This window comes from Lachnoanaerobaculum sp. (assembly GCF_057250505.1).
The window spans coordinates 57,672-113,323 of sequence record NZ_DBHIEQ010000006.1 but is presented as its reverse complement, the minus strand read 5'-3'; the positions used below and the strand labels follow the sequence as shown (position 1 = coordinate 113,323).

Here is a 55,652-nt window from a genome sequence, read left to right as displayed (position 1 = left end):
TTATTATACCATAGAATAATTATTTGTGATGATTATTTAATTAACTATATACTAGATGACAAAAAATTTGTAGATAAATTAATTTGCAATGGAAGAAAGCCAATAGAGAATATAGATGATATTGAAAGATACTGCCTTTTAGCAAAGGAGTACTGGGAGTTTAAATCATATTTGAAAAGAGTAATGTTGAAATTAAGCGGCGAGGCCCTTGCAAAGCCTGAAGGCGGCTACAATGAAGAAAAGGTAAGAGATATTGCAAAGCAGTTAAAGCCTTCACTGGCTGAGGGTTGTGATATAGGTATAGTAATCGGCGGAGGTAACTACTGGAGAGGCAGAACTTCAGAAGCTATAGACAGAACAAAGGCCGACCAGATCGGAATGCTTGCAACTATTATGAACTGTATCTATGTATCTGAAATATTCCGCTCTGAAGGGATAGATACCGCTATATACTCTGCATTTGCCTGTGGAGATATGGCTGAGCTTTTCTCAAAGGACAAGGTAAATGAGAGCTTTTCAAAAGGCAAGGTGGTATTTTTCGGAGGCGGTACAGGACATCCGTACTTCTCTACAGATACAGGCATTGTGCTTAGAGCTATTGAGATGGATGTGGATATGATACTTTTGGCAAAGTCTATTGACGGAGTTTATAGTGCAGATCCTAAGCTTGAACCTAACGCCAAAAAGTATGATAAGCTTACTATTCAAGAGGTTATTGACAAGAGACTTGCCGTAGTGGATTTGACGGCGTCTGTTATGTGCCTTGAACGTAAGATGTCGCTTGCAGTATTTGATTTAAACGAAAAGAATTCAATAAAGAATGCACTTGAAGGTAAAATAAACGGAACAGTTGTGACAGTGTAAGCTTTGCTTATGCATAGTAAACATAATATTAAGGAGAATTTATGCAAGAGAGTATCAAAAAGTTTGAATTGAGTGGATTTATACAATCTACTCTCGTCCAAACAAGATCTCGCCGATGATGGGTATTCTGAGGGACGCAGACTGTCTGACGATTTCATGAATTCAACTCGGATTGACAAGCATCGAATACAAATCCGGTATTAGACATATATTTAGCTTTAAAAAAAGAGGTGTATAGTAGTACAGGTATTAAAATTGGAAGTTATAAAACACCTGAATTTAAGGAGGTTAATTACATACTTTCATCAAAAAAGAGGATATAATAATTTTATATTCTGTAGCGTATCAGACTGCATTATATTAGGTTTTATTGATATCATAAGTATACCGGTGTAGATGTGATATACTAAAGCTATTTATAATATATTTAAAACTGCCGGATTTAGCTATTAAATAATAATGTACTTATAACTTATTCGGGAGGTACCATGAAAGTAATTATTATGCGTCATTCAAAAGTAAAATATATATGGAAAAAATGGTATACCTCAGACGAATTTGATAAAGCCTGCAAAGAATACGAGAGCTCTTTTGTCGAACACACTGAGCAAAACTTACCGGATTATAATTATAAAAATATTTATATAAGTACATTATCAAGAAGTAGAGAGACTGCTATAAGTATATTCGGACAAACCCACCTTAGACAAACTGAGCTGATAAACGAGGTGCCTTTAAGGTCCGCTTTTGATTCAAAGGTTAGATTTCCGTTATGGTTTTGGAACTTTGCAGGACGGATTCAGTGTTTTTTTAATATTGCAAGACAGATTGAAGGAAGATTGATTACAAAAAAACGTGCGAAAAGTTTTGTAAATATGCTTTGTAGGGATGGAGAGGAAGCTATAGTCATAACACATGGATTTTTTATGCATACTCTATTGAATGCTTTTAAGGATGAGGGTTTTAGGTATGATAAGTTAAATGTACATTATAAAACCGGAAGTTATGTTGTGGTGGAGAAATAATTATTACAAGTGAAATCTTATGTATTTTACAGTTCAATTGTTACATTTACTCTTTAATGATATAAAATAAAAGAGTAAATGTAACGAGAATGCTGAAATGAATACTTTAGAGAAGTACTTTTGGAAAATGATATTATTACCAATAAATAGGAGTAAGCAATAGGCATAAAAAGAGACTTCCTTGGCTTTACTGTATTTGGAATCATAATCAAAGTTGATTATTAAGAATATGATAAAAAAGGAGATTCTACCATGATAAATACATCCACACCGTTGTCTGTTTCTACAATGACCGGAGAGCAACTCGATACGGAACTGAAGAAAGGATATGCTTCTATAAAAGCAGGAAGAGTGTATTCTGCAGATGAAGTTGATGCATTACTTGCAAAAGAGTTTGACCTAAAATTTACACCAACAAAAAGGAGACCACATGCCCCCAATAACTGTTTTAATTAAGCCCGCATCAGGTCTTTGCAATATGTCCTGTGAATATTGTTTTTACTGTGATGAGGCAAGTAAGCGTTTGCAAAATTCCTATGGATTTATGTCTGAGAAGACTTTGAAAAACACAATCAGAAAAACCATGCTTAGGGCGGAGGGGAGCATACATTATGCTTTCCAGGGAGGTGAGCCGACCTTATGTGGTATTGATTTTTTCAAAAAGGCATTGGCTTATCAAAAACAGTATAATAAAAATAATATAGAAGTAAGTAACGCCGTTCAAACCAATGGTTTTATACTGACGGATGAATGGTGTTCTTTTTTTAAGGAAAACAATTTTTTAATAGGATTGTCGGTAGACGGTACAAAAGAAATACACGATTCTTATAGACATTCAAAAAACGGAGACAATACTTTTGACAGAATATTAAATTCGGCAAATTTGCTTGATAAGCATAAGGTGGATTATAATATTCTAACTGTTATTACATCTAAGGTAGCAAAGAATATTTCAGATATCTATCACTTTTATAAAAAGCAGGGCTGGAAGTATCAGCAGTATATAGCCTGCCTTGATCCCATTGATGAAGAGCGCGGAATTAAGCACTATTCCTTAACGGCTGAAGTTTATGGAAAGTTTTTAATTGAACTGTTTGACTTATGGTACAAGGATTATAAAAAAGGGAAAGATCCCTACAACAGGCAGTTCATAAATTATATAAACCTTGCCGGGGGTTATATGGCGGAATCCTGTGAGCAGAATGGAGTATGTGGGATTCAAACAGTAGTGGAAGCTGACGGAAGTGTTTACCCTTGTGATTTTTATGCTATGGATGAATATCGTCTTGGGAATTTTAATGAAAATAATTTAATTGAGATAGACAAAAAAAGGTCTGAAATCGGATTTATAGAAAGGTCTTTTAAGCTTGATAGAGTATGCATGGAATGTAAATATTACAGAGTATGTAGAGGAGGATGTCAGCGCAATAGAGATTTAAACCCCGATACCGGTTTATACAGCAATTATTTTTGTGAGGCATATAAAATATTCTTTGATGCCTGTTATGATAGAATCCTTGAGATAGCCAAAAGCTTACAATGAAAACAAAAAAGTCTCGGATGTATAAAAGCTTATTTTAGTCCAATTGATTTCATACAACTTAAATAAAAATATTGACGAGAAAGTATTTATGGTATATAATATCACTTAAGTAAACGGTTACGCAAACGATAATTAAACTTGATATTCAATTTTACTTTTGAAAGATTGGAGAGGGATTATTTATGAAGAAAGCTCCGGGCAAGGTAACCATAAAGGATATATCAAAAGAATTGGGTGTATCTGCTGTTTCTGTTCACAGAGCGCTTAGGGGCAAAGAAGGGATAAGCAATGAACTTCGTTCCAAGATTATAGAAACGGCAAAAGAAATGGGGTATGTGGAAAATTATGCTGCAGCCTCCATTAAGAGAAAAACCGAAAGAGTTGCGGTGGTGCTTCCTAAGGATAAATGGGAGAAAAAGATTTATTTTGACTATTTATGGCTTGGCATTAACAAAGGTGCCGATGAGCTTAAAGGACTGAATATAGAAATAAGTCCGTTCGTATGTGACAACGAAGAAGAACAGCTTGCACAGCTGAAAGAGATTGCAAAAAAGGGATCTGATGAGTATGGAGGTGTTATAACAATTTCTTTCACAAGAGCATCTGAAGTACTTATGCAGTTTCAGAGTATGTTGGCAAAGGATATGAAGGTTTTGGTCATAGATGATCATATCGAAATTCCGGAAGGTCTTATAAGTATTCCGCCAAGGGAAGTACAGGTGGGTAAAGTGGCGGCGGAGCTTGCCGGACTTATAACATCCGATAAGGGAAGATTACTTGTTTCCTGTGGTCGTACAGACTCAAAAATACATGAGGGGCGTTTGGAAAGTTTTTGTAATTATATAAAAGAAAATAAACCGGGGCTGATAATAGAGCTTATAACAGGATATACAAGAAATATGGATCATAGGGGAGAGCTCTATAAAAATGCCTGTGAGGCACTTGATAAGTATAGTGATATATGTCTTATGTATGCTCTTACTTCTCATGACAACAGGGCATTTGTGGAAGCACTTGAAAAACAGGGAAAAAACAAAAATGTGGCAATAATAGGTACAGACCTAAATGAAGAAACCCTGGAATTTCTAAAGCAGAAGAAAATGTCGGCGGTTATAGATCAAAATCCTTATGAAAAAGGATATATGGCTTTTAAGATTATGGTAGACTGCTTAATAAAAAACATGTCTGTACCTGATGTTATAACATGCAGAATTGATATCGCTCTTGAAAATAATGCGGATCTCTGTGCGGATTGAATTTTTTTAGAACTATATTTGCTGTTTTCCGAAGGGGAATACAGTTTAATAAAATATGTGAATATACATATTCAAGGAGGATTATATGAAGAGAAAGTTTTTACAAAAAGTTGGAGTTGCAGTGATTTCCGGCGCAATGATTATGTCGGTACTGGCAGGTTGTGGTAACAATTCAGCCAAGGAAAGCACTACAGCAGCTCAAGCATCAAGAGAGGGCACAAGCGGTGAGTCAAAGGATGGTGAAGCTAAAGGACCGGATTACAGCGGTGTTAAGCTGGTTTACTGGTCAAACTGGGAAGCTACAGAGCCACAAGGAATTGTTATTGCCGAGGCTGTTAAAGCTTATGAAAAAGAAACCGGTGTAGAGATAGAGGTAGAGTTTAAAGGTCGTAAAGGAATTAAAGAAGGTTTGATTCCGGCACTTGATGCAAAACAGCAGGTAGACTTCTTTGACGGACAGGGAAATAAGAGTAATTACGGAGATCGTATTATAAGCCTTGAGGATTTGGTTAAAGCAAGTGATTATGAGTCACGTTCAAATCCGACAATGATGAAGCTTTTTAGAAGCTATAATGAAGGTGTACTTAAAGAGATTCCTTATCAGTTTAAGGCAAATGCTTATTTGTATAATAAAAAACTTTTCAAGGAAGCAGGAGTTGACAAAGTGCCTGCTAATTGGGATGAATTCCTTGCAGCATGTCAAAAGCTTAAAGATGCGGGAATAACTCCGATTACTACTGATGATGCCTATGTACCACAGGCTTTCGGTATGCATCTTGGAAGACTTGTAGGAAGTGAAGGCTTGAAAGAAACAATTAACAATAATGAGTGGGACAGACCTGAGGTTTTACAAACAGCAAATGACCTCGCAGAGCTTGCATCAAAGGGATATTTCTCAGAGCTTGTGGCTTCAAATGTATTCCCTACAGGACAGAATACAGAATTCGCTACAGGTAAGGTTGCAATGTATGCTGTAGGAACATATGTGGTTAATGAAGTTAAAAATATTACAGGACCTGATTTTGAATGGGGATTTTTCGGATATCCTGAAGTAAATAACGGAATTAACGGCACAGAAGCCATGATGATTGGTGGACAGAGCTTTGCTATTACTTCAGTATGTAAGAATAAAGAAGCTGCATTCGGATTTATTGAGAAGATGACAAGAGGTGAATATGACGAGAAGCTTGCCAAGGAGAGTATAAGTCTTCCTGCGGATTCACAGAATCCTTCATGGCCTGAGCAGTTGGCTGATGTAAAGCCATACTTTGATAACTGCACAGAGATTATGGGTGGTGCGGAAAGCAATCCGGAAATTACACCGGCATTAAAGGAGAATTTAATTAAGCTTTACTCAGGTAAGATTACAGGTGCTGAATTTGTTGAAAATATGAAAAAGGCAGCAGGAAAATAAAGTCTAAATGAAAAAAGAGGGCAGGCGGGTAACGAGGTCGTTATTTGACCTGCCTTTTTTAACCGGTGAAATTATTGCATTTAAGATAATAAGATAAAAGTTTGGCTCTAGCCTGTTTCAGAAGGGAAAATATTTATGAAACGCAATAAAAGTATGATTTGGGCATTTACTATTCCCGGAACAATATTGTTTCTTGGAGTATTTATTTACCCGATAATAAGAACTGTAATTATGAGCTTTTTTAAGATAGTGGAAATTACGGATCCGATAAACAAATGGGAATTTAGAGGCTTGGGAAATTACGTAGATCTGTTCAATGCCCCATTGTTTATACAGTCGCTTATTAATATAGCAAAGATATGGACAATCGGAGGTATAGTTACACTTTCAATCTCTTTATTGATAGCTATCATTTTGACAAGCGGAATAAGAGGAAAGGGATTTTTTCAGGCGGCAATATATTTGCCGAATGTAATCAGTGCGGTAGCTATGGCTACAATGTGGATTCAATATGCTTTTAACTCATCCTATGGATTTTTTACAACATTTTTTAAAATGATAGGTTTGGAGAGTTTGGCAAAAATACAGTGGCTGGATGCGGAACATAAATTCTATGCACTTTTATTTTCTTACTGCTTCGGAATGATAGGACATCATATGCTTATATGGATCAGCGGAATCGAAAGAATAAGCAAGGAATATTATGAAGCATCAGGTATAGACGGTGCAAATAAGGTCCAACAGTTTTTTCATATAACACTGCCTCTTTTAAGAGGAATTTTAAGAACAAATATTATTATGTGGTCAATAAGTATTGCAGGATTCTTTATATGGTCACAGCTTTTCTCACCTTTAACTGCAGATACATCTACAGTAGTACCTATGGTATATATGTATACCAAAGTATTCGGAGCTGAAACCGCCGATATGATTTCTCGTGATGCAGGTGCGGGTGCGGCAATAGGTATAATTCTTTGCGCTTTGGTAATAATTATATTCAGAGTTGCCAATAGAGTTCTTAAAGATGATGATTTGGAATTTTAATTAACATTTTATGAAAGGTTAGATTATGAAAATACTGAAAAACAAAGAAAAATCCGCACCTTTTAACTTGTCAAAAGAGATTAAACTGTTACCCGGATATATAATACTGATACTTTGGGTTGCTTTTACTGCGGTGCTTTTAGGCTGGGTAGTGGCTGCAAGTTTGTCTACTACCGCAGATATATTTTCAGGGGATATTTTAGGATTTAAAACAGGACTTCATTTTGAGAATTATGTTAAAGCATGGGTATCATCAAATGTTTCCGTGTTTTTTGTAAACTCACTCATTTATGCGGTTTTATCCTGTGTATTTATTATTCTGGTATGTGCCCCATATGCTTATGTTTTACAAAGATTTGAATTCAAGGGAAGAAAATTTCTTACTTCCGCACTGGCAGGAACTATGGGTGTTCCTCTTATAATGGTAATAATACCTTTGTATACATTGGTGGCGGGAGCCGGATTACTTGGTAACGCTTTTTCAAACAGAATTGTACTTATAGTTTTGTTTGTTGCTATAAAAGTACCTTATACAACTACCTTCCTTATGGCATACTTTGCCAATATTTCAAGTGCCTATGAAGAGGCTGCGGCTATAGACGGATGTCATCCGATAAAGGCTTTTTGGATGATAGTATTTCCACTGGCTCAAGGCGGAGTTGTAACGGTAACAATTTTTAATTTCATAGCAATATGGAATGAATATTTCCTTTCACTTTTATTTGTAAATTCAGAGAAACTAAGACCTGTAGCGCTTGGATTATTCTCAATGATAAACGGAATGAAATACAGCGGTGACTGGTCAGGTTTATTTGCTTCAGTAATAATTGTGTTTATTCCGACATTTATACTTTATATCGGACTTTCAAAGAAGATTATCGGTGGAATAACCGGAGGTGTAAAGGGATAGGAAGGAAGCACAATATGAATTTATTGTTTGTTTTTGCAGATCAATGGAGAGCCGGGGCTATAGGATATGCAAAGGAAGATCCGGTTAAAACTCCTAATATGGATAAGTTTTGCAAAGAATCAACCTATTGCGACCATACTTTCAGCACCTTTCCGGTTTGCTCTCCTCATAGAGCCAGCCTTATGACCGGTAAATACCCACTCTCATCAGGATTTTTTACAAACTGTAAGAAGGGATTGTCTTTAAGATTAAAAGATGAAGAGATTTGTGTAGGTCAGGTGCTGAAAAAGTCCGGTTATGAAACCGCATATATAGGCAAGTGGCATTTAGATGAACCTGAGCAAAATCACAATGAGTTTCCAAAATCAGGTGCAAGAGATTGGGATGCATATACTCCGCCGGGAGTAAGAAGACATGGGTTTGACTATTGGTACTCATACGGTACTTATGATATGCATTTATCACCACATTATTGGCATGACAGTGATGAGATGATTAAGGTAAACAAATGGTCACCTGAGCATGAAACTGATAAGGCGATAGAATATCTGTCAAAAATAAGAGACAAATCAAAGCCTTTTGCCATGTATATATCTTGGAATCCTCCACATAGTGTATACAGTGAAGTTCCGGATGAATATTTAAAACTGTATGATGATGTGGAGTTAAAGGAGAATGTGAGTTTAGAGAATATTCATCATCACACCGGTGAAAATGCCGCAATGAGTGAGGAAGAGCTTAGACTTACCACAAAGCAGTATTATGCAGCCATAAGCGGTCTAGACAAGCAGTTTGGAAGGTTGATTGACTTCCTGAAAGAAAATAATTTATATGAAGATACTCTTGTGATTTTGTCAGCGGATCACGGAGATATGATGGGTTCACACGGACTGATGGGGAAGCATGTCTGGTATGAGGAGTCAATAAAAATTCCTTTTGTATTGCATGTCCCGGGAAATAATAATAAGAGATGCTCTACCTGTATAGGAAGTCAGGATATGATGCCTACTGTCTTGGGACTTTTGGGTTGTTCCATACCTGATACAGTTGAAGGAGAGGACTGTTCAAAATTTATTAAAGGAGCAGAGGATAGGAATAGAGTAAGCTTTATCATGGCATGTCCCGGCAGAGCGGATTTTGTAGAAAAATTTAAAAAAGCAGGTAAGGATCCTGCCGGATTTGGATGGAGAGGTGTTAGAACACAGGAGTATACCTATGTTATGGAACTGGGATATGATGTTATTTCTAATCCTAAAAGATATCTTTATGATATTAAAAATGATCCGCAGCAAAAAATAACTCTTGATTTAGAGAAGAAAGAAAATAAAAAGCTTGCAAAAAAGATTGAGGAAGAAGTCATTAAATGGATGGAGCATCAAAATGACGGTTTCCTTAAGAACTGGAACAGTGAACTATGAATAATATAGATTTGTTGTGGGATGATTTTAAAGAACATTTTGCATACAAGAAAGAAGAGTATATAAAAATTGCAGACTTTTGTAATAAAAACTGCAAGGAAATGAGGGATATTGTTCTTCAAACCGCAGATGAAGTTGTGGAAAATACATTTCTTTTCAGACTTCCATGGGATATGGAAGCCACAAATGAACCGGTAGTTTTTAAGGAGAAAATAAAGTGGAATTATTGCTTTAATGAAGATGAAGAGTTTATTTTTCAGTTAAACAGGCACAGATATTGGATATGTCTGGGGCAGGCATTTTGGATCAAACAAAATGATATATATGTAAAGACTTTTCTAAATCAGTTGCTTGACTGGATAAATGAAAATATAGATATTAAAAATTCCGACTCAAAAGTTTGGAGAACGCTTGAAACAGGGCTTCGTGCAGACTACTGGGTAAGGGCAATGTCATTTTTCACATCCCATCCTCTTATTACAGGTGAAATAAAGGAAAAGTTTTTCTATGCATTATCCATACATGCAAAGCATTTGGCAACAAATCATAAAAAGGGATTTTCCATAAAAAGCAACTGGGGAGTTATGGAGTATGCAGGTTTATATGTACTTTCTCATGTGCTAAAAAACGATGAATATAGAAAAAAAGCAATTTATTTTCTAAAAACGGCAATTCATACACAGATACATGATGACGGAATGCAATGGGAGGCATCCCCAATGTATCATAATGAAGTATTGGATGCATATTTTGAAGTTTTAAGAGTAGCTAAGCTTTATAATGATGAAGTTTTTTCAGAAGACGAAAAAGAGATTATAAAAAATATGGCTTATGCAACTTTATATCATACTTATCCAAATCACCATCAAATCTTGACCGGAGATTCGGATGACACGGATGTAAGAGATTTATTAAGTCGGGCGGCATTATTGTTTCAAGATGGAAAACTTAAATTCGCAGCTTATAAGGAACTTGATTTTGAAAGTTCATGGATTTTTGGAACTGACGGAATATTATTCTATGAAGAATTAAAAACCGAGAGAATGTTTGGAGGTCTTATTACATCCAAAGAAAGCGGCGAGGCAATATGGCGAAATTCCTATAATGATGATTCAAGCTTTATATATTTTAGAAACTCAAGTCTTGGGGGTGGTCACGGGCATCAGGACAAACTTCATATTGAAATCCGGTTTGAGGGTGAAGAAATACTTAGAGACAGCGGGCGTTTTACATATAAAGATATTGATGAAAGATATAGACTTAAAGGCAGTCAGATTCACAATGTTCCCATTATAAATAACAGTGAGTATGCACAGTGTAGGGATTCATGGATTTATAAAAGTTTACCGGCTTCCATGGGCAATACTTTTGTTATGAAAGAAAACATTCTGTTATTTGAAGGATTTCACTGTGGGTATATGAACATTGGAGTGTTGCTTAGAAGGCGTGTTGTAGCACCGACATCCGATATCATTATTATAAGTGATGAAATTATCGGGAATAAAGACAATGTTTTATCACAGCATTTTGCCTTTGGAAAAAATATAAGCTTAAAGACGGAAAGCAATGTGATAATCGGAAAAGGTGAAAGATGTGAGTTTAGTGTAAAGAGCTTTGATGAAAACGGTGAAATATTACCTGATATCATAAATTCTCCGCTTTCAAGACATTATAATCAGATAGAAGAAACGAGTGCTCTTAAAATAAATACAAGGAGTTCATATTTTTTAACTACTATAATTACCAAAAATATGGTAAATAAAAAAACAGAGATTATAAAAGAGGATGTATACAATTTTTCTTATGAAACTATACTTGCAAAGGATGCATCCCAAGGATATGTAATTACAAGAAATGAAGAGAAATACGGGGTTGTTCTCATTAGAAATGATGTGGGGAACCATAGTGACTTAAACGGTATAAGAGGAGTATACGGGCTTGGACAAACCATGGTCGCTGCATTTCATAAAAATCCCGAATATATGACTGTGCTTAAATGGTAGAATTTAAAAGGAGATTTATTAAGTGGATAAATGGATTGACATTAATTTATTGGAAAAATACCCGGAAGCCACGTACAGTATGATTAAAGAGGCTTTGGATATGGCTATGGAACAGGTGAAGAACAATCTACCTGAATTTGAGGAGCATTTTCCGGCGGCAAACAGTGAGGGGAATTTTTATACACCGGGTATCAATACCGATTGGACAAGCGGTTTTTGGACAGGAGAAGTATGGCTTTCCTATGAAAATGCAAAGAATGAGAAGGACAAAAAAATTTTTGAAACAGCCGGAAAAAAACAGGTGGACTCATTTTTGGAGCGTATAAATATAAGACATTATATAGACCATCATGATATGGGATTTCTTTATATACCGTCCTGTGTTGCCGCTTACAGCCTTATTTCCTATGAAAATGCAAAGGAGGCGGCAATAAAGGCTGCAGATCAGCTTTGCAGCAGGTATCGTCCTGAAGGAAAGTATATTCAAGCATGGGGCGAAATGTGGGCAAGAGATAATGCCAGACTTATCATAGATTGTATGTTAAATGTACCGCTACTCTACTGGGCAAGTGAAGTAACAAAGGATGAGCATTATGCGAAGATAGCTAAAAACCATATTCTTACTACAATGAAGCATATAATAAGAGATGATGATTCCACTTGGCATACAATATTTTTTGATCCTGATACCGGAGAATTTTCTCATGGTGCCACCTGCCAAGGGTATAAGGATGCCAGCGCATGGGCAAGAGGGCAGGCATGGGGTATTTATGGAACTGCCATTGCCTATAAAAACACGGGAGATAAGGAATATATAAAATACTTTGAAAGGGTATCAAAGTATTTCTTAAAACATCTGCCTACAGATCTTTGTCCGTATTGGGATCTAAGTTTTGGTGACGGTGATGAAGATGAACAGCCAAGAGACTCTTCATCAGCTGCAATCGCAGTATGCGGATTTTTGGAAATGAGTAAATATCTGGATGAAGAAAGCAAGGCATACTATATTTCAGTAGCAAAGAAAATTATGTATTCTCTTATAAAGAATTATCAGGTAAAGGATAAGAGCATATCAAACGGTCAGCTTTTACATGGAACATATGCAAAGAAAACACCTTATAATACCTGCAAAAACAGCGGGGTAGATGAGTGTGTAATTTGGGGAGATTATTTCTTTATGGAGGCTCTTACAAGACTTTCAAGACCTGATTGGAAAATGTATTGGTAGTAGCAGCAACTTTTGTACTTTAATAGGAGCAGATATGATTAAACTTAAAATAGTAGGTAGGGGAGAGATAGAAAGAGCCTGCGGCTTTGAGGGAGATAATAAAGCGGAGCTTGTGTATTGCAGTGAATACATGGATGGAGACAGAATAGTACTTGATACGGATAAAGCCGGGAGGTATTGTGTCGTACGTTTTGAGGACAGTATGAGAGAGGCGTTTATCTATATTCCGGGCAGAAGTGTTGAATTTTTTATTCCTCCTGCAAATAACAGACCGAATTATTCACCGAAGAGCTTTACAGGAATGATCCATTATATTGAGGCAAGATATGCTACCGATGAGGAGATAAGTAAAGCAAAAAACCTTGCGTTAAATGTTTATGACCAACACGAGAATAATACATTTTATCCTCATGCATCAGCTAATGTGGAAACCAGAGGTGAGGCGGTATTTGCGGCAAGAAATGCTATAGACGGAATGTATGCAAACTCCTCTCATGGAAAATATCCTTATCAGAGCTGGGGTATTAACAGAGATCCAAAAGCGGCTCTTACCTTAGATTTTGGAAGAGAAGTACTTGTAAATGAAATAAGACTTACACTGAGAGCGGATTATCCCCATGATAATTACTGGGTAAGTGCAGATATTAATTTTGATGACGGCAGCAGTGAAACTCTAAAACTTGAGAAATCCGAAAAGCCACAGTGTTTTTTGATAAAGGAAAGAAAAATAAAAAGCCTTGTGCTTGAAAATCTTATAAAGGCTGAGGGAGAATCTCCATTCCCGGCACTTACGCAAATTGAAGTCCGGGGAGTTGAAGCTTGATTGTAGAAATTTAAAACTTTTTAAATGTAAGAGTGGGTTGATTTTCAATCTGCTCTTTTTATATTTGATACAGTAAGAATTAATCATAATGCAACCTCCTTTATATCGTTGTTTTATCATAACTTTATCATAAAAACAACGTAGAGAGGTCTAAATCACTATGAATAGTTTCGGAGTAAAACGCTGTGAGGTCACGTGTGCTAAATAGTCGACATCAGACAGTGGAGGTAGTCTTATGGCTACAATGGATCTTCTTTTGTTCGGATATTGACTTTCGTTCTTATAAAAACCATAATTTAAGAACAAAAAGGCAGCAAGAGATAATATTATTTTTAAGTATGTAAAAAGAGATTATTACGATATTGGGAAAATAACTATAACTGGTCCTTTTGGCAGAGAAATATCAGTGTATGACAAAGAAAGAACTATACTTGATATTATCAAAGATAAGGACAGAATAGATGCACAAGTATTTAGCGAATCAATAAAATCTTACTTTGCAAGTAAGGAGAAAAATTTATTAAAACTGTCAAAATATGCTGTTAAGATGAATATGGAAAAATCTTTAAAACTATATACGGAGGTGCTGTTATGAAAATAAATGACGATACTGAATAATTTTAAAAAGATTGATAAATTTAAGAATGGTGTATACGAGAAAAAGGAGATGCGATCATGTATAGTGGCTCAGCTGTCAAGACAAAAATTTTATATTTTTATAATAAACTGATATGGTTGATAAGTAACAGAGTGTAAGGGGAGGATAGTGAAGCACTCCCCAAGCTCCATATATGCATTAAGCTACATACGGCAATAGCATTTCCGGATAGTAGCATTCAGCCGGCGTTTTGTAGTCAAGGGCAGAATGGCATCTTTCAAAGTTGTAAGTGTGGATGTAACGTCCAATCGCAGTTCTTGCTTCCTTGATGTTGTCATATTGCGTCAGATAAACCTCCGCGTACTTGAAACTGCGAAACCGGCGTTCGATCATGATGTTGTCAGCCCAGCGACTTTTTCCACCCATGCTCTGGCGGATATTATTTTCTTTTACAAACTCAACATACTGTTGGCTTGTAAATTGGCAACCTTGATCTGAGTTTAAAATCTGTGGTTTTGCTACAGCAAATGCTTTTTTTAGGGCATTGATAACCATTCCTGTATCAAGCGTATCATCAACTTCCCAACCAACGATACAGCGGATGTACAAGTCAATTACAGCAGTCAAATATAGAAATCCATGTTTGATTGGTATATATGTAATATCTATAGACCATGCTTGATTTGGAGAGTCTATAACTGTGTTACGAAGAAGATAAGGACATACCTTAGCCTGTTGCATACGCTTTTAGAGATTCATCTTCGGATAGATTGAGTAAATATCCATCTCATTCATATAACGACGTGCTTTACGGCGCCCTACATGATGTCCTTTTATGGCTGCCGTTTCCCGACATCCCCCTCTTTGTTTATTGATAATTCCAGTTTATAAGCAGATATATAAGTGATGAACCGAAAATATCAGTCATTGCATGCATCAAAAAGAATGGTAAAAGATTCTTTATTACTTTCTTGTACATAAAATAGTAGAAGAGTCCATATACAACACCTATTACTAATGACCAAAGAAGACCTTGATAAGTGTGGAATGATACTCTGACTAAAGTTGAAAAAGCCAGAGCGTACCATTTATGCTCATCCTTTACAGAGGTCAAAAGACCCAGAAAGAAAAATTCTTCATAAAATCCGTTTAAAAAAGCATATCCTATTGCAAACGGTGAAAGTTCCAGAAATTTATTTAATGCTTCTATAGGATTTATGTATTTAAACAATGAAGGATCAAAATAGTTGTATTCTCCACTCACTGTAGTAACAAGGTCACCAAAGAGTCCCATAATTGAAAAAAGAACAGGTACCCAAATAATCACAGACCAATGTAATCTTATTTTCAACTGTTTAAAATCAAAGTTTCTGATAAGTAAATATAGCAATGCAATAATTAAAAGAATCGACTGCAATGTAAAATTGCCGGTATAGGCCGCACCGTCCGAGGCAATATCCATAGATTCAGCTGAATCTTGTATGGCTTGTGGGTCAGACTGAAGTAAGCCGATAAAAAGTTGTGTTGAAGTTACTATAAAAATACCGAACATAATACCGGTAACAATAAGGATATCAAACCATCTTAAATATTTAAGCTTTTCTTTCGGTCTGATTTTTTCCAAAAAATTCATTTTTATATCTCTCTTTCTTCTATATGATATATTACTAAAGCAAGAATATTTGCTTGAACATTTGGTGCCAAAAATAATATATACTATATATGTGAAAAATCAATGTATAAAATAAATGAAACTTTGAAATTTTAGGATACAATATAAAAAAAGGAGGATGATAATACATGAAATTAAAAAGACTTAGAGATATCTTTCTTATGTTTATGGCATGTGCATTTCTTGGATGGATTTATGAAGTATCGGTAGGACTTTTGAAAACACATGTCGGATATGTAAATCGTGGTTTTTTATTAAGTCCATATTTGCCGATTTATGGTTTTGGAGGAATTATATTAATAGCACTTTTGACGTCGATAAGAAATAAGAAAATATATTTTGGAGGTAGACAATGAATAGAGTTCATTTTTTAAGTATGGTATTTATGGTTATATCTTGTATAGTCGGATTTGCAATTCCAATTATACTATTTATTTCAGAAAGAAGAAGTAGGAGGGAAATGATATTTATTTATTGCGGCACTTTTAATTCATTTTGTGGCGGATACTTTGATAGTTATATTAAACGGATTTCATGTACCTTTAATTTATGTAGAGCTTATATTTGGTGTGGTTTCAATAATAGTTGCGTTATTTTCACGAAAGATATATGTAGAAGAAAGTTAAGATGCGTTTTTTAAAATGTTATGATATAATTTTAGAGTTACAATAAATAATAGAGATCGAAAGGAGAATAACTATGAGGAATACAATGAATAATACAATAAGTGGAACTATAAACTACAGAGGCATAGTTGTTCGCTGTCTATTATTCTAAATTTTTTATTAGAGAATGAACGATAAAGCCTTTGAAACATAAGAAAACAGAGGTTTTTATTTTGATACAATTAAATGGAAAATACGCACAGGCGTATATTATGTGTGATGAAACTGTGGAAAAATCCATGGTAGAAGAAGTGGCAAAGTCTCAGGTGAGAATGATTTGTGATAATGAAGTATCACAGGGCGCAAAGATTAGGGTAATGCCTGATGTTCATACGGGAAAGGTAGGACCTATAGGCCTTACAATGACTGTGGGAAAAAAGATTTTACCTTCTTTAGTGGGAATAGATATCGGTTGCGGTATGCTTTCGGTAAAACTCGGTAAAATAAGAAATGATTTTATGAAGCTTGATACCGTAATCAGAGATAATGTTCCGGTCGGATTTGGGCTAAGAAAAGATATACATGCATATGCAGACAGAATTGATTTAAGTAATCTTAAATGTTTTTCACATATAAGATCTGAAAAAGCATTGCTTAGTCTTTGTACTTTAGGTGGTGGAAATCATTTTATTGAGCTGGATACAGCAAAGAACGGTGAAGTTTTTCTTATAGTGCATACAGGTAGCAGACATCTTGGAAAAGAAGTGGCTGAGTACTATATGAAAGCGGGACAGGATGAACTGAAAGACAACGGTATAAATGATATTCTTTTTGAAATGACCTACCTTAGCGGTAATTTGATGGAAGATTACTTACATGATTTAAAAATCGTGGAAGAGTATGCGATATTAAACAGAAAAATAATTGCTGCTGAGATTATAAAAAAGATGAAGTGGAAGGCAATAGAAGAAATTTCATGTTCTCACAATTATGTGGATTTTTCAGGAAATCAGCCTATATTAAGAAAGGGTGCCATTTCAGCGAAGCTGGATGAAAAGGTAATAATTCCTGTAAATATGAAGGAAGGTGTTTTACTTGGCAGGGGACTTGGAAACGAAGAATGGAATAATTCGGCACCGCATGGGAGCGGAAGAGTACTTTCAAGAGGAGAAGTAAATTCTTCGCATACAGTTTCCGAGTTCAAAAAAGAAATGAAGGGTATCTATACAAGCTGCATAAGTAAGGATACTTTGGACGAAGCACCTTTTGCATATAGAGGAATTGACTATATAAAAGAAGTCATAAAAGATACCGTAGAGGTGGAAAATGTTCTTACTCCTATATATAATTATAAGGGAGGGGACAGAAAATGATTCTACAAATAAGTGCCGGTATGGGTCCGGTGGAATGTCAAAGAGCTGTATTCGGTATATGTAAAGCTTTAATGAAGGAAATTCCGTCTTTAGAGATTTTAAGTTATGTGGACGGAGAGGAAAAAGAAACTTTTTATTCGGTGATGCTTTCATCCGATGAGGATTTGTCATATCTTGAAGGTACCATGCTTTGGATTTGTAAAGGTCGCTATAGGCCGGAGCATAAAAGAAAGAACTGGTTTGTGGATGTAAGTATTATTCCGGAAACAGTTAATGTAGATGATAATTTCTCTGAATCGGATATAATAGTAGAGAAATTTCATGCAAGCGGACCGGGTGGACAAAATGTAAACAAGGTGGAAACAGGAGTACGAGTTATACATATTCCGACAGGAATAAGGATAAGTTCAACAAGAGAACGAAGTCAGCTTATGAATAAAAAGGATGCTCTTAGAAAACTTGCAATTGTTTTGAAAAATAAGAATACTTCACAAATTGAACAAAGTAAGAACAATGCATGGAGCAAGCATACCGAGATAGTAAGAGGCAATCCGATAAGAGTATATGAGGGTGAAAGATTTAGGTTAAAAAATAAATTTTAGGTGACATTATGAATGAAGAAGAAAAATACAATGTAGCAGAAGATATAAGTATAAGTAAAGAGACTGTATATCTTGAAAATAAAAGTATTAAGAATATTATCCATGGCTTATATTGGTCCTATGTCAAGATTTAGTACAAATTAAAATGAGAGGTTCTACCGGCTAAGATGCCGAAAGAACAAGTGCCTTATTATAAGATTTACATATGCCCATCCTGATAAGTTGCGCTGATATAATTTTGGGATAAGAGAATATCAATATCTACATAAACAAAATAACAATACTGCTGAAATTTTATTTTTCAACATTGAATTGACAAATGAAGAAATGGTGAATATGACTGTACTTGAAAAAAACAAGAGATTTACTGAATACTGAAAAATACATATATAAATTCATTAAGGAGTAAAATGTGTAATTCGGAGGTTTAGGTGACGGAAGCATCGTATTTATAGACTTGGAAAGCGGTAAGGTGCGTGGATATAATAATGGCTATGATGACATTGGGAAAATTGCAGAGAGCTTTTCTAAGCTTATTTTAGATTTGGTAGAACAGTTGAAAAGTTTTTCTTGATACAATATGGGATAATACATTTATTGTTCAACACTCATGATAACTATTGTTCCATAACCGTTTTTAGTAAGGGAAATTTTATCATAAAGCAATATAGGGAGGTTGAAATCGCTACGAATGGTTTTGGTGTGAAACATTGTGAGGTCACGTGTGCAAAAAAGACATAATCAAACAGTTATACCTATTACGTATTCGAGTGGGTACAATGAAAGTAATTATTATGCGACATTCATAAGTTCAGTGATTATTACAGTAAAGGAGTGGAAAATATGACGCAGGATGGTGTTGGAGCTACTATACTTGCATCATCAGTTCAGTTGACCGACTTCTGTGAAATACTTAATATTGCCAATGCAGGTGACCATGTTATATACTTTCTTCAGCTATCTATGGAGGAATATATAATATTATAACAAACACAATGAAAATAAGGAAAACTGATATAAAACGTATAGGCGCAAAGAAAACGGATATTGGAAGGTGATTTGATGTTAAAAAAATATTGGCCTACTGTAATGATGCCGGTGATATTCGAAACAGTAGCAGTTGTGCTGTGGCTGACGAAGGATAATATGTTCTACCTTTTCAACTTCAGCTATATTGGAATCTCTATATCATTTGGAGTATTTTTGTTTATTAGAAAGTATAAGCACGCCCGTCATATAGTCCAGCTACCGGTAGGTTTGTATATGCTCTTTTATCCGGGACTGATTCGCAATGAAAATATGCAGATAGAAGGGTTCTGGTATTATCTTTTCACAGGCGTTTTTGAAGCGGCAACGATACATTATGCGGTGGCAAAAATATTCGGTCCGTTGTTGTTCGGAAGAGGATGGTGCGGATATGCCTGTTGGACGGCGATGGTGCTTGACTTTCTTCCCTACAAGGTGCCTAAACAGCCGAGAAGGAAAATAGGATGGATTCGCTACATCACTTTTGTATCGTCTCTGATGTTTGTTGCAGCAATGTTTCTGGCGAAGGTCGGAAACCTTGAACGAATTATGTTTTGGGCGCTTATTGTTGGAAATTTGGTTTATTATGGGATAGGCATAGCTTTAGCGTTTTCTTTTAAGGATAATAGGGCATTTTATAAATATATCTGCCCGATTACAATATTCCTGAAACCGATGAGCTATTTTTCGCTGTTACGGATAAGGTGTGATAAGGACAGGTGTATTGACTGCGGTAAATACAAGAGAATCTGTCCGATGAATGTTGATGTTACCGATAATTCCCGGAAGAGAGCAAACGGCACAGAATGTATTCTGTGTATGGAATGTGTCAAGAATTGCCCGAAGTATGCACTTTAAAAGAATACCGGAAAGTTTATAACTTTTATATCCACGGTCAGACAAGTACTTAATAAAAATTCGGTAGTAGATATACTCAGCTTTAATACAAAAGTAATGTATAGCAGTACAGGTATTAAAGTCGGATTTTATAAAGTATGGAATTATAAAAAAATCTAAAACAGCATCTCGTAACGAGGTGTTTTTTGCATTTTAAATAGATATTATAAGGGTTTTGGAATATAATGGGCTATAGCAAGTAAAAAACAGGTTATGTGAATACATATGATGAGAGGAAGAGGTGAAGCTTTGGAATATATTGATTTTGTGGTTGAAACGCTCGGCAGCTTTGACGATGATACATTTGAAATGCTGAAAAAAGCTTTAGTAGGGGAATATTTGTCATTTTCCGTTATTAAAGAAGACAAGGTTTCAAAAGAAGTACTTTCAGAAAAGATTTGTGATTACTTTGAGAAGGTGACAATAAAAACAGGGAAGAGTTTTGACAAGCTTACCAATGCGTATATAAAAGGTATAGACTATGTTGTCGGTAATAAGATTGCAAAAGCTACTAAACCTAAAAAGAACAGTCAGGTAAAAGAAGATATGCCGCGTGCCACAAAGTATTATGAGAAAGCCTTGACAATAAAGAACTCAAGAAATCTTTCAACAAGAAATTTGATTGATTACTCCAGAATTATCTTTTGCCTGTATATGGAGATAATAAAAAATAATTATTCGGTAATATCAAATTTTGATTTTTCGGCTAACGTGTTAAAGCCGGATGCTGTTATCAACGGTATGAAAATGAAAGAAGATTTTCTGATAGTAAAGAAAAAATACTTTAATATAAAAGAACTTTATAGCATTGATACATGTACATTTGTCATTGCTATTATTCTTCTTTATACAATAATAAATGAAAGAATATAGGGAGTATCAATGGGTGAAGTAATAAATATAAATACAATAGAACAGCTGAAGCAATTGTTGAATAAAGACGGATTTATGGAAGTTGCCATAAGAAATAAAAATAAAACGTTTGCAAAGATTCAGAAGGTTTGTGTGGACGGTTTGATGCAGAATGAACTGCAAAATAATGAAATCCTTGAAAATATAGTTAATGTAATCAATAAAAGTAATGCCATCAATGAAAAGAATTTAAAACTTATGGCAAATGTTGCAAATTTGCAAAAAATAGGTTTACTTTTGAACGGATTAAATTTATGTGCTACATGTGCAGGTTTTGCAATCATATATGCAAAGCTTGAAAAGATGAGTGCTGAAATCGGGCAGCAGATTGATAAAGTCAAGAATCTGATAAAAAAGGGGCAAGATGTACAGATAGACTATGAATTTAATAAAGTTTTGGCGGATCATACAGATATGCTTGATTGCAGACGAAAGCAACAGCCTTATTCGGAAGAAAGAATGCGTGATTTGGTAGATAGGGAATATAATGTACTTTCATTGTTGATTAACGTATTCCAAAAAGATATTTCAGCAAACAATGAAGCAACTGTTTTCTCCGTTTTTGCATTACTTTCGATGTTCACGGTTTCATTAAAGTATTTTGATGAAATATATTATATAAATAACCACGAAGTTCTTGGAGAAAATGAGTTGTGGCATACATCACATGATAAGTGGTTGAGTATTTATGAGACATTGTCATCACAGCAGTTTATCGAAAAACTGCAGGATTATGCGGCCTTTGAGACAAATATGAATACATTGGAAATTGATGCTTATTGTAAAAACTTGACGGATTATGTCATTGATCGGAAGGAAGTTATTGAAGACAATCAAACATTGATAGCAGCATTAGGTGATGTATCATTATTGGAGAAATTTGATGAAATGATAAATAAAGAAGTGAAAGATATGATTTCAGAGGCTTATGTGGAAACATATGGTACAAGTTCCACAGAAGAATTAAATAAAGTGCTTGATGTGGAATTTGAAAAGATTTGTGTCTGACTTAACAATAAAAACATTTTGATTAAATGATATATTTGATATTATTGTGATAATAAAGTATACTCATTTTTGTATGGAGTAAGGAGAAGCATATCGGCAGAATAAACTGCTGCAAATATGTATATATAAAGGAGAATTATCATGTCAAGTTATAATATTGATACCATCTGTGTACAGGGCGGTTATGAGCCTAAGAACGGAGAGCCGAGAGTGGTTCCGATAGTACAGTCCACAACATTTAAGTACGAGTCTTCAAAGCAGATGGGAGATCTGTTTGATTTGAAGGAGTCGGGTTATTTTTATACAAGACTTGCCAATCCTACCAATGATGCAATAGCAAGAAAAATATGTGAGCTTGAAGGCGGTGTGGCGGCCATACTTACATCATCAGGTCAGGCAGCCAATTTCTTTGCGATATTCAATATAGCAAATGCAGGTGATCACGTTATAGCGTCTTCCGCAATATACGGAGGAACATATAACATGATAGCCAATACAATGAAGAGTATGGGTATTGAGTCTACCTTTGTTGATCCGGATATTTCAGCCGAAGAGCTTGCAACCAAGTTTAAGCCGAATACAAAGCTTGTTTTCGGTGAGACCATAGCAAACCCGTCATTGAAAGTACTTGATATAGAAAAGTTTGCAAAAGTTGCACATGAGCACGGTGTTCCGCTTATAGTTGACAATACCTTCCCTACACCGGTATTTTGCAGACCTTTTGAGTGGGGGGTGGATATAGTGGTACATTCCACCACAAAATATATGGACGGATCTGCAAATGCTGTAGGCGGTGCGGTAGTGGACTCCGGCAATTTTGATTGGGAGAAATACGGTGATAAGTTCAAAAGCCTTACAACTCCTGATGAGACATATCACGGAGTTGTGTATACAAAGACTTTCGGGAAAGCTGCTTATATCACAAAGATGACAACCAATCTGATGCGTGACCTTGGAGCAATACCTTCACCTCAGAATTCATTCTACCTTGGAATAGGACTTGAATCATTACACCTTAGAATGCCGAAGCACTATGAAAATGCACTTGCTATTGCAAAGCATCTGAAAAATCACCCTAAGATATCATGGGTATCATTCTCAGGACTTGAAAATGACAGTCAGCATGAGTTGGCTAAAAAATATCTTCCAAACGGATCATGTGGTGTCATATCATTCGGAATAGCAGGCGGCAGAGAAGCGGCAGTTAAGTTTATGGACTCTTTGGAGCTTATTGCAATCGTTACTCATGTGGCTGATGCAAGAACCTGTGTACTTCATCCTGCATCTACAACACATAGACAGATGAATGATGATGAACTTAAAGCGGCAGGAGTATCACCTGACCTTATAAGAATGTCTGTGGGTATAGAGGACGCCGGGGATTTGATAGCGGATATAGATCAGGCTTTGGAAGGTTAATAAAAGTTTGGTACCATAAAATTTAAAGACCGGTCGAAAGATTGGTCTTTTGTTTATATTAAGGAAAGGAATAACATGACTACAAAAGAAAAATTAAAAAAATATCATGACTGGATTTTTAAATGTTCAGCATACCAAATGGCGTTAAATATTATAGGAATTGATAAACAGACGGTGGCACCAAGTGCGGGAGCTGCATATAGAGATGAAAGATCCGCGTATTTGGCAGGAGAGCTTTTCAGCCTTGAGACGGATCCCGAGACGGTAAAGCTTTTAAAGGAGCTAAAGGACGACCCTGAAGTAGGTGCGGAGGATAAGCGTGCAATAGAGCTTTATTATAAAAGAGCGATGGACACACTTTGTATACCGAAAGATGAGTATGTGGCATTTAAGAAACTTTGTGACGAGTCATTTGATGCATGGATACTTGCAAAATCAAAGGCCGACTATTCGATATTTGAGCCTTACCTAAAGAAAGTGATAGAAAGTCAAAAGAAACTCTACGGCTACAGAGACAGTGATAAGAGTATTTATAATCAGATGCTTGACGACTATGAGCCGGGAATGAATGTGGAAAAATATGATGAGTTCTTTGAAGCACTCAAAGAAAGACTTGTTCCGCTTATAAAGAAGGTGAAAGCTGCACAGCAGATAAAAGAAGATTTCCTACATCAGAGCTTTCCGGTTGAAGAGCAAAAGAAGTTTATGGATGAGCTGCTTAAGTACCTGCATTTTGATCCTTCATGGGGATATCAAAACGAGTCCGAGCATCCTTTCACATCATGGACCTGTGAGAACGACTGCCGTACAACCACAAAGTATATAGAGAACAATGTGGCGTCTGCAATACTTTCGACGGTGCATGAGGTGGGACATGCCTACTATGAGCACAATATAAATCCTAAATATGATGGAATGATTTTATCTGAAGGTGTATCCTCAGGAATGCATGAGTCACAGTCAAGACTGTGTGAGAACTATCTCGGAAAGACAGCAGCTTTTTGGAAGTATCACTATCCGAAATTGCAGAAAGTTTTCCCAATGCAGCTTGAAAAAGTAAGCCTTGAGGATTTTTACAAGGCAATCAATGCTTCAAAGCCTTCATTTGTACGTACGGAGGCTGATGAGCTTACATATCCGCTTCATGTACTTATCAGATATGAGATAGAAAAGGGATTGTTTGACGGCAGTATTTCCACAGAAGGACTTGATAAGACATGGAATGCAAAGTATAAAGAGTACCTTGGAATAGATGTGCCTAATGATAAGCTCGGTATCTTACAGGATGTACACTGGTCTGACGGAAGTTTCGGATACTTCCCGACATATGCACTTGGAACAGCATTTGCGGCACAGTATGTTCACGCTATGAAAAAGGATATAGATGTGGACAGTCTGCTTGAAAATAATAAATTTGATGAAGTAATGAAGTGGTTAAAGGAAAATATCCATACCTACGGTTTCCGCTATGAGGCACCTGAGCTTATGAAGATGGTGACAGGTGAAGAATTTAATGTAAATTGCTTCCTTGATTACATTGAAGACAAATATACAAAATTATATCAGCTATAATTTTTAGTGGGTGTGAGAATATGAAAAGATTTTTAAGTATCTTAGTTATTGGAATCGTATACGCAAGCATACTCTTAGTATGTGAGATAGGACTTGGGTTAAACGGCAGGCAAGTTTTTGTGATCTATATAGTATCGTCTGTAATCTTTTTTGTAGGAGCTATACTGTTTAATCTAATATACAATGTAGTATATATAAAGAAAATACAGAAGCTTTTAGTGCTGTTTGATGAAGGTAAGTTTGATGAGTGCATTGATAAATTGAATGTTATAGAAAAGACTACAAAATCAAAATATATCAAAAATATGGCAAAACTGAACATAGCTTTTGCATTTATGAAAAAGAAGGATTACGGTGAGGCAAAATATATTTTTGAGAGTTTTGGAAGTTCACTTGAAAAAATGCCTGAAGTGGAGATGGTAAGAAGGTTGAATTTGTGTTTTTGCTGTTTTTATCTCAAAAAATATGAGAGAGCACAAGAATTGTATACAGACAGTAAGCCCTTTTTTGACAAGTACAGAGAAACTGATGATTACTATGAGTATTTTATATTGCTTGATATGTTCATGTATGTAATTTTTAATAAAGACAGCACAGAGGCAAGGAAACGTTTACATGAAGCAAGGCTTTTGTGTAAAGATGAGGAGTTTGAAGAGGATTTTGAGTATCTGGAGTCGATTATAAACGGGTATAAGTCCGTTTGATCGTACAGCTAATATATTATAATAAGGGAGAAAGCTATGGAGAAAAAGCCTTACAGCGCAGGTGCGGTGAAGATGTCTTTTTGGTTTATGGAGTTTCGCAATGTGGTGGAGCTTCTTGCCGCCGGTAAAACATTGGAAGAAATTAAAGAGCTGAATAAAAATGAAAATATATTCGGTGCGCCGACTGCCGCCCGTGCCAACCAGATTTTTGTTACAGTGTCGGGAAGAATTAAGACGCTTGATAAAAGTTTTGTGGAAGTGTTTCAAAGAAGCGATGTTGCAATGCAAAAGATATTCGTGCTGGTTTCATCACTTGCCTATGACAGCCTTTTTTTTGAGTTTGTATATGAAGTGATTCGTGAAAAACTTATTTTGGGGGCGGATACTTTAACAGACAGCGATATAAGGATTTTCTTTAAGGATAAGAGTCTTCAGGATGAAAGGGTTGCCAAGTGGACAGCCGCCACACTAAAGCGACTGGGAGCATACTATAAGACAATGCTTTGCGAGGCGGGACTTTTAGATAAGGGCAAGGCGGACAGAAAGATTATAAGGCCTGTTTTAAGTCCTACAGTTGAGGAGTGGTTAAATACACATGATATGGAAGTATGTGTAAAAGCATTGAATGGAGTAAGATAATGACAGATTTGACAGAGCGACTTGATATGATGGAAGCCGCCATAAAAAAGCCGGGATTTCGTAAAAGTGCCGGAAGGGCAAATGAGGTAAACTATTGGCTGTTTGACTATCCGCCTGAAAACGAGCTTGAAGTCAGAGAGAGAATAGCTCATTTGAAAGCGAAAAATGAAAGCGGAGCGGATGATTTTATTCTGGCGGTATTTGACCTGTATGATATAATCATCGACTTTCTTGAAAATAAAAATTTTATAGAAAAATGCTTTGATTTTGAAAAGAAAAAGGGTTTGGAGAGAATCACAAAGGCTGTAAGCAATTCTATGAAGTTCAATGATGATGACAGTGTCATTGTACAGTATATAAAAGATAATACTCCCGATAATGCCGTAGTGTTTTTGTGCGGTATAGGGAAATGTTATCCTATACTTCGTTCACATAAGGTACTCAACAACTTGCATCAGGCGTTTGTGAAGGCGCCTGTGATGATGTTTTTTCCGGGCACATACAATGAACAGGAACTTATACTGTTCGATGAGATAAAAGACGATAATTATTATAGAGCATTCAAGCTTGTGAAATAGGAGGATCCAAAGTGCAGATTAAGGATATGTTTGCCAAAAAGATTGACCGTGAAATCCAGGGAGTCATCATAGTCGGACAGGGTGAAGAGACCAATGTGGCACAGGAGTTGGAAGAGTATGTGGTAACAAAAGAGCTGCAAAAGCATTTTGCGGATTTTTTTGTAGCCTACAAAAAGGGTATTGAAGGTATGACCTCGAAGATGGGTGTATGGATTTCAGGTTTCTTCGGAAGCGGTAAATCTCACTTTCTAAAGATTTTATCCTATCTTTTGGACAATAAGTCTGTGGGAAACAAGCACGCCTATGACTATTTTGTGGACGATAAAAAGATAACGGATGAAAAAATACTCTCAGATATGAGGCTTGCAGCTTCCACTCCTTCAGATGTCATCCTCTTTAACATTGATTCAAAGAGTGAGTCAAGCGGAAAGCAAAATAAGGATGCCATTGTCAATGTGTTTTTGAAGGTCTTTAATGAAATGCAGGGATTTTGCGGCTCAATGCCGTATTTGGCCGACCTTGAAAGAAAACTTAGCGATGACGGAAAGTTTGAAGAATTTAAAAAAAGCTTTGAAGAAGAGTACGGTGAGACTTGGGAAGAATCACGCTCCGACTTTGATTTTATTCAAGACAGTGTAGTGGATGCACTTGCAGATATCGGTTTTATGAGTGAGGATGCGGCAAGAAACTGGTGTGAGAAGGCAACCACAAGCTATACTATAAGTATTGAAGACTTTGCAAAGAGAGTAAGAAGCTATATAGAAAAAAAGGGAAACAACCACCATGTAGTATTCCTTGTGGATGAGATAGGACAGTACATAGGGGATGACTCAAAGCTTATGCTCAATCTTCAGACCGTTACCGAGGAGCTTGGCAAGGAATGTATGGGCAAGGCATGGGTGATTGTCACATCACAACAGGATATAGATTCCATAACCAAGGTAAAGGGAAATGATTTTTCAAAAATTCAGGGACGTTTTGATACCAGACTTTCACTTTCAAGTGCAAATGTTGACGCAGTTATCAAAAAGAGAATACTTGATAAGACTGAAACTGCAGCCGAGCCCCTCAGACTTTTGTATGAGCAAAAGGCGACTGTAATCAAAAATTTGATTGTATTCAATGACGGCGTTGAGAAAAAACTGTATGCAAATGAAAATGATTTTAAGGAAGTGTACCCTTTTGTGCCTTATCAGTTCAATCTGCTTGCAAGTGTGCTGACATCTATACGTACACATGGAGCTTCAGGCAAGCACCTTTCAGAAGGTGAGCGTTCAATGCTTGCTTTATTTAAGGAGTCCGCAACCGACTGTAAGGATGATGAGGTGGGAATACTTGTTCCTTTCCATCGCTTCTATGATGCGCTTGAAAACTTCCTTGACCACAGTCATAAGGGAGTTATATCAAAGGCATATGACAATACGGCGATCAATCCTTTAAATAAGGACGGCGATGTCTTTGCAATCAATGTTTTAAAGACTCTTTTTATGATAAAGTATGTAGATCAGATTGAGTCAAATATCGACAATATCACAAGCTTGATGGTTGAAAATATAGATGATGACAGAATAGAGTTAAAGTCAAGGGTGGAAGAGGCGCTGAAGGTCTTGATAAGCCAAATGCTTATACAAAAAAACGGAAGTCTATATATATTTTTGACTGATGAAGAGCAGGAAATCAACAATGAGATTGCAAAAGAAAATGTTGAGATGTCCGAGGTCATCACAAAGATAGGTGAGATGATATATGAGGATATTTTAAAGGAAAACAAGTACAGATATCCTTCATTTAACGGAAGATACTCATTCGGCTTTAATCAAAATATCGACGACCGCCCGTATAAGTCCAGCCGGAACTTCGATATAGGTCTTCGTATACTTACACCTTGGTATGATGTCAAAGAAGACGCCACACTGCGCATGATGTCCGGACAGGGCAGAGAAGTCATAGTACTGCTGCCGGATGACGACGAGTTTTTGAACGAGATGACTATGAGTCTTAGAATAGAGCGTTTCTTAAGAAAGAATGCCACATCGGGACAGCTTGCAAAGTATGAGAATATCAAAAAGAGTAAGCATGATGAGATGAATGAGAGGAATGCAAATGCAAGACTTTATCTTGTGGAGTCGCTAAAGGATGCAAGATATTATGTAAACGGAGATATTGCAAGGCTTTGTGCAAAGGAAGTGAGTACAAAGATGAATGAGGCAATAGGACGTCTCGTTCAGATAGTATTCCACAAGCTCTCTTATATTGATACCGCTATGGGCGAGACCGATATAAGAAAACTGTTTGATACCGGTAATCAGATGAAGATAAACGGAGGTACGGTAGCAAATATCCATGCGACAGAGGATGTGTTAAGCTTTATCTCTATGAATTCAAAAGGCCATATGAAGACTTCCATGAAGACTGTAAAAGATCGCTTTATGAAAGCTCCTTACGGATTTGTGGAGGATGATATATATTGGATAATTGCATATTTATTCAAAGTCGGAGATATTGCATTCACATTAAACGGTGCGTCGGTAAATCTTAACAATAAGAGTCCGGATGAGGTAATAAATTACATCACAAAGAAGGCCTTTACAGAAAAGCTGCTTATGGAAGAGCGTGTCCGCGTAAGTGAGAAGGATAAGAAGGAAGTCCGCGATGTGATAAAGGAGGTATTCCATACTCCTATAGTGCCTGATGATGAGGATGCCGTGATGGCTGATTTCAAGAGGCATGCAAATGATATGATAAATGAATTAAAGGACCTTGAAATAAATTATATTAAGTATAATTATCCGGGAAAGAAGGTCATAGAGGACGGTAAGAGATTATTTCAGTCTGCAATTCAGATAAACGATGCCTTGGAGTTTTTCGGTCATATCTCAAAGATGAGAGATTTTTTCTACGATTTTGATGAAGACTATGAGCCGGTAAAGGCTTTCTTTAAAGGAGGTCAAAAGGAGATATTCAGCCGTGCTATAGATAAGCTTAGAATTTATGATGACAGTAAGACTTATATAGTGGATGCTATACTTGAGGACACCGTAAAAAAGATGTGTGACATTTTGAAGATGAGTATGCCGTATAAGGAAATCCACAAATTGCCTGAGCTTATGGAGCAATACCAAGATGCGTATAATAAGGTTTTGGATGAAGAGTTGCACCCTATATGTGAGTCTGTCAAAGAGTGCAGGACATATATATCGGATACTTTAAATGAAAAAGAGTACGCGAATGAAAAAAGACAAAAATATCTGTCAGGTTTTGATGAGTTGTTAAATGAAGCTGAGAGTTCTACCAATGTATCAACTCTTAGAGGTCTGGAAGATAAAGCAAAGGCTTTGATGACTCGTCTATTGGGTGAGATGGATATGCTTGATGAGCAGATTGCAAAAAAGAAGCAGGCTGAGATAGAGCAAAGTCTGAAAGAAAAGGCCGGACAGATGGGCATTGATGTCGATGATGTTCAAGTAAAAAAGAGTATTGAAGAGCAGAGTAAGCAGTACAAGGTTAAAAAGACCAAGAACATCCCGATAAAGAAGATGACAGGTACAATGCTTTGGAGGCTTGAGAGCAAGGAAGACATCGACAGGTACTTATCATCTCTGCGTGAAAGGATGTTAAAAGAACTTGAAGAGGATACTGTTATAAATATACAACTATAAACGGGAGGAGTTTGATGGATAAGACATCCATAAAAAACTTTGCGATTTGGGCGAGGAATAAGCTGATTGCGGATATCGGCTATAAGGCTTCATTGATGGGAATAACCGAGGACGGAATCAGTGAGGCGCTGTCACAGTCTACTATAAGTACAGAGTTTTATGATATCGGGACTGACAATCCTTATGCTATAAGCACAAATCAGATAAAGCAAAGAAAAAGACTTGTAGAAGTAATCAGAAAAAAGGAAGCGGATACCGACTATAAAACCGCATATAAATATATAATTGAAGAGGTTGCCTATACTTGGTTTAATAGACTTATTGCCATACGATTTATGGAGGTAAATGACTATTTGCCTTCTCGTATGCGAGTACTTTCATCAGTGTCGGGAAAGCACGAGCCTGATATAGTAACAAATCCTTTTGTGGCGAAGCTTGAGCTTGGTGATGATGATAAAGAAAAGATAACTGCGTATAAGAGTGACAACAATATTGATGAGCTTTTTAACCTCTTGTTTATAAAGCAGTGTAATGCTCTAAATACCATATTGCCGGCACTTTTTGAAAAGACAGACGACTATACGGAGCTGCTTTTGAACCTGTCCGTTATAGACAGAGACGGCGTAGTGTATAAGCTTGTGACGGATATAGCAGAAGATGATTTCAATATAGAAAAGGGCGGTCAGGTAGAGATTATCGGATGGCTGTACCAATATTATAACAGTGAGCCGAAGGCCGCCGCATTTGCAAAAAAGGGTAAGATAAGTAAGGAAGAGATCCCTGCGGTTACACAGCTTTTCACTCCCGACTGGATAGTGCGCTATATGGTGGAAAACAGCCTTGGCAGACTGTGGGTGGAGGGACATACTAATGAAGAGCTTAAGGCAAATTGGAAGTACTACCTTGAGGAAGCGACTCAGGAAGAAGAGGTTAAAAAGCAGCTTACAGAAATCAGAAAAGAGTATGCAAAGCTCTCACCTGAGGATATCAAGATAATTGATCCTTGTGTAGGCTCGGGACATATTTTGGTATATGCCTTTGACGTGCTGATACAAATATATGAGAGTGCAGGTTACAGCACTCGTGACGCCACAAAATGTATCTTGGAGCATAATATCTATGGACTGGATATAGATGACAGAGCCTTTCAGCTGGCATATTTTTCTATAATGATGAAAGCAAGGCAGTACAACAGAAGAATCTTAAACGGTGAGTACAAGCCGAATATCCACTCTATCAAGGAGAGCAACGGTATAAACATAGAGCATCTTAAATACCTTGGAAGCGGATGCAGTGAAGATGAAAGAAATAAGGCATTAGAGCAGATATTTATCTTGTTGGATACATTTAAAGACGCCAAGGAGTACGGTTCAATACTTAATGTGAAAGAATTTGACGCAGAGTTGCTTGAAAAGTTCATTTCACAAAGTGAGACTGACGGACAGATAAGTATGAATACTGTGGGCATAGAAGAGACTGTACAAGAGCTTAGACAGATAATTGCAGTGGGCAAGGTGCTTTCAGATAAGTATCATACTGTGGTTACAAATCCGCCGTATGCAGGAACAAGTAATCTAAGTCCTAAGTTGAATGTCTATATCAAGGAAAATTATCCTGACAGTAAATCTGATTTGTTTGCGGTATTTATAGAGCGTTGCAGTGAGATGACAGTAGAGAACGGTTATCAGGCAATGATAACACAGCATTCGTGGATGTTCTTATCAAGCTTTGAAAAGCTTAGAAAGAAGATGATGCAAAGTGAAATTATAAATATGGCACATCTTGGAGCAAGGGCTTTTGAAGAAATCGGCGGTGAAGTGGTACAGGTGACCGCATTTGTACGATGTATAGAGCATATAAAAGGCTACAGAGGAACTTACTGTAGACTTATAGAGCCGACTTCACAGCAAGGCAAAGAGAAGATGTTTTTGGACGGAGAAAACAGATATATCACTGTGCAGGATAACTTTAAAAAGATTCCGGGTGAACCGGTGGCGTATTGGGTAAGTGAAGATTTTGTTAGTGCATTTTCACACGATGCTATGGGAGATATTGCAAAGCCTAGACAAGGATTAGCAACCGGATATAATGAGCGATTTGTAAGGCTCTGGTTTGAGGTTTCAATTAGCCGGATTGGATTTGATGCCGGAAGTATTGAGGATACAGAATGTTGTAGTGAAAAATGGTTCCCATATAATAAGGGCGGAGAATTTAGAAGGTGGTATGGAAATAATAATTTTGTTATCAACTGGGAAAATAATGGATTTGATATTCGTAATTTCGTTGATGAAAAAGGAAAGTTGCGTTCACGACCACAAAATACACAGTTTTATTTTAAACAATGTATAACATGGTCGCTTATTTCTACAGGACACATTGCATTTAGATATAAACCGTCAGGTCATATTTTTGATGTTTCGGGGATGAGTTGCTTTAGTGAAAAAAATATATTTTATTTACTCGCATTATGTAATACTCCGGTGGTAGACGCATTTTTGGCAGTATTTTCTCCAACAATTAATTTTCAAGTAGGAGATATAGCTAATATACCTGTAATTGAGCAGACATCCGGAATTACACAAGTTGAAAATTTAGCAAAAGAAAATATAAAAGCAAGTCAGTCCGACTGGGATTCCTATGAAACCTCATGGGATTTTGCGACTCACCCCCTTGTAAAGCCGGCTCTTGTAGAAAATAATTCCAATCGCGTACAAACTCTTATTGCCGACTGCTACAATATGTGGGTAGATGAGTGTGAATCTCGATTCGATAAGCTGAAAGTCAATGAAGAGGAGCTAAACCGTATTTTTATAGATATCTACGGTCTGCAGGATGAACTTGACGCCGATGTGGCGGATAAGGATATTACGGTGCATCGCATATTTGATACCAAGGAGGATGTGCTCGAGTCTATGAAAGGCTCCAACTATGTTCGTACCAAGCGTGATGAAGTGGTATCATTGCTTTCGTATGCTGTGGGATGTATGTTCGGACGCTACTCACTTGATGCATCAGGGCTGGCATATGCAGGCGGAGAGTGGGATGATTCAAAATATACCACATTTAAGCCTGATAGTGACAATATTATTCCGATTACAGATGAAGAGTACCTTGATGATGATATAGTTACAAGGCTTTGTACTTGGCTTAAGGCAGTCTACGGTGAGTCTGCAATTGAAGCCAATCTTGACTTTATTGCGGATGCACTGGGCGGTAAGGGCAATACAAGCCGTGAGATTATAAGGAATTACTTTTTAAACGATTTCTTTAAGGATCATTGTAGTACCTACTCGGTAACAGGTTCAGGTAAGCGACCGATTTACTGGCTCTTTGATGCAGGAAAGCAAAACGGCTTTAAGGCGCTTATATATTTGCACAGATACGATGCAGACACTATCGGAAATCTGCGTATCGACTATTTGCATTTGTTACAACGTATCTATGAGAGTGAGAGTAAGCGTATGCAAAGTACGATTGACAGTGCAAACAGCCCTCGCGAGGTGGCGCTTGCCTCAAAGAGAAAGGAAAAGCTTCAAAAGCAGCTGAAGGAATGTCATGAGTACGATGAGAAAATTGCCCATCTTGCACTTAGTCGTATAGAGCTTGACCTTGACGACGGTGTGAAGGTAAACTACAGAAAGATACAGACAGATAGAGACGGCAAATTTTATGATGTGCTGGCAGATTCAAAGAATATCATGTCTAAGGAAAAATAGTATAACTTGAGAGGTTATTGGAAAGTAGTAAAGCGATGGCGGAATTAAACCTAAAACAGATAAACGCTCGTCTGAATGAGGAGTTTAGAGGAGATAAGAGAAAGCTTGTATTTTGGTATGATGACAAGGCCGAGTTTTCCGAGGATATAAAGGATATAGAACTTGATAATGCAAAGGTGTATTTTTTGCAACCTGACAATCAGTTTTATACAAAGTACTTTTTGGAGCGAAAGGATAAGGAGAACAACTATCTTATATATGCACCTTTTCCGAAGCCCGATGTAAGAGAAAATCATCTTGAAGATACATTGCTGTATTCAAAGAGATTTTTTGCTGACAGAGCGTCACTGCTTATGGCGGACCTCGGAGTGGACGAGAAGTATAAGAATATTATTGAAAAGCATATCAAGTTCTTTGCAAATAAGGACAGAACGCAGAAGTTTTATGACCTTGAGATTGAACAGTTTAATGAAGAGAACATAATTGTCGGAATGCTTGGCAGTATCTGTCGTACACAGACATGCTCTTTTGAAGAAGTGGTAAGAGCGGTTTTAAGTGACGGAGAATGTGAGGATAACAAATTTATTGATGCATTCAAAAAGTATGATTTGCAGGGTGAGTTTTGGAAGCTGTGTGAAAGGCATTTCGGATATATTGATAATGCACCTTCTCTTATAAACTTTGTTTTGACTCTTTTTGTCACCTATACTGCAAAAAGCATCACAGGAGAACTTCCTGAGAGTTTAAGGAGCAGGGTATCTCATAAGAGCGGAAATATCATCACATTTATGGACAATCTTAAAAACAGTGTACTATATAAGGACAGATACAATGAATTGTCGGAATTTGTCTCAAATAAATTAAATATAGTCAAAGTATTTGAGAATCTTTTGCCTGAAGAATTATTGTATTGTGACACCTTTGTATGCATTGATAAGATTATTATAAGGTGGATAAAAGAGCGTCTGCTTGCAGAGGATACAGGTGCAATGCTTGATAATCATTCAATAAAAGAGGTCGCTTCAATCAGATCAAAGATGCACTTTAGTGAGATTACGGGAAAGGTTTATCATATGCTTGGCAGTGCATATGATATTGTGGTGAGCGCAAAGTATACCTGTCCTAACAGCTTTAGTGATATTTTGGAAAAGTATAAGACAAGCGACTATAAGATAGACCAAAACTACAGATATTTTTATTATGATTATGACAGCCTTGATGACAGTGAGGATTTTGAGAGACTGCGTGAACTTGTAGAGAATATTTACACCAATGAATATCTTGATAAGCTTTTGAATAAGTGGAACAGCGGTATTTTAGAGGAGAATGCATTCGGTAAGCTGCCTTTGCAAATAGACTTTTATGACAGCAATATCGGAGGTCTTAAGGACAGAACTGTTGTCATGATTTCGGATGCGCTTCGTTATGAGGTGGGATATGAGCTATATACTACATTGGCGGACGATCCTAAGAGCAATATAAGGATTTATACAAGTTTGAGTGTATTGCCTTCTTATACAAGGCTTGGAATGGCGGCATTATTGCCACATAAGAGTATTACAATGAGTGATGATTATACCGTGCTTGTAGACGGTATGAGCTGTGACAATCTGCTTACAAGGCAGAATATATTGCAAAGATATTGTGATAACGGTATTTGTGTACAGTTTGACGATATTAAAAATATGAAAAAGTCGGAACTTCGAGATGTATTCACCGGAAAGCAGCTTGTATATGTCTATCACAACCAGATCGATGCAAGAGGTGACAAGGCAAATACGGAGGATGAGGTGTTCGTAGCCTGCAAAGAGGCGGTAAATGAGATAGCGGATTTGATTCGCCGTATATCGTCAAATGCCAACACTCACCATTTTATTGTTACGGCCGACCACGGATTTATCTATAAAAGAGATAAGCTTAATGAGAGCGATAAGATAAATGTGAGAGATAAAAACGCTTTTGTAAACCGCAGATTTATAGTATCTAATGAGGCGATATATGAGGACGGCATAGAGAATATTTCTATGGGCAGGATTTTAAGAAATGGTGACGGCAAGGTGGTATCATTTCCTATAAGCAGCAGCGTTTTCAAGGTATCCGGAGGAGGACAAAACTTTGTACATGGCGGTTCGTCTCCTCAGGAAATGCTTATTCCCGTGCTTAATATTAAGATGGAGCGAGGACATATTGATACGGGGAATGCACAGATAGCACTTGTCAGTATGGTACAAAAGATTACAAGCAATGTTACCGTACTTGAATTTATCCAGTCTGAAGCTGTAAGCGATACAGTCAAGGCGACTACATATAAACTTTATTTTATCTCTGATGATAATGAGAAAATATCAAATGAAGCGACTCTTTTTGCAGACAGCAGAGAGCTTGATGCAAGAAAGAGAATTTTCCGTATGAATTTCAGATTCAAAGATAAAAAGTATGACAAGAACAGAAATTATTATCTTGCGGCATATGATGAAGGCAGCGGTGAAGAAATTTGGCGCCACCATGTGGTTATGGACTTGGTAGGAGAGAGTTTTTAGAAAAATTAGACAGAAAGGACATAGAAGATGGGAGAATATAAGCCGCCTTTTCATATGACTGACAGGATTACAAACCTTGTAGCAGCCATATGTGAACAGGTAGGAAGAATTACGGTACTTTCTCACGGAAATTTGAATCCACATCTGAGAAAAGAAAACAGAATAAGAACAATCCATTCGTCACTGGCAATAGAGCAAAACTCGCTTTCGTTAGAGCAGGTGACGGCTATTCTTAACGGAAATAGAATCCTTGGAAATCCGAATGAAATAAGAGAGGTTAAAAACGCCTATGATACATATGAGTTGATGCTTTCGCTTAATCCGTATTCTGTAGATGATTTGCTGAGGGCGCATAAGGTTATGATGGAAGGTTTCATGGTGTTACCATGAATAATCTAGGTTTACTTTAAACTTCTAAGATGATATAATTTTAATTACTAAAATGGTAATCAAATAAAAGGAGACAGTGATCGATTTTGGGAATGCAGATATTGTACAAGAATGAAACTGTAAAAAAACAGTTTTGCTCTGATTACAAAAAATAGTGGCGTTATCCTGAATAAGTAAAAAAGAAACTTGAATCTGCAGAAAATTTTATATTGAATGCAGAGTCTTTGATGGATATTGCTAATTATATACCATTTCATTTTGAACATTTAAGAGGTGACAGAAAAGATGAATGGAGTATACGATTAGGCAAAACCGGATATAGGGTTACAATGATTCCTTGTGATAATGATGGTAGTGAGATTATAAAAGGAGATATACTTGCTCAGTGTAAAATGATCAAGATTGTGAAGGTAACGGAGGTGTCAAACCATTATGAGTAATATAAATGAATATAAAGATATAGTGGCATTTCACCCTGGATATTATATCGCTGATATTATAGAAGATATGGAAATAAGTCAGGCTGAATTTGCCACAAGAATGGGAACAAGCACAAAGACTTTAAGTCAGTTGATAAATGGAAAATCTAATATTTCTAATGATTTAGCAAAAAAACTTTCTGTTATGTTAGGAACAAGTGTAGAAGTCTGGCTAAATTTACAGAATACATATGATCAAAAGTTGATTGAAATACAGATGGCTAAGGATATTGACTCACAGGCAGAATTAGCAAAAGAAATAGATTATAAATACTTTGTAGATGTTGTTGGTTTGGAAACGGCAAAGAGTATTAATGACAAAGTTAATAATCTTTGTAAATTTTTTATGGTTTCAAATTTAAGAATTATGTTGCAACAGGATTTCTTAGTGAATTTTAGAACAAGTGCATCTTGCAATAATGAGAAGAATATCATTAATTCCAGAGCTTGGATTCAAACAGCTATAAATATTTCAAAAAATATAGATACTAAGCCTTATAATGCAGCAATGCTAAAAGAGTATTTACCGGAGCTAAGAAGTATGACAGTTAAAAAACCGGAGGAATTTTTGCCAAGAATGCGTGAGATTTTTTCGGATTGCGGTATTGCATTTGTTTTACTACCACATTTGAAGAATTCAGGTGTAAATGGTGCTGTAAAATGGGTAACTGAAGATAGAGTGGTGCTTGCAATGAATAATCGAGGATTGGATGCAGATAAGTTTTGGTTTTCATTATTCCATGAAATCAAGCATGTGCTTCAACAGAAAATAAAAACAGTGTTTATAAGTAGTACAGTTGAAGAAATGAAAGATTTTAATAATAATCTTGAAATAGAAGCGGATAGATTTGCAATGGATTATTTGATTTCACCAAAAGACTACGAAAAACTTAATCCGAAAAAATACACTTCGGATAATGATATTAAAGAGTTTTCTAAAGAGATAGGAATACATCCCGGAATTGTAGCAGGAAGGTTGCAGCATGAAGGAATAATTGCACAGAATAGATGTACAAAATTAAAAGAAAAATATGTGATTAAAATACAACATATCGCATAAAATTGGAGCTATACCTTCACCACAGAATTCATTCTACCTTGGAGTCGGACTTGAAACATTGCATTTAAGAATGGAAAGACATTATTCTAATGCTTTGGCTCTTGCTAAGCATTTACAAAATCACCCGAAGGTATCATGGGTTTCTTTCCCGGGACTTGAAAATGACAGTCAGTATGCCTTGGCACAAAAGTATCTTCCAAATGGAACTTGTGGAGTTATATCATTCGGAGTCGCAGGCGGAAGAGAATCGGCGGTTAAGTTTATGGACTCTTTGAAGCTAATTGCAATAGTTACTCATGTAGCAGATTCAAGAACCTGTGTACTTCATCCGGCATCCACCACACATAGACAGATGAATGATGAGGAGCTTATATCGGCAGGAGTATCTCCTGACCTTATCAGAATGTCTGTAGGTATAGAGGATGTCCGTGACCTGATAGCAGATATAGATCAGGCATTATATGGGTAAGTAAAACAGTTTGGTACTATAAAGTTTAGAGGTAGATATTTGAATATTTATATAGATGAGTCAGGCTCAATAAATAATCATATAAAAAATAATAAATACTTTATTATAGCATTAGTCAGAACATTTGATATTACAGCTGTAAAGAAAGCTTATAAACGTTTTGTATCTTCAAATTACAGTCGTTTAATGGAATTGGATCAAGATAAAATAAGTCCGAAAACAGGCAGAATCATCAAAGAAGGCAGTAAGATGTTTAAGAACGGTAAGTTTAAAGAACTGAAGGGCTCCCAATTTGATAAAGAGATGAAGCAGAAATTTGTGGATTTTTTTGCTCAAAAAAACTCATTTGAGGTATATTATATAAGGATTGATAATGAAAAGTTGACTGATAAGCTTTGTGACAATACAGCAAGAGTTTTTAACTATACATTGAGACTGGCATTGGAGTATTTTTTTAATGAAAGATATTTACCTGATGAAGACTGTTTACTTCAATTGGATGAAAGAAATGAGAAGACAGAGTCCGTACATTTTTTAGAAAACTATCTGAATACAGAATTATTTATGAACGGAACAACCGTTGGGAAATTTATTGTTGAGTATTTTGATTCGGTAGACAACAATATTGTTCAGATTGCCGATATATTTGCAAATTTGTACTATTCTCATATGCAAACCGGAGGTTATAATGAAGAGTTAAATAAGTTGAAAAATTCAGGGATACTGAAGGGCCTGTTTACTTTTCCATAAATAATTATTGTGGTATATTGACATTTATGAACGGATATGCTAAGATGCTTGTATCAACAGTAAGTCCTATACAGATGCCGTAGTCTAGGTAAGCGTCATGTGTTGTCGTCACTGTTAGGCAATTGATATTTTAGAAGTTTTTAGACCAGTCGAGAGATTGGTCTTTTTGTTTATATAAAGAAAGGAAAATCATGAATACAAGTGAAAAACTAAAAAAATACAAAGACTGGATCTTTCGATGTTCCGCATATCAGATGGCACTCAATATAATAAGCATTGATAAGCAAACAGTGGCACCAAGTGCGGGATCAGCTTATAGAGATGAGAGGTCGGCTTATCTTTCAGGAGAACTGTTCAGCCTTGAGACAGATCCGGAGATAGTGACACTTTTAGAGGATTTAAAGAATGACAATGATATAGATGTGGAGGATAAGCGTGCCATAGAGCTTTATCATAAAAGGATTATGGATACACTTTGCATACCGAAGGATGAGTATGTGGCATTTAAAAGGCTATGTGATGAATCCTTTGATGCGTGGTTACTTGCAAAGTCAAAGGCTGATTATTCTATATTTGAACCATATCTAAAGAGGGTGATAGAAAGTAAAAAGAAGCTGTATGGATATAGGAACAGTGATAAGAGTATATACAATCAGATGTTGGATGACTTTGAACCGGGAATGAGCGTGGAAAAATATGATATATTCTTTGAAGCACTAAAAAACAGATTGGTTCCGCTTATAAAAAAGGTGACAAATGCAAAGCAGATAAAAGAAGATTTTCTGCATCAAAGCTTTCCGGTAGAGGAACAAAAAAAGTTTATGTGTGAGTTACTTAAGTACTTGCGTTTTGATCCTTCATGGGGATATCAAAATGAATCGGAGCATCCGTTTACATCATGGACTTGTGAGAATGATTGTCGTACAACCACAAAATATATAGAGAACAATGTAGCCTCTGCCATACTCTCAACAGTTCATGAGGTGGGTCATGCCTACTATGAACACAATATAAACCCTAAGTATGACGGAATGATTCTATCAGAAGGCGTATCTTGCGGAATGCATGAATCACAGTCAAGACTATGTGAGAACTATCTCGGAAAGACTTTGGCTTTTTGGAAATATCACTATCCAAGGCTACAGGAGGTTTTTCCTAAGCAGCTTGGTAAAGTTGCACTTGAGGATTTTTATAAGGCAATCAATGCATCAAAGCCTTCATTTGTGCGTACAGAGGCGGATGAGCTTACATATCCGCTTCATATATTGATTCGCTATGAGATAGAAAAGGGGCTGTTTGACGGCAGTATTTCAACAGAAGGACTTGATAAGACATGGAATGCCAAGTATAAAGAATATCTTGGAATAGATGTGCCAAATGACAGGCTCGGAATATTGCAGGATGTGCATTGGTCAGACGGAAGCTTCGGATATTTCCCAACCTATGCACTTGGAACAGCCTTTGCGGCACAGTATGTGCATGCAATGAAAAAAGATATAGATGTAGACAGCTTGCTTGAAAACAATCATTTTGACGAGATTATGAAATGGCTAAAGGAAAATATCCATACTTACGGTTTTCTTTATGAAGCTCCGAAGCTTATGAAGACGGTAACCGGAGAGGACTTTGATGTGAAGTACTTCTTAGATTATATTGAAGAAAAATACACAAAATTGTATTAGCATATATCAGGTTGAATATATGGTGATATTTTTATATACTGTATAAAACACCATAGGAGGCGGATATGGGCTTGATTACAGATTTAACAAGAATGTATCTTACACATTCAACCAAACCGTTTATTTTTACAAATGATTTTGATAAAGTATTGCCATATGATAAGGGTTCTGAGTTCGGCTTATATGTTCATATACCGTTTTGTAAAAGTATATGTAATTTTTGTCCCTATTGTAAGGTTATATATGATGAAGAGACGGCAAAAGGCTATATAGATGCTTTGATTAAAGAAATTCATTTGGTGGGGAGACAGTGGAACGGCAGGAGAAGGGCTACAAGCCTTTATTTCGGAGGAGGTACACCCGCACTTCTTGCAGACAGAATAACGGATATTATATCGGCTTTAAGAGAGCATTTTATTATAACGGACGGTATAGGAATAGAACTTCATCCTGATAATGTTAATGTTTCTGTTTTAAAGACTTTAAAAAGTGCAGGAGTTGATAAGATAAGTATAGGTATACAGTCTTTTCAGGATAAGTACCGAAGAGTTTTGCAAAGAAGGAAGTTTGATATTAAAGATATCTCAAAGGCACTGAATGAAGTTCACTTTGAGACGGTTTCTATGGATTTTATATTTGCATTGCCTACACAGACCTTTGGAGATTTAAAAAATGATATTGATATGGCATTTGCTAACGGAGCCAATCATATAGCAATCTATCCTTTAATTGATTTCACATTTACCAAAAATAAGGTTCCTGCTATGCCTAAAAAAGAAAAGAGAAAACTTTTGGATGATATTACAAATTATTGTATAAGTAAGGGATATGTAAGAAAGTCTATCTGGACTTTTGCAAGTGAAGAGTCGGCATCATATTCTTCAATGACCAGAGATAATTTTTTCGGATTCGGCTGTTCCGCTACCAGCCTTTTTAAGGATCAGTTTAAAATAAATACATTTTCTGTTTTGGAATATTGTAAAAGAATTGATGCAAATATACTGCCGACTGCACTTACAAACAGATTTGTTAAAAGGCAAAGGATGATTTATTACCTTTTTTGGAAGTTATACAGTACAAGGCTTAAAGTGAAGGAATTTGAAGAGTTTTTTGATATACCTCTTAATAAGGTTTACGGTCTTGAATTTCGGCTTTTACAAGTGCTTGGATTTTTAACAAGAGATGAAGAAGGATACAAGATGACACTTAAGGGGGCTTTCTATTATCACTATTATGAAAATTTTTATACACTGAGCTATATAGATAAAATGTGGGGGATTATGCGAAAGGAAGCTTTCCCTAAAGATATGAGATTGTAATGAGTTTGTTAAAGCCAACAGTATAATTTGGGAAGTTATTATTATTTCAAAAAGGAGGTTAGTATGAGGATAAAAAAAATCATGGGAATATTTTTGGCGGCAATGACTATGCTTAGTGCCTGTAAAAAGGGCGGTACACAGTTAGAAAATAAAAGTATTACTGAATCTGATAAATCCATAAAATTTGTTGAAGCTGTGATTCCGAATCCGGTTTCGGAGGGAACAGATGTTAATAAGTTTATAAACGGAGATGATCACCGGAAATGGTGGGAGGATTATATAGAAAAGGTTCACAACTCACAAACTGTGCAGGAAGGGATGGGACAGTACTATGAACAGATACAGAAGGAACTTTTATCAGATGCCTCAGATCATAATGCAGTATGTTCGCCATTGAATATTTATATAGCACTTTCCATGCTGGCTGAAGTGACAGATGGAAATACACGTAAGCAAATCCTTGATGTGCTTAATGTAAAGGATATGGATGTCTTAAATAAGCGAATAGAAGCGATATGGGATGCCAATTATGTGGATACACCTGCACTAAAGAGTATGTTGGCAAATTCTATATGGTTAAAAAGCGGTATAGGGTATAATGAAGATACTTTAAAAAGGCTGTCAACGGAGTATCATGCTTCATCTTACAGCGGTGAGATGGGATCTAAGTCAATGAATCTGAAACTTCAAAAATGGACTGATGAGCATACAGGAGGATTGCTTAAAGAGTATACAAAAGAATTAGAACTTAAACCGGAATCGGTGTTGGCACTTATTTCAACCGTTTATTACAAGGCATCTTGGGATAAGGAATTCCCAAAGGAGCAAACAAATGATGGAATATTTCATGGACTTTCAGGGGATAAGTCGGTTCCTATGATGAACGATGATGTTATGACAAATTTGTATCAAACAGAGTATTTTCAGGCTGTAGGATTGAGCCTTGTCGACAGTGGTACAATGTATTTTTTCCTGCCGAAAGAAGGTTATAAAGCACAGGATATTGCAGCAGATCCGCAAATGATAAAAATCTGTATGGAACCTGCAAGTGTGGAAAGTAATTCGGCATTGGTGCATCTGACAGTTCCAAAATTCAATGATTCGGCTAAAATAAATCTGTTGGAGTGTCTGAAGAATATCGGAATTACAGATGTGCTTTCAGACAAACAGGCAGATTTCACTCCACTTACAAAAGAAGTTGAAAATATTTATGTAAGCAGAGCAGAGCATGCCGCCATGGTAAAGATAGATGAGGAAGGTGTTACAGGTGCGGCGTACACTGCATTTATGATGGATAGCGCAGGAATAATACAGAATCAGGTGAATTTTATTATTGACAGACCTTTTGTATTTGCAGTGGCGGCTCCTGACGGTTCAATTCTTTTTACAGGAGTTATTCAGAATATAGAGTAGTATATCTGAAGTTTTTAAAACACTGATTTATGATTTTTATAAAAATCCGGTTAGTATTCATTACCAACCGGAATTTTTTATATCTTTTTGACCTGTCTGTTGTCAACCTTATATAGGGTCAGCAGGTTAAATAAGAGGTTGCTGTCTTTAGGGTAGGAGAGGTATCTTGCTTCCCAGGTAGGAGCAAACTTCTCCTTATATTTTCTGAGACCTCCGAAGGAATAGAAACGGGTTGCAAAGGTGTATACCAAAAAGGCAAGTTTTTCCTCTAAAAAGCTGTGGTCGTTTTGACCCACATTGGATAGAGGTGCCATTCCAAGGTCAAAGTACACTACATCATTTTCCTTCATATAAAGAAAAATCTGTACAAAGAGATAGTCCATGATACCGTTTCTTTCAGTTTGCGGGTCGTATCTCATCAAGTCTATACTTGATTCTGTGGCGGTATTGCATACAAGGAAGTTTGCAAATGCCTGAACCTTTCCTGATTCGTTAAGTACACAGGCGATAGGAGCTAATGAGAGGTAGTCTCTGTCGAAAAAGCCAAGTGAAAATCCCTTTTCCTCTCTGCCTGAGAGCCAAGCATTTGAAATATTTTCAAGTTCATCCATAAATTCATTTGAAAACGGAGGATTCATTATCTTAAAACTGTATCCTGCGTTTTCGCCTCGGTTTATAATGGCACGAAACTTTCTTCCGGATTTTCCCACAAGTCCGAATTCATTGAGGTTTACTTTGGCAGTCTCACCGAATTTCATAAACTCATATCCAAGCTCATGCAAAAGTAAGGTCAATTCCTGTCCGACTTCATAGAAAAGCGGAATAAGGTTTTTGGATTCGGCTTCATTTATAAACTTGGTGACGGCACTTTTAAAGTACTCTTTTTTACCTATCGGGTCACCCATAACAATAGCCTTGCCGTCCTCCAGGGCAAACTGGAACGCTACCAAATCAGTTTCATTTTCAGTATAGTAGTAGAGCAGTTTGTCATCCAAAAACGCAAGTGAAGCGTTCAGATTTGTATTATCAAAACTCTGTAAAAAATTTTGATATTTGACCTTATCAAACTTTTCACCGAATGAAAAATGCCTGTCCTTTGCAAGTGATTCCACTACAATATAAAACAGTGCTATTATGACAAGGTAGATGAACAGATGTAAAAAACGGTTTAAAAACATATTAAAAAAATGCATTTTCGGAGCGTATTTTGCACTGACATTGCTGTGGAAGATAATATATCCGAGACTTTCATGTCCTGTATTCTTACTTGAAATATACATAAGAAAGAATGTGAGAGCAAAGCTGCATACGATATATCCTATGTCCTTTAATCTGTCTTCCGGAGGATAGAAAAATGATTTCCTGTTCAAATCCTTTCGCCTTGAAAATACCAAAAGTATAAATATTATAAGGTATATGCTGCTGAAAATTGAAACATCTCCGATATTTATATAAATCAGACTTATAAAAGACAAACAGGCGGCAAAACAAAGGGCAAACTGTGAGCGCCTTTTTAGCAGTCTTCCAAGCAGGAAAAATAAGCTTCCAAGTAAGAAGCTTGGGAACTGGAAAAGCAGCTGACCGTGTATGGGGTCCATCTTTCCTATAATGGGGATGGAATGTATACTGTCCGGAATTATGGCTGTCGCCATAAGAAAAAAGCCGAAAAAGTTTGCCATAAAGTGGCTTACACCCTGCTTTACAAGCTTTGAAAGCTTACTGGGAATACCCGAAAACTTATCGTTGATCTGGCCTCCCATACTCTTTAAGAACAGAATAAGTCCGATAAAGAACGGAATTATATAATAAAAAACTCTAAAGAGCAAAAGCCAGCTTGCGGCTTCATTGTGATTTATTGACAGATGCAAAAGTCCGCCGATCATCATAAGGTCAAAGCTTCCGAGGCTTCCGGGTATCATAGACACCATACCTATACATATGGAGATAAAATACAATGGAAGTATATTTACCAATGACACATCGTATCCCAAAGTTCTTCCGACATAGAAGAAAAATAATGATACACATCCCCAGTCAAGCAAAGATGTCACTATAAGCGCCGACATCTTTTTGCCGCTTAAGTTTCCGAAGTAATCCATATTTTTTCTGGTGGAAAGTATAAGCAAAACAGGAAGTATAAGTGAGGCAATGATAAGTACGAAGCTGTAAGGCTTAAGTGTGGCGTTCTTTGAAGAATAAAATATGAAAAACACTGAAAGCAGTGAGAGTAAAGAAAGTCCCGACATAAAGTAAGGCATTACCTTTGAGATGCCCTGCATTGTCTTACCTTCTTTTTCTTTTTCACTGAAATAGCTGTAGCGAAGTCCTACATCCACAAGCCCCGCAAATCCGATAAGGTTGTTCAGACTGTTTATCGTCCAGCTGCTTTCAATAAGCTTGCCTACAGAAATTTTTTTGCCAAGTTCTTTTGTCAGTATATAGTCATAGAGCATCATCGGAGATACCGCAAGTATTCCGAAGATAATCAGGCTTAAGACCTGAAGCGGTGAGAGATGCTCTATTATCTTTTTTACGGCACTGAATGATATAGTCTTTCCCATATGGAAAAGTTCTATAATTACCAGAATAAGTATTGATATAAAAAGTATACCCTTTATTATATTTTGGTATTTTTTTAGGAATGAGATTATACTGCGCATCCTACCTCCTTGAAATATATTGAACAAATTTGTAAACAGTCTTATTAAAATAGCTACTGTCTTTCTTCGGAATGTTGTGTCCCTGATTTTTTCTTTCTATAAACTTTCCGTGTGGGAAGAGTTTTGATATAGAGATACTGTGATTTCTCTTTATCATATCGTGGTCACCTACTAAAACGATGACAGGATAGTCTGCATTCTTGAATGTATCTTTTGATATATCAAGACTTTCACGAAGCAGAGGAGATACCACAGACTTTCTTTTGAAAGCAGGGAAAAATATGCCTAGAGCTTTGTACAAGTATTCTTCAAAAAAGCAGGCATATTTTGGAAGAAACTTTAAACCGTCAAATGATATATTGCCGCTGTTTGCAATAATACCTGCCACTCTTTTGCCATGCAGTTTTGCAAACTCTATTGCAAGGTTGGCGCCGTCACTGTGTCCTACAAGCAGGCACTTTTCTATATGCAAATGTGAGAGCAGCTCTTCAAGGCTGTCAGCCAGATAAGAAAAGCTTACCTTTTCCATTAAATTTCCCGATTTGCCATGTCCCAAGCTGTCCACAAAGATAAGTTTGCAGTAATTACTTAGAACTCTTTGCTTTTTAAAGTAGCCGCTCTCAAGGTTGTTACCGTGTAAGAAAACAACCGGAAAGCCTTCTCCACAAATTTCATAATGTATATATTCGCCGTTTTCTCTATAAAACTTCATATATAACACACTTTCATAGCTTTATTTATGAACAAGTTCTAGCACAATGAAATAAAAAAGTCAAATAAAAAAGGACTTCTTCAAAAAGTCCTTTAAATAATCAGTCAAATACTATAGGCTTACTTTGTTTAGGTCTCAGTGATAGTGCAGCACCTATAGCACCGGCGTACCTTCCAAGCGGATGAGTATGAATCTTTTTATCCAGCTTTTTTGACATAAGTTCTACAAAATAAGGTGTGAAGCTAAGACCGCCTGTAAGCATAATCTCATTTTTTATGCCGTGCTTTTTGGCAAGAGATATTACTTTGTTGGCTACGGAGTCTATGACACCTGCGGCTATATTTTCTCTTTTTTCACCTGAACCTATATAGCTTATTACTTCAGATTCAGCAAATACGGTGCACATGGAACTTATAGACAGAGCATCACCGGAGGATGCAAGTGCATACAGTTCGTCAAAATCACAGCCGAGTCTGTTTGCCATTACCTCTATAAACTTGCCTGTACCTGCCGCACATTTTTCATTCATCAAAAAGTCTTTCACCATGCCGTCTTCAAGTGTAATAATCTTGGTATCCTGTCCGCCTATATCTATAACTGTGCCGTTTACTTTAAAAAGTGCATAAGCACCCTTGCCGTGGCAGGTTATCTCCGTGATGTTTTTGTCGGCATAGTCTACACATATCCTTCCATAGCCTGTAGCCGCACAAGCCATATCTTCACTAAAGCCTTTTTCTTTAAGCTTTTGCATTATAGCTTTGGCTGTTTCCTTACTGTTCCAACCTGTAGGCATACAAAATGAGTCAAGTAATTTCTCATTGTCTGTAACCACAACCTTTGAAGCTGTAGAACCTATATCTATTCCTATATAATATTTACAATCCATCAAAACCTCTTTATACGGCTATTGTTTCAAGGAACGCCTCAAGTCTGGTATTTATCTGTCCCACATCAGCCTTTGAATAGTCTGTTTCAACCTTAAGATAAGGGATTCCCTTTGCAAGTACGGACTTTTTGACATTGTATGACTCTATAGAGAAAGTATGACAGGCTTGAAGTATTATTTCAAGTACTCCGTCCACCTGATAATCGTCAATCATATCTGAGATGAACTTTAATCTGTTGGTATTAGGACTCATAACGGAACAGTTGATATTAAGATACTTTTTGGCAAGAGCCTCTGTCACAGGTAATGTTGTATCAACTTTTTCGATTTTTTCCCTGTTGCTGTTGCAGGCGTCAAATGCGACAACATCCGCACCGAGTTCTTCCAATACTTTGATTGTCTTATCTCTGACACCGCCGTTTGGACATCCTGTTATCAATATCCTTGGCTTCCTGCTTACCTTACCCTTATAGTTTGCCTCCCAGTCGGCCTTGACCTCGTCTATTCTTTCTCTTAACTGCTTACAGCGCTCTTCCATACTCGGTATAAAACTCAATGTATCAAGCTTGGTTCCAAGTTCGTAGCCTGAGATAGGAGACGGGTTTAACTTGCCGAGGTCAAGATATTCAAGTACAAGGTCTCTTTCGGCATTTTTTTGTAATATTGCTTTTTTAACATCCTCTTCGGTTATGGTAACACCGTAGAAGTCTTCAAGCTTTTTCCAAAACTTTTTAATCTCAGATTCCCACATAGTAAGTGCAATTTCATCTCTTGAAGACAGAAGCTGCATAACATAGGTGTCTTTTATATCGTTCATAAGCTCAAACATCTTCTTTTTGCCGTCACAGGTGGTCTCACCTACTATGAAGTCCGAGAAGTAAAAGTACGGGCAGGTATCTGTAAGTGCAAAGCCGTAGCTTGCCTTGATAAGAGGGCAAATGTTGCTAGGCAGATGTTCTTCAGCAGCAGCTATAGGTTCTTCACTTGTAGCACAGAGTGTAACAGGAATTGCACCTGCGGCAATGATAAGTTCAGTAGGAATAAATGAGCAGTATGTTCCTACTATTTTACCTCCGTTGTCTTTATGAGCCTTCATCTTCATAAAGCCTGATTTTCTTGCTTCTGGAAAACTCTCAAAATTTTCCGGTAGTCGTAACATAATGAAATCCTCCGTAAAACGATATATTTGTATAAATTGTACATAAAATAACTAAAGTTTACAATATATATATTCAATAGATTTGTTTTCTGTATAATTAGATAGGGTTTATTTGTTTTCTCAATAGCTATACTTGTATTTTCAATTTTTCAAACCGATAATCTGCAAAAAATATTTTTTAATAAAGATATTGTAAAATAAGTATTTGCTATATTGGAAAAATGTTCTTTTACTTAATAAAGTATTTATACTGTCTCTAAAATATGACAGCTTTTGCCGATGTATTAGAGTGTTAATATATGCAAAAGGCAGAAAATTGTATAGTAAACTTGACTTTTTGTATATGTTTTGTTAAATTTATATCGTATTTTAGATATGCATAGGGACAATGATGTCGAGACGAGTATTCGCCATTGTCTTTTTTTATTTGACAAGGATATAGAGAAACCATTGGAGGTAATGAAATGGGATTGATAGAAAATGAGTTTGTAAAGTTTATGGAAAAGTTTGATGAGCATCCGTTTGAGATGATAATCGACGGAAACAAGCGTATGATCGGAGAAGGAGAGCCTACATTTTCTATCAAGGTAAATAAGGTGCCTTCAGTTGTGGATATGCTTACAAGTACATCTATCACCTTGGGTGAGGCATATATGGACGGAGATATCGAGATAGAGGGTGACCTTTATAAGGCTTTAAATATGTTCCTCGGACAGATGAGTAAGTTTTCAACAGATCAAAATAAGTTGAAGAAGCTTATATTCACTTCGCTTTCAAAGAAGAATCAGCAAAAGGAAGTTTCTTCACACTATGATATAGGAAATGATTTTTACAGCCTCTGGCTTGATGAGACTATGAGCTATTCATGCGGATATTTTAAGAATGAAGATGATACGCTCTATCAGGCTCAGGTCAATAAGGTACATCATCTTTTGGACAAGATGCATCTGAAAGAGGGTATGACAATACTTGATATCGGTTGCGGCTGGGGATTTTTGCTTATTGAGGCTGCAAAGAAGTATAAGGTAAAGGGTCTTGGTATCACTTTAAGCCATGAGCAGAAGGCTAAGTTTGAGGAGAGAATAAAGGCAGAGGGTCTTGAGGATTACCTTGAAGTAGAGCTTATGGACTACAGAGATCTTCCAAAGACCAAGAGAACTTTTGACAGCATTGTCAGTGTAGGTATGCTTGAGCATGTGGGCAGAGGTAATTATGCGGAGTATTTGCAGTGTGCAAAGTCTGTACTTGCTCCGGGCGGTATATTCGTACTTCACTTTATCAGCTCTCTTAAGGAGTATCCGGGCGATGCATGGATTAAGAAATATATTTTCCCGGGCGGTGTTGTACCGAGTCTTCGTGAGATTATATCGGATGCAAGTGATTTAAGACTTTATACAATAGATGTGGAGAGCCTTAGAAGACATTATAATAAGACTTTGCTTTGCTGGAATAAAAACTTTCAGGCTCACAGAGATGAGGTGGTCAAGATGTTTGATGAGAGATTTGCAAGAATGTGGGAACTGTATCTTTGCAGCTGTGCCGCTACTTTTTGGAACGGAGTTATCGATCTTCACCAGATTATATTTACAAATGATGTCAACAATGATTTACCGATGACAAGGTGGTACTAATATAGTAAATAATGAGCTTTCACTTTTGTGAGAGCTTTTTTATTTTGAAATACGGGATAAACAATATAAAACGGACCGGAGTTTATTTTATGTGTGAAATGTATTAGTACATGTTCAAAAGATGTATTATAATATAATCAGTTTATAAAAAGGTGGAGCATATGAAAAAGAGAATAAAATTTCACAGCATATATTACAGATTTACATTATTTATGCTTATGTTTTTTACAATGGTAATATATTTTATTTCGGGAGGTGGAGATATAATTATTGTAGGTCATCTGTTTAATTCAACAAAGCTTTGTACCGTATTAAATATAATATGGATTGTTATGTTTGTTGTATTTTCATTTATATTTACAAAATGTGTTATCTCAAAGGACGGGATTTATTTGAAAAAGATAGATTTGACGGTGCCGTGGGAGGATATATCAAATATTACATACACATGGATAAACGAACTTAGTATATACCAACATGAATGTTCATTTTATAATGTAAAAACAATGGTAGTATATAGACATGATTATAAGCCTATATGTATTTCAAATATTTCGGTATTGTCATTATTTGCCGTAAAGTATTTTTCTCCTACAGCTAAAGTGGATATAGTACTTCCCGTACTGACCACATTATTTAATGTGGGACTGAATGTAAGCGTATTGTATATAGGATACACCACGAAATTACTTACTGTTAAAGTAAAACCGGAACTTTTCTTTACTTTTTTAGGATTGTATTGCATAAAGTCTATAATATTGCCTATAGTGATGTTAAAACTGACAAATATGAGATACGGAAACTGCTTAAGGCATGGTAGCCTACGCAATCACAGCAATCCTGATACAATCAATATCTGAATATAAAAACTCTCAAACCGGCTTTGCCGGTTTGAGAGTTTTTTGTATTTGACATACAGTATGGTGGCATATACCGTATATTGTCATTTATACTATATAAAGGAATAGCTTTATATTACTTCTTAGGATAGAATCCGCTTGGATTTTCATCAAGTTTGATAAGTATGTTCTTCATCTGTGTATAGTGATCAAGGATAACCTTATGAGTCTCTCTACCGATACCGGAAGTCTTGTATCCTCCGAATGGAGCACCTGCAGGGATAGCATTGTATGTATTTACCCAAACTCTACCTGTCTCAATAGCTCTTGAAACTCTGAATGCACGGTTAAGATCCTTTGTCCAAACACCACCGCCAAGACCGTATACACTTTCGTTGGCGTACTTGATTACTTCATCTTCAGTCTTGAACTTAATGATAACTGCTACAGGTCCGAAGATTTCTTCCTGAGCTGCATAAGAGTCGTTGGTTACATTTGTGATAAGTGTAGGCTTATAGAATGATCCGTTTGCAAGCTCACCCTCTGTATAGCGTGAACCTCCGCATGCGATTGTAGCACCGTCAGCTACGGCTCTGTCTACACAAGCCTGAATCTTGGCTACCTGACCCTCATTAATCTGTGAACCCATCTGAGTATTGATATCAAGAGGATTTCCTACCACAATCTTGTTAAACTGGTCTACAGCTCTCTTTACAAACTCATCATAGATGCCTTCCTGTACAAATACTCTTGAACCTGCACAGCAAACCTGACCCTGGTTAAAGAGGATTCCAAGCTGTACACCGTCAATTGCAAGGTCAAGATCACAGTCGTCAAAGAATATATTTGCAGACTTTCCGCCAAGCTCAAGTGTTGCAGGGATAAGCTTCTGGGCTGCAGCCTTAGCTACAGAATATCCTACTTCTGTAGAACCTGTGAATGCAAGCTTTCTGAATCCGTTGTGATCAAGGATATACTGTCCCGATTTGCTGCCTGCACCTGATATAACATTGAATACACCCTTTGGAATGATATCCTTAACAAGTTTTGCAAGCTCAAGTACTGAAAGAGGAGTTGAAGAACTGCTCTTAAGTACCGTACAGCATCCTGATGCAAGTACAGGTGCAAGCTTCCAAGCAGCCATAAGGAAAGGGAAGTTCCAAGGAACTATCTGTCCTACTACACCGATAGGCTCTCTGAATACAAGTGAGAGTGTGTTCGGGTCAAGGAAGTTTGAAGTATCCTCCTCTGTACGAATTGCGGAAGCAAAATATCTGAAATGATCTGCAGCAAACGGAATATCTACATTTAAGGTTTCACGAAGCGGCTTACCGTTGTCAAGACTCTCGATATAAGCGAGGTCCTCTTTGTTTGCATCTATAACATCGGCAATCTTTAAAAGAATCTCGGCTCTCTTGATCTTATCAAGGTTTTTCCATGATTCAAAAGCTGCCCATGCCGCATTTACCGCATCATCTACATCTTCCTTTGTAGCCTCTGCCACACTTGCGATTTTTTCCTTGGTTGCTGGAGAGTATGTATCAAAAAACTTACCGTCCTTTGAATCTCTGAATTCTCCGTTAATAAAAAGTCCATACTTTTCGTCCGGTCTCTTTGCCATATTTAAAATACTCCTTTCGAGTTGTTAATCTTTAGTAAATTACTATAGATTGATTCTAGCATAAAAGAAAAATAAAAGCTATAGCTTTTGTAAAAGTAGATAATTTAACAAATGTAGATTGCTTACAACCAAATAAAAAGAGCATTTTTTATATCATTTGCTAATATTATACAGCTATATTCGTCATGTTTTTATCAAAGTACATAGAGATTGCATAAAATTTAAAAGCTTAAAATTGTAAAACATTGGTTAATATAGTCATATATATCAACACAAAATAAAAATATATCTAATTTTATATATCTTTTAAACTTTTTGTAACTATTATTTTTTGCTCTTATGTCGTATATTAGTAAGGCACAAAAGATGGAGGAAGATATGCAGAAAAGATATATTTGGACAGCAATAACATTAACCACATGTATTACAATGGCACAGGTGATGCCGGTTTTGGCAGGCCGAGTAATAGGTCATGCCTCGGCAAATTATGGGACTACACAGAATGTAAGTACGGATTTTAATTTTTTGGGAAGTGAAATGTATACATATCAAAAGATGGAGGGTGATATAAATCTTTTGAAACAAAAATATGAGGGTGTCACTTCAGATTCTATAGGCACAACACCTGACGGAAGAAATATGTACAGAATAACCATCGGTAACAAGGATGCAGGAAAGAAAATTTTGGTGGTAGGCGCTATTCATGCGAGAGAGTATATCACCACACCGCTTGTAATGCGTCAGATAAAGGAGATGCTTGATAAAAGATCTGAAGGCGATAAGAGTTTGGATGAAGTATGTATAGAGTATATTCCTATGGTAAATCCTGACGGAGTTGCAATATCACAAAGCGGTATTAACGGACTTAATAAGGAAGAGTCAAAAAAGAAATTGCAGGAGATTATAGACAGCTGGTCGGATTGGGGACTTAAGGAAAATCAGGACAAGTATAACTGGTTTTTGAACAAGTGGAAGAATAATCTAAACGGTGTGGATATCAACCACAACTTCCCGACTCAGGGCTGGAAGGACAGAGCGGACAGCAGGAAGAGACCTTCAAATGAGCATTATAAGGGACCAAGCGCAGGTTCAGAGAGTGAAACACAGTATCTCATAAATTTGGTAAACAGTGAAAAGTTTGCGGCGGTATTAAATTACCACGCACAGGGTCAGATTATATACTGGTCAAATCAACACGCTTCGGCGGAAGTGGCCGCAAAGGATAAGGCGATGGCTGATATAGTAGTATCACATACAGGTTACAAGCTTGTATCTCCTGAGGCTGACGGCTCCAAGTACGGTACAGGTTTTAAGGATTGGCTTGATTGGGAGAAGGGCATACCGAATGTTACGGTTGAGGTCGGTATCGGTACTTCACCTGTTCCTGAAACACAGATTGAGAATATCTGGCAGCAGAATAAGGGAGTATTACCTGATATTGTAAAGTATATTCTCGGAAAATAAGGTTACATTATGAATTTTACTAAACTTAGAAATATTTTCCTTATATTTATGGCCTGCTCCTTTTTGGGAT

46 protein-coding genes and 2 pseudogenes (1 of these 48 only partly in view) are annotated in these 55,652 nt (G+C 36.6%); 41 read left to right on the top strand and 7 right to left on the bottom strand.

Features of this window, described 5'->3' with window-relative positions; all coding sequences use genetic code 11:
- Positions 1-183: 183 nt before the first annotated feature.
- From pyrH to ACO6FI_RS04320, 13 genes and pseudogenes are all read left to right on the top strand, one after another.
- Positions 184-864 carry a UMP kinase gene (pyrH, locus tag ACO6FI_RS04380; RefSeq protein WP_485456279.1) on the top strand — a complete coding sequence of 227 codons (681 nt, stop codon included), beginning with the start codon at positions 184-186 and terminating at the stop codon, positions 862-864.
- Between the two features lie 488 nt (positions 865-1,352).
- Positions 1,353-1,889: a histidine phosphatase family protein gene (locus ACO6FI_RS04375; protein WP_485456275.1), complete on the top strand. Its 537-nt coding sequence runs from the start codon at positions 1,353-1,355 to the stop codon at positions 1,887-1,889.
- Between the two features lie 252 nt (positions 1,890-2,141).
- Positions 2,142-2,345, top strand: coding sequence for a hypothetical protein (locus ACO6FI_RS04370; protein ID WP_485456274.1), 204 nt, complete (start codon positions 2,142-2,144; stop codon positions 2,343-2,345).
- Positions 2,320-3,432, top strand: coding sequence for an anaerobic sulfatase maturase (locus tag ACO6FI_RS04365; protein WP_485456273.1), 1,113 nt, complete (start codon positions 2,320-2,322; stop codon positions 3,430-3,432). The genes ACO6FI_RS04370 and ACO6FI_RS04365 overlap by 26 nt, the downstream gene beginning before the upstream one ends.
- A gap of 182 nt (positions 3,433-3,614) precedes the next feature.
- Positions 3,615-4,688: a LacI family DNA-binding transcriptional regulator gene (locus ACO6FI_RS04360; protein ID WP_485456272.1), complete on the top strand. Its 1,074-nt coding sequence runs from the start codon at positions 3,615-3,617 to the stop codon at positions 4,686-4,688.
- 85 nt (positions 4,689-4,773) lie between these two features.
- Complete coding sequence (locus ACO6FI_RS04355) at positions 4,774-6,102, top strand: ABC transporter substrate-binding protein (RefSeq protein WP_485456271.1); 1,329 nt, start codon at positions 4,774-4,776, stop codon at positions 6,100-6,102.
- Between the two features lie 135 nt (positions 6,103-6,237).
- The gene (locus ACO6FI_RS04350; protein WP_128674583.1) at positions 6,238-7,146 is read left to right on the top strand and encodes a carbohydrate ABC transporter permease; all 909 of its coding nucleotides are present in this window, start codon (positions 6,238-6,240) and stop codon (positions 7,144-7,146) included.
- A 25-nt stretch (positions 7,147-7,171) separates the two neighbouring features.
- Positions 7,172-8,056, top strand: a complete 885-nt coding sequence (locus ACO6FI_RS04345) for a carbohydrate ABC transporter permease (RefSeq protein ID WP_128674584.1) — start codon at positions 7,172-7,174, stop codon at positions 8,054-8,056.
- Between the two features lie 14 nt (positions 8,057-8,070).
- The gene (locus tag ACO6FI_RS04340; protein ID WP_485456270.1) at positions 8,071-9,474 is read left to right on the top strand and encodes a sulfatase family protein; all 1,404 of its coding nucleotides are present in this window, start codon (positions 8,071-8,073) and stop codon (positions 9,472-9,474) included.
- Positions 9,471-11,477, top strand: coding sequence for a heparinase II/III family protein (locus tag ACO6FI_RS04335; protein WP_485456269.1), 2,007 nt, complete (start codon positions 9,471-9,473; stop codon positions 11,475-11,477). Before ACO6FI_RS04340 ends, ACO6FI_RS04335 begins: the two co-directional genes overlap by 4 nt.
- A 22-nt stretch (positions 11,478-11,499) precedes the next feature.
- The gene (locus ACO6FI_RS04330; protein ID WP_485456268.1) at positions 11,500-12,705 is read left to right on the top strand and encodes a glycoside hydrolase family 88 protein; all 1,206 of its coding nucleotides are present in this window, start codon (positions 11,500-11,502) and stop codon (positions 12,703-12,705) included.
- Positions 12,706-12,739: 34 nt separating this feature from the next.
- Positions 12,740-13,528, top strand: coding sequence for a carbohydrate-binding protein (locus ACO6FI_RS04325; protein WP_485456267.1), 789 nt, complete (start codon positions 12,740-12,742; stop codon positions 13,526-13,528).
- 307 nt (positions 13,529-13,835) lie between these two features.
- A pseudogene (locus tag ACO6FI_RS04320) lies at positions 13,836-14,123 on the top strand (type IV toxin-antitoxin system AbiEi family antitoxin domain-containing protein); the annotation flags it as partial.
- Between the two features lie 201 nt (positions 14,124-14,324).
- On the opposite strand, the gene ACO6FI_RS04315 reads toward ACO6FI_RS04320, so the two are convergent.
- Together ACO6FI_RS04315 and ACO6FI_RS04310 are read right to left on the bottom strand one after the other, a co-directional pair.
- Positions 14,325-14,867, bottom strand: coding sequence for an IS3 family transposase (locus tag ACO6FI_RS04315; RefSeq protein WP_485456266.1), 543 nt, complete (start codon positions 14,865-14,867; stop codon positions 14,325-14,327).
- Between the two features lie 127 nt (positions 14,868-14,994).
- Entirely contained in the window at positions 14,995-15,759 is a 765-nt protein-coding gene (locus ACO6FI_RS04310) for a CPBP family intramembrane glutamic endopeptidase (RefSeq protein ID WP_485456265.1), read from the bottom strand.
- 167 nt (positions 15,760-15,926) lie between these two features.
- On the opposite strand from ACO6FI_RS04310, the gene ACO6FI_RS04305 reads away from it, so the two are divergent.
- The 24 genes and pseudogenes from ACO6FI_RS04305 (at position 15,927) to ACO6FI_RS04190 (ending at position 44,610) form a co-directional block, all read left to right on the top strand.
- Positions 15,927-16,154 (top strand): putative ABC transporter permease, encoded by a 228-nt coding sequence (locus ACO6FI_RS04305; protein ID WP_485456264.1) that lies wholly within the window; start codon positions 15,927-15,929, stop codon positions 16,152-16,154.
- A 482-nt stretch (positions 16,155-16,636) separates the two neighbouring features.
- The gene (locus ACO6FI_RS04300) at positions 16,637-17,776 is read left to right on the top strand and encodes an RtcB family protein (RefSeq protein WP_485456263.1); all 1,140 of its coding nucleotides are present in this window, start codon (positions 16,637-16,639) and stop codon (positions 17,774-17,776) included.
- Positions 17,773-18,378 (top strand): peptide chain release factor H, encoded by a 606-nt coding sequence (gene prfH, locus ACO6FI_RS04295; RefSeq protein ID WP_485456262.1) that lies wholly within the window; start codon positions 17,773-17,775, stop codon positions 18,376-18,378. Before ACO6FI_RS04300 ends, prfH begins: the two co-directional genes overlap by 4 nt.
- An 8-nt stretch (positions 18,379-18,386) precedes the next feature.
- The gene (locus ACO6FI_RS04290; RefSeq protein WP_485456261.1) at positions 18,387-18,512 is read left to right on the top strand and encodes a hypothetical protein; all 126 of its coding nucleotides are present in this window, start codon (positions 18,387-18,389) and stop codon (positions 18,510-18,512) included.
- Between the two features lie 709 nt (positions 18,513-19,221).
- Entirely contained in the window at positions 19,222-19,365 is a 144-nt protein-coding gene (locus tag ACO6FI_RS04285; protein ID WP_485456260.1) for a hypothetical protein, read from the top strand.
- Between the two features lie 75 nt (positions 19,366-19,440).
- Positions 19,441-20,262: a 4Fe-4S binding protein gene (locus tag ACO6FI_RS04280; protein WP_485456259.1), complete on the top strand. Its 822-nt coding sequence runs from the start codon at positions 19,441-19,443 to the stop codon at positions 20,260-20,262.
- A gap of 264 nt (positions 20,263-20,526) precedes the next feature.
- Positions 20,527-21,174, top strand: a complete 648-nt coding sequence (locus tag ACO6FI_RS04275) for a hypothetical protein (RefSeq protein ID WP_485456258.1) — start codon at positions 20,527-20,529, stop codon at positions 21,172-21,174.
- Positions 21,175-21,183: 9 nt separating this feature from the next.
- On the top strand, positions 21,184-22,221 hold the full coding sequence (locus ACO6FI_RS04270; protein ID WP_485456257.1) for a hypothetical protein: 1,038 nt from the start codon (positions 21,184-21,186) through the stop codon (positions 22,219-22,221).
- A gap of 141 nt (positions 22,222-22,362) precedes the next feature.
- Positions 22,363-23,640 carry an O-acetylhomoserine aminocarboxypropyltransferase/cysteine synthase family protein gene (locus ACO6FI_RS04265; protein ID WP_485456256.1) on the top strand — a complete coding sequence of 426 codons (1,278 nt, stop codon included), beginning with the start codon at positions 22,363-22,365 and terminating at the stop codon, positions 23,638-23,640.
- 75 nt (positions 23,641-23,715) lie between these two features.
- Complete coding sequence (locus tag ACO6FI_RS04260; protein WP_485456255.1) at positions 23,716-25,212, top strand: carboxypeptidase M32; 1,497 nt, start codon at positions 23,716-23,718, stop codon at positions 25,210-25,212.
- A gap of 20 nt (positions 25,213-25,232) precedes the next feature.
- Positions 25,233-25,916 (top strand): tetratricopeptide repeat protein, encoded by a 684-nt coding sequence (locus ACO6FI_RS04255; RefSeq protein WP_485456254.1) that lies wholly within the window; start codon positions 25,233-25,235, stop codon positions 25,914-25,916.
- A 36-nt stretch (positions 25,917-25,952) separates the two neighbouring features.
- Positions 25,953-26,555: a DUF1819 family protein gene (locus ACO6FI_RS04250; RefSeq protein ID WP_485456253.1), complete on the top strand. Its 603-nt coding sequence runs from the start codon at positions 25,953-25,955 to the stop codon at positions 26,553-26,555.
- Positions 26,555-27,133 (top strand): DUF1788 domain-containing protein, encoded by a 579-nt coding sequence (locus tag ACO6FI_RS04245; RefSeq protein WP_485456252.1) that lies wholly within the window; start codon positions 26,555-26,557, stop codon positions 27,131-27,133. The genes ACO6FI_RS04250 and ACO6FI_RS04245 overlap by 1 nt, the downstream gene beginning before the upstream one ends.
- 11 nt (positions 27,134-27,144) lie before the next feature.
- Positions 27,145-30,792 carry a BREX system P-loop protein BrxC gene (gene brxC / locus ACO6FI_RS04240; RefSeq protein WP_485456251.1) on the top strand — a complete coding sequence of 1,216 codons (3,648 nt, stop codon included), beginning with the start codon at positions 27,145-27,147 and terminating at the stop codon, positions 30,790-30,792.
- 14 nt (positions 30,793-30,806) lie between these two features.
- Positions 30,807-34,508, top strand: a complete 3,702-nt coding sequence (gene pglX / locus ACO6FI_RS04235) for a BREX-1 system adenine-specific DNA-methyltransferase PglX (protein ID WP_485456250.1) — start codon at positions 30,807-30,809, stop codon at positions 34,506-34,508.
- Between the two features lie 35 nt (positions 34,509-34,543).
- Positions 34,544-37,048: a BREX-1 system phosphatase PglZ type A gene (gene pglZ / locus ACO6FI_RS04230; protein WP_485456278.1), complete on the top strand. Its 2,505-nt coding sequence runs from the start codon at positions 34,544-34,546 to the stop codon at positions 37,046-37,048.
- A 27-nt stretch (positions 37,049-37,075) separates the two neighbouring features.
- The gene (locus ACO6FI_RS04225; RefSeq protein WP_485456249.1) at positions 37,076-37,438 is read left to right on the top strand and encodes a hypothetical protein; all 363 of its coding nucleotides are present in this window, start codon (positions 37,076-37,078) and stop codon (positions 37,436-37,438) included.
- 227 nt (positions 37,439-37,665) lie between these two features.
- Positions 37,666-37,878 (top strand): hypothetical protein, encoded by a 213-nt coding sequence (locus ACO6FI_RS04220; RefSeq protein WP_009218387.1) that lies wholly within the window; start codon positions 37,666-37,668, stop codon positions 37,876-37,878.
- Positions 37,871-38,977 carry a HigA family addiction module antitoxin gene (locus ACO6FI_RS04215; protein ID WP_485456248.1) on the top strand — a complete coding sequence of 369 codons (1,107 nt, stop codon included), beginning with the start codon at positions 37,871-37,873 and terminating at the stop codon, positions 38,975-38,977. The genes ACO6FI_RS04220 and ACO6FI_RS04215 overlap by 8 nt, the downstream gene beginning before the upstream one ends.
- 1 nt (position 38,978) lies before the next feature.
- A pseudogene (locus ACO6FI_RS04210) lies at positions 38,979-39,446 on the top strand (PLP-dependent transferase); the annotation flags it as partial.
- Positions 39,447-39,485: 39 nt separating this feature from the next.
- Positions 39,486-40,196 (top strand): DUF3800 domain-containing protein, encoded by a 711-nt coding sequence (locus tag ACO6FI_RS04205; protein WP_485456247.1) that lies wholly within the window; start codon positions 39,486-39,488, stop codon positions 40,194-40,196.
- 191 nt (positions 40,197-40,387) lie between these two features.
- Positions 40,388-41,878: a carboxypeptidase M32 gene (locus ACO6FI_RS04200; RefSeq protein WP_485456246.1), complete on the top strand. Its 1,491-nt coding sequence runs from the start codon at positions 40,388-40,390 to the stop codon at positions 41,876-41,878.
- 65 nt (positions 41,879-41,943) lie between these two features.
- A complete protein-coding gene (locus ACO6FI_RS04195; protein WP_485456245.1) occupies positions 41,944-43,197 on the top strand; it encodes a coproporphyrinogen-III oxidase family protein in 1,254 nt (417 codons plus the stop codon).
- Between the two features lie 63 nt (positions 43,198-43,260).
- On the top strand, positions 43,261-44,610 hold the full coding sequence (locus tag ACO6FI_RS04190) for a serpin family protein (protein WP_485456244.1): 1,350 nt from the start codon (positions 43,261-43,263) through the stop codon (positions 44,608-44,610).
- A gap of 77 nt (positions 44,611-44,687) precedes the next feature.
- Here the strand turns inward: ACO6FI_RS04190 and mprF are convergent, their stop codons facing one another.
- The 4 genes from mprF to ACO6FI_RS04170 form a co-directional block, all read right to left on the bottom strand.
- Entirely contained in the window at positions 44,688-47,270 is a 2,583-nt protein-coding gene (gene mprF / locus ACO6FI_RS04185; protein ID WP_485456243.1) for a bifunctional lysylphosphatidylglycerol flippase/synthetase MprF, read from the bottom strand.
- A 1-nt stretch (position 47,271) separates the two neighbouring features.
- Entirely contained in the window at positions 47,272-47,982 is a 711-nt protein-coding gene (locus ACO6FI_RS04180; protein WP_485456242.1) for an alpha/beta fold hydrolase, read from the bottom strand.
- Positions 47,983-48,082: 100 nt separating this feature from the next.
- A complete protein-coding gene (locus tag ACO6FI_RS04175; RefSeq protein ID WP_485456241.1) occupies positions 48,083-48,868 on the bottom strand; it encodes an acyl-CoA dehydratase activase in 786 nt (261 codons plus the stop codon).
- Positions 48,869-48,878: 10 nt separating this feature from the next.
- Entirely contained in the window at positions 48,879-50,027 is a 1,149-nt protein-coding gene (locus ACO6FI_RS04170; RefSeq protein ID WP_485456240.1) for a double-cubane-cluster-containing anaerobic reductase, read from the bottom strand.
- 464 nt (positions 50,028-50,491) lie between these two features.
- On the opposite strand from ACO6FI_RS04170, the gene ACO6FI_RS04165 reads away from it, so the two are divergent.
- Positions 50,492-51,658 carry a class I SAM-dependent methyltransferase gene (locus tag ACO6FI_RS04165; protein ID WP_485456239.1) on the top strand — a complete coding sequence of 389 codons (1,167 nt, stop codon included), beginning with the start codon at positions 50,492-50,494 and terminating at the stop codon, positions 51,656-51,658.
- 161 nt (positions 51,659-51,819) lie between these two features.
- The gene (locus ACO6FI_RS04160) at positions 51,820-52,518 is read left to right on the top strand and encodes a hypothetical protein (RefSeq protein WP_485456238.1); all 699 of its coding nucleotides are present in this window, start codon (positions 51,820-51,822) and stop codon (positions 52,516-52,518) included.
- 115 nt (positions 52,519-52,633) lie between these two features.
- Here ACO6FI_RS04160 and ACO6FI_RS04155 read toward each other — a convergent pair whose 3' ends face one another.
- On the bottom strand, positions 52,634-54,118 hold the full coding sequence (locus ACO6FI_RS04155; protein ID WP_485456237.1) for an aldehyde dehydrogenase family protein: 1,485 nt from the start codon (positions 54,116-54,118) through the stop codon (positions 52,634-52,636).
- Between the two features lie 378 nt (positions 54,119-54,496).
- Between ACO6FI_RS04155 and ACO6FI_RS04150 the strand changes: the two genes are divergently transcribed.
- A complete protein-coding gene (locus tag ACO6FI_RS04150; protein ID WP_485456236.1) occupies positions 54,497-55,582 on the top strand; it encodes a M14 family zinc carboxypeptidase in 1,086 nt (361 codons plus the stop codon).
- Between the two features lie 9 nt (positions 55,583-55,591).
- A protein-coding gene (locus tag ACO6FI_RS04145; RefSeq protein ID WP_485456235.1) for a putative ABC transporter permease crosses the window boundary here: on the top strand, positions 55,592-55,652 show its beginning. Its footprint extends 497 nt past the window's final position; only the first 61 of its 558 coding nucleotides appear in the window; its start codon is at positions 55,592-55,594; its stop codon lies beyond the right edge, outside the window.

Excerpts from the sequence above, each read along its gene's own strand:
- ACO6FI_RS04340 (WP_485456270.1), top strand. The coding sequence starts at position 8,071 with ATGAATTTATTGTTTGTTTTTGCAGATCAATGGAGAGCCGGGGCTATA.
- ACO6FI_RS04345 (WP_128674584.1), top strand. The coding sequence starts at position 7,172 with ATGAAAATACTGAAAAACAAAGAAAAATCCGCACCTTTTAACTTGTCA.
- ACO6FI_RS04280 (WP_485456259.1), top strand. The coding sequence starts at position 19,441 with ATGTTAAAAAAATATTGGCCTACTGTAATGATGCCGGTGATATTCGAA.
- ACO6FI_RS04170 (WP_485456240.1), bottom strand. The coding sequence starts at position 50,027 with ATGTTACGACTACCGGAAAATTTTGAGAGTTTTCCAGAAGCAAGAAAA.
- ACO6FI_RS04335 (WP_485456269.1), top strand. The coding sequence starts at position 9,471 with ATGAATAATATAGATTTGTTGTGGGATGATTTTAAAGAACATTTTGCA.
- ACO6FI_RS04195 (WP_485456245.1), top strand. The coding sequence starts at position 41,944 with ATGGGCTTGATTACAGATTTAACAAGAATGTATCTTACACATTCAACC.
- ACO6FI_RS04175 (WP_485456241.1), bottom strand. The coding sequence starts at position 48,868 with ATGGATTGTAAATATTATATAGGAATAGATATAGGTTCTACAGCTTCA.
- ACO6FI_RS04375 (WP_485456275.1), top strand. The coding sequence starts at position 1,353 with ATGAAAGTAATTATTATGCGTCATTCAAAAGTAAAATATATATGGAAA.
- ACO6FI_RS04315 (WP_485456266.1), bottom strand. The coding sequence starts at position 14,867 with ATGCAACAGGCTAAGGTATGTCCTTATCTTCTTCGTAACACAGTTATA.
- ACO6FI_RS04200 (WP_485456246.1), top strand. The coding sequence starts at position 40,388 with ATGAATACAAGTGAAAAACTAAAAAAATACAAAGACTGGATCTTTCGA.
- ACO6FI_RS04180 (WP_485456242.1), bottom strand. The coding sequence starts at position 47,982 with ATGAAGTTTTATAGAGAAAACGGCGAATATATACATTATGAAATTTGT.
- prfH (WP_485456262.1), top strand. The coding sequence starts at position 17,773 with ATGATTCTACAAATAAGTGCCGGTATGGGTCCGGTGGAATGTCAAAGA.
- ACO6FI_RS04245 (WP_485456252.1), top strand. The coding sequence starts at position 26,555 with ATGACAGATTTGACAGAGCGACTTGATATGATGGAAGCCGCCATAAAA.
- ACO6FI_RS04215 (WP_485456248.1), top strand. The coding sequence starts at position 37,871 with ATGAGTAATATAAATGAATATAAAGATATAGTGGCATTTCACCCTGGA.
- ACO6FI_RS04355 (WP_485456271.1), top strand. The coding sequence starts at position 4,774 with ATGAAGAGAAAGTTTTTACAAAAAGTTGGAGTTGCAGTGATTTCCGGC.
- ACO6FI_RS04325 (WP_485456267.1), top strand. The coding sequence starts at position 12,740 with ATGATTAAACTTAAAATAGTAGGTAGGGGAGAGATAGAAAGAGCCTGC.
- ACO6FI_RS04250 (WP_485456253.1), top strand. The coding sequence starts at position 25,953 with ATGGAGAAAAAGCCTTACAGCGCAGGTGCGGTGAAGATGTCTTTTTGG.
- ACO6FI_RS04190 (WP_485456244.1), top strand. The coding sequence starts at position 43,261 with ATGAGGATAAAAAAAATCATGGGAATATTTTTGGCGGCAATGACTATG.
- ACO6FI_RS04365 (WP_485456273.1), top strand. The coding sequence starts at position 2,320 with ATGCCCCCAATAACTGTTTTAATTAAGCCCGCATCAGGTCTTTGCAAT.
- ACO6FI_RS04265 (WP_485456256.1), top strand. The coding sequence starts at position 22,363 with ATGTCAAGTTATAATATTGATACCATCTGTGTACAGGGCGGTTATGAG.
- ACO6FI_RS04255 (WP_485456254.1), top strand. The coding sequence starts at position 25,233 with ATGAAAAGATTTTTAAGTATCTTAGTTATTGGAATCGTATACGCAAGC.
- ACO6FI_RS04350 (WP_128674583.1), top strand. The coding sequence starts at position 6,238 with ATGAAACGCAATAAAAGTATGATTTGGGCATTTACTATTCCCGGAACA.
- ACO6FI_RS04150 (WP_485456236.1), top strand. The coding sequence starts at position 54,497 with ATGCAGAAAAGATATATTTGGACAGCAATAACATTAACCACATGTATT.
- mprF (WP_485456243.1), bottom strand. The coding sequence starts at position 47,270 with ATGCGCAGTATAATCTCATTCCTAAAAAAATACCAAAATATAATAAAG.
- ACO6FI_RS04285 (WP_485456260.1), top strand. The coding sequence starts at position 19,222 with ATGACGCAGGATGGTGTTGGAGCTACTATACTTGCATCATCAGTTCAG.
- pglX (WP_485456250.1), top strand. The coding sequence starts at position 30,807 with ATGGATAAGACATCCATAAAAAACTTTGCGATTTGGGCGAGGAATAAG.
- ACO6FI_RS04270 (WP_485456257.1), top strand. The coding sequence starts at position 21,184 with ATGGGTGAAGTAATAAATATAAATACAATAGAACAGCTGAAGCAATTG.
- pyrH (WP_485456279.1), top strand. The coding sequence starts at position 184 with ATGTTGAAATTAAGCGGCGAGGCCCTTGCAAAGCCTGAAGGCGGCTAC.
- ACO6FI_RS04225 (WP_485456249.1), top strand. The coding sequence starts at position 37,076 with ATGGGAGAATATAAGCCGCCTTTTCATATGACTGACAGGATTACAAAC.
- ACO6FI_RS04370 (WP_485456274.1), top strand. The coding sequence starts at position 2,142 with ATGATAAATACATCCACACCGTTGTCTGTTTCTACAATGACCGGAGAG.
- pglZ (WP_485456278.1), top strand. The coding sequence starts at position 34,544 with ATGGCGGAATTAAACCTAAAACAGATAAACGCTCGTCTGAATGAGGAG.
- ACO6FI_RS04220 (WP_009218387.1), top strand. The coding sequence starts at position 37,666 with ATGGATATTGCTAATTATATACCATTTCATTTTGAACATTTAAGAGGT.
- ACO6FI_RS04160 (WP_485456238.1), top strand. The coding sequence starts at position 51,820 with ATGAAAAAGAGAATAAAATTTCACAGCATATATTACAGATTTACATTA.
- ACO6FI_RS04310 (WP_485456265.1), bottom strand. The coding sequence starts at position 15,759 with ATGAATTTTTTGGAAAAAATCAGACCGAAAGAAAAGCTTAAATATTTA.
- ACO6FI_RS04260 (WP_485456255.1), top strand. The coding sequence starts at position 23,716 with ATGACTACAAAAGAAAAATTAAAAAAATATCATGACTGGATTTTTAAA.
- ACO6FI_RS04305 (WP_485456264.1), top strand. The coding sequence starts at position 15,927 with ATGAAATTAAAAAGACTTAGAGATATCTTTCTTATGTTTATGGCATGT.
- ACO6FI_RS04290 (WP_485456261.1), top strand. The coding sequence starts at position 18,387 with ATGAATGAAGAAGAAAAATACAATGTAGCAGAAGATATAAGTATAAGT.
- ACO6FI_RS04275 (WP_485456258.1), top strand. The coding sequence starts at position 20,527 with ATGATGAGAGGAAGAGGTGAAGCTTTGGAATATATTGATTTTGTGGTT.
- ACO6FI_RS04155 (WP_485456237.1), bottom strand. The coding sequence starts at position 54,118 with ATGGCAAAGAGACCGGACGAAAAGTATGGACTTTTTATTAACGGAGAA.
- ACO6FI_RS04165 (WP_485456239.1), top strand. The coding sequence starts at position 50,492 with ATGGGATTGATAGAAAATGAGTTTGTAAAGTTTATGGAAAAGTTTGAT.
- ACO6FI_RS04360 (WP_485456272.1), top strand. The coding sequence starts at position 3,615 with ATGAAGAAAGCTCCGGGCAAGGTAACCATAAAGGATATATCAAAAGAA.